The sequence below is a fragment of the Stenotrophomonas sp. KH_029 genome (genome assembly GCF_057839765.1).
The window spans coordinates 1,210,461-1,265,856 of sequence record NZ_CM174498.1 but is presented as its reverse complement, the minus strand read 5'-3'; the positions used below and the strand labels follow the sequence as shown (position 1 = coordinate 1,265,856).

The 55,396-nt window shown below is 67.2% G+C and carries 53 protein-coding genes, 1 tRNA gene and 1 pseudogene (1 of these 55 running past the window's edge); 31 read left to right on the top strand and 24 right to left on the bottom strand.

Features of this window, described 5'->3' with window-relative positions; genetic code table 11:
• Positions 1-180 precede the first annotated feature (180 nt).
• The 4 genes and pseudogenes from AC3ITM_RS05895 to AC3ITM_RS05880 form a co-directional block, all read left to right on the top strand.
• Positions 181-525: pseudogene (locus AC3ITM_RS05895) on the top strand (Arm DNA-binding domain-containing protein); the annotation flags it as partial.
• Between the two features lie 347 nt (positions 526-872).
• Positions 873-1,007, top strand: a complete 135-nt coding sequence (locus tag AC3ITM_RS05890; RefSeq protein WP_489269074.1) for a hypothetical protein — start codon at positions 873-875, stop codon at positions 1,005-1,007.
• A gap of 90 nt (positions 1,008-1,097) precedes the next feature.
• Entirely contained in the window at positions 1,098-1,418 is a 321-nt protein-coding gene (locus tag AC3ITM_RS05885; protein WP_489269072.1) for a helix-turn-helix domain-containing protein, read from the top strand.
• Between the two features lie 163 nt (positions 1,419-1,581).
• The gene (locus AC3ITM_RS05880; RefSeq protein ID WP_489269070.1) at positions 1,582-2,355 is read left to right on the top strand and encodes a reverse transcriptase family protein; all 774 of its coding nucleotides are present in this window, start codon (positions 1,582-1,584) and stop codon (positions 2,353-2,355) included.
• Here AC3ITM_RS05880 and AC3ITM_RS05875 read toward each other — a convergent pair.
• Positions 2,324-2,785: a hypothetical protein gene (locus AC3ITM_RS05875; RefSeq protein WP_489269069.1), complete on the bottom strand. Its 462-nt coding sequence runs from the start codon at positions 2,783-2,785 to the stop codon at positions 2,324-2,326. The two genes, AC3ITM_RS05880 and AC3ITM_RS05875, sit on opposite strands and share 32 nt — an antisense overlap.
• Positions 2,786-2,873: 88 nt before the next feature.
• Here AC3ITM_RS05875 and AC3ITM_RS05870 point away from each other — a divergent pair, with 88 nt between their 5' ends.
• Positions 2,874-3,164, top strand: a complete 291-nt coding sequence (locus AC3ITM_RS05870) for a helix-turn-helix domain-containing protein (protein WP_489269068.1) — start codon at positions 2,874-2,876, stop codon at positions 3,162-3,164.
• A gap of 82 nt (positions 3,165-3,246) precedes the next feature.
• Here the strand turns inward: AC3ITM_RS05870 and AC3ITM_RS05865 are convergent.
• A tRNA-Thr gene (locus tag AC3ITM_RS05865) sits at positions 3,247-3,322 on the bottom strand.
• A gap of 104 nt (positions 3,323-3,426) precedes the next feature.
• Positions 3,427-6,324: an autotransporter domain-containing protein gene (locus AC3ITM_RS05860; RefSeq protein ID WP_489269067.1), complete on the bottom strand. Its 2,898-nt coding sequence runs from the start codon at positions 6,322-6,324 to the stop codon at positions 3,427-3,429.
• 234 nt (positions 6,325-6,558) lie between these two features.
• On the opposite strand from AC3ITM_RS05860, the gene AC3ITM_RS05855 reads away from it, so the two are divergent.
• From AC3ITM_RS05855 to AC3ITM_RS05845, 3 genes are read left to right on the top strand one after another with little or no spacing between them, the layout of a single operon-like run.
• Entirely contained in the window at positions 6,559-7,098 is a 540-nt protein-coding gene (locus AC3ITM_RS05855; RefSeq protein WP_489269066.1) for an RNA polymerase sigma factor, read from the top strand.
• On the top strand, positions 7,098-8,072 hold the full coding sequence (locus AC3ITM_RS05850) for a FecR family protein (protein WP_489269065.1): 975 nt from the start codon (positions 7,098-7,100) through the stop codon (positions 8,070-8,072). The genes AC3ITM_RS05855 and AC3ITM_RS05850 overlap by 1 nt, the downstream gene beginning before the upstream one ends.
• Positions 8,073-8,083: 11 nt before the next feature.
• Entirely contained in the window at positions 8,084-10,867 is a 2,784-nt protein-coding gene (locus AC3ITM_RS05845) for a TonB-dependent receptor domain-containing protein (protein WP_489269064.1), read from the top strand.
• 74 nt (positions 10,868-10,941) lie between these two features.
• Here the strand turns inward: AC3ITM_RS05845 and AC3ITM_RS05840 are convergent, their stop codons facing one another.
• From AC3ITM_RS05840 to murJ, 6 genes are all read right to left on the bottom strand, one after another.
• On the bottom strand, positions 10,942-12,825 hold the full coding sequence (locus AC3ITM_RS05840) for a M61 family metallopeptidase (protein ID WP_489269063.1): 1,884 nt from the start codon (positions 12,823-12,825) through the stop codon (positions 10,942-10,944).
• Between the two features lie 209 nt (positions 12,826-13,034).
• A complete protein-coding gene (ispH, locus tag AC3ITM_RS05835; protein WP_489269062.1) occupies positions 13,035-13,985 on the bottom strand; it encodes a 4-hydroxy-3-methylbut-2-enyl diphosphate reductase in 951 nt (316 codons plus the stop codon).
• A 55-nt stretch (positions 13,986-14,040) separates the two neighbouring features.
• On the bottom strand, positions 14,041-14,547 hold the full coding sequence (gene lspA / locus AC3ITM_RS05830; protein ID WP_489269061.1) for a signal peptidase II: 507 nt from the start codon (positions 14,545-14,547) through the stop codon (positions 14,041-14,043).
• Entirely contained in the window at positions 14,547-17,378 is a 2,832-nt protein-coding gene (gene ileS / locus AC3ITM_RS05825) for an isoleucine--tRNA ligase (protein WP_489269060.1), read from the bottom strand. The genes lspA and ileS overlap by 1 nt, the downstream gene beginning before the upstream one ends.
• Positions 17,375-18,322, bottom strand: coding sequence for a bifunctional riboflavin kinase/FAD synthetase (locus AC3ITM_RS05820; protein WP_489269059.1), 948 nt, complete (start codon positions 18,320-18,322; stop codon positions 17,375-17,377). Before AC3ITM_RS05820 ends, ileS begins: the two co-directional genes overlap by 4 nt.
• A 74-nt stretch (positions 18,323-18,396) precedes the next feature.
• A complete protein-coding gene (murJ, locus tag AC3ITM_RS05815) occupies positions 18,397-20,001 on the bottom strand; it encodes a murein biosynthesis integral membrane protein MurJ (protein WP_489270034.1) in 1,605 nt (534 codons plus the stop codon).
• A 116-nt stretch (positions 20,002-20,117) separates the two neighbouring features.
• Here murJ and rpsT point away from each other — a divergent pair, with 116 nt between their 5' ends.
• Positions 20,118-20,387: a 30S ribosomal protein S20 gene (rpsT, locus tag AC3ITM_RS05810; protein WP_019184515.1), complete on the top strand. Its 270-nt coding sequence runs from the start codon at positions 20,118-20,120 to the stop codon at positions 20,385-20,387.
• Positions 20,388-20,898: 511 nt separating this feature from the next.
• Here the strand turns inward: rpsT and obgE are convergent.
• From obgE to rplU, 3 genes are all read right to left on the bottom strand, one after another.
• On the bottom strand, positions 20,899-21,951 hold the full coding sequence (obgE, locus tag AC3ITM_RS05805; protein ID WP_489269058.1) for a GTPase ObgE: 1,053 nt from the start codon (positions 21,949-21,951) through the stop codon (positions 20,899-20,901).
• 195 nt (positions 21,952-22,146) lie between these two features.
• Positions 22,147-22,407, bottom strand: a complete 261-nt coding sequence (gene rpmA, locus AC3ITM_RS05800; RefSeq protein ID WP_038689688.1) for a 50S ribosomal protein L27 — start codon at positions 22,405-22,407, stop codon at positions 22,147-22,149.
• A 15-nt stretch (positions 22,408-22,422) separates the two neighbouring features.
• On the bottom strand, positions 22,423-22,740 hold the full coding sequence (gene rplU, locus AC3ITM_RS05795; protein ID WP_228887592.1) for a 50S ribosomal protein L21: 318 nt from the start codon (positions 22,738-22,740) through the stop codon (positions 22,423-22,425).
• Between the two features lie 294 nt (positions 22,741-23,034).
• On the opposite strand from rplU, the gene uvrA reads away from it, so the two are divergent.
• The 3 genes from uvrA (at position 23,035) to AC3ITM_RS05780 (ending at position 27,239) form a co-directional block, all read left to right on the top strand.
• Entirely contained in the window at positions 23,035-26,010 is a 2,976-nt protein-coding gene (gene uvrA / locus AC3ITM_RS05790) for an excinuclease ABC subunit UvrA (RefSeq protein ID WP_489269057.1), read from the top strand.
• Positions 26,007-26,414 carry an acyl-CoA thioesterase gene (locus AC3ITM_RS05785; protein WP_228887590.1) on the top strand — a complete coding sequence of 136 codons (408 nt, stop codon included), beginning with the start codon at positions 26,007-26,009 and terminating at the stop codon, positions 26,412-26,414. Before uvrA ends, AC3ITM_RS05785 begins: the two co-directional genes overlap by 4 nt.
• 99 nt (positions 26,415-26,513) lie before the next feature.
• A complete protein-coding gene (locus tag AC3ITM_RS05780) occupies positions 26,514-27,239 on the top strand; it encodes an enolase (protein ID WP_489269056.1) in 726 nt (241 codons plus the stop codon).
• Between the two features lie 270 nt (positions 27,240-27,509).
• On the opposite strand, the gene AC3ITM_RS05775 is transcribed toward AC3ITM_RS05780, so the two are convergent.
• Positions 27,510-27,953: a copper chaperone PCu(A)C gene (locus tag AC3ITM_RS05775; protein ID WP_489269055.1), complete on the bottom strand. Its 444-nt coding sequence runs from the start codon at positions 27,951-27,953 to the stop codon at positions 27,510-27,512.
• 34 nt (positions 27,954-27,987) lie between these two features.
• Here AC3ITM_RS05775 and AC3ITM_RS05770 point away from each other — a divergent pair, with 34 nt between their 5' ends.
• The 4 genes from AC3ITM_RS05770 (at position 27,988) to AC3ITM_RS05755 (ending at position 32,070) form a co-directional block, all read left to right on the top strand.
• Entirely contained in the window at positions 27,988-28,767 is a 780-nt protein-coding gene (locus AC3ITM_RS05770) for an enoyl-CoA hydratase/isomerase family protein (protein ID WP_489269054.1), read from the top strand.
• 196 nt (positions 28,768-28,963) lie between these two features.
• The gene (tesB, locus tag AC3ITM_RS05765) at positions 28,964-29,872 is read left to right on the top strand and encodes an acyl-CoA thioesterase II (protein ID WP_489269053.1); all 909 of its coding nucleotides are present in this window, start codon (positions 28,964-28,966) and stop codon (positions 29,870-29,872) included.
• Between the two features lies 1 nt (position 29,873).
• Entirely contained in the window at positions 29,874-30,377 is a 504-nt protein-coding gene (locus tag AC3ITM_RS05760; protein WP_489269052.1) for a putative signal transducing protein, read from the top strand.
• Between the two features lie 487 nt (positions 30,378-30,864).
• Positions 30,865-32,070, top strand: coding sequence for an RNA polymerase sigma factor (locus tag AC3ITM_RS05755; protein ID WP_489269051.1), 1,206 nt, complete (start codon positions 30,865-30,867; stop codon positions 32,068-32,070).
• A 53-nt stretch (positions 32,071-32,123) separates the two neighbouring features.
• Here the strand turns inward: AC3ITM_RS05755 and AC3ITM_RS05750 are convergent, their stop codons facing one another.
• Complete coding sequence (locus AC3ITM_RS05750; RefSeq protein ID WP_489269050.1) at positions 32,124-32,714, bottom strand: EF-hand domain-containing protein; 591 nt, start codon at positions 32,712-32,714, stop codon at positions 32,124-32,126.
• Positions 32,715-32,869: 155 nt separating this feature from the next.
• Between AC3ITM_RS05750 and AC3ITM_RS05745 the strand changes: the two genes are divergently transcribed.
• Positions 32,870-33,625, top strand: coding sequence for an arginyltransferase (locus AC3ITM_RS05745; protein WP_228886303.1), 756 nt, complete (start codon positions 32,870-32,872; stop codon positions 33,623-33,625).
• Between the two features lie 37 nt (positions 33,626-33,662).
• Complete coding sequence (locus AC3ITM_RS05740; RefSeq protein ID WP_489269049.1) at positions 33,663-34,868, top strand: endonuclease/exonuclease/phosphatase family protein; 1,206 nt, start codon at positions 33,663-33,665, stop codon at positions 34,866-34,868.
• Between the two features lie 69 nt (positions 34,869-34,937).
• On the opposite strand, the gene purT is transcribed toward AC3ITM_RS05740, so the two are convergent.
• Positions 34,938-36,122: a formate-dependent phosphoribosylglycinamide formyltransferase gene (gene purT, locus AC3ITM_RS05735; protein ID WP_489269048.1), complete on the bottom strand. Its 1,185-nt coding sequence runs from the start codon at positions 36,120-36,122 to the stop codon at positions 34,938-34,940.
• A 308-nt stretch (positions 36,123-36,430) separates the two neighbouring features.
• On the opposite strand from purT, the gene AC3ITM_RS05730 reads away from it, so the two are divergent.
• The 6 genes from AC3ITM_RS05730 to AC3ITM_RS05705 are packed head-to-tail and all read left to right on the top strand — an operon-like array spanning position 36,431 to position 39,592.
• Entirely contained in the window at positions 36,431-37,300 is an 870-nt protein-coding gene (locus tag AC3ITM_RS05730) for an SPFH domain-containing protein (protein ID WP_489269047.1), read from the top strand.
• 4 nt (positions 37,301-37,304) lie between these two features.
• Positions 37,305-37,484 (top strand): type II toxin-antitoxin system antitoxin, encoded by a 180-nt coding sequence (locus AC3ITM_RS05725; RefSeq protein ID WP_489269046.1) that lies wholly within the window; start codon positions 37,305-37,307, stop codon positions 37,482-37,484.
• Positions 37,481-37,657, top strand: coding sequence for a DUF4177 domain-containing protein (locus AC3ITM_RS05720; RefSeq protein WP_489269045.1), 177 nt, complete (start codon positions 37,481-37,483; stop codon positions 37,655-37,657). Before AC3ITM_RS05725 ends, AC3ITM_RS05720 begins: the two co-directional genes overlap by 4 nt.
• 1 nt (position 37,658) lies before the next feature.
• Complete coding sequence (locus AC3ITM_RS05715; protein WP_489269044.1) at positions 37,659-38,219, top strand: PH domain-containing protein; 561 nt, start codon at positions 37,659-37,661, stop codon at positions 38,217-38,219.
• A gap of 9 nt (positions 38,220-38,228) precedes the next feature.
• Positions 38,229-39,038, top strand: coding sequence for a M15 family metallopeptidase (locus AC3ITM_RS05710; RefSeq protein WP_489269043.1), 810 nt, complete (start codon positions 38,229-38,231; stop codon positions 39,036-39,038).
• A gap of 26 nt (positions 39,039-39,064) precedes the next feature.
• Complete coding sequence (locus tag AC3ITM_RS05705) at positions 39,065-39,592, top strand: hypothetical protein (protein ID WP_489269042.1); 528 nt, start codon at positions 39,065-39,067, stop codon at positions 39,590-39,592.
• A gap of 12 nt (positions 39,593-39,604) precedes the next feature.
• On the opposite strand, the gene AC3ITM_RS05700 is transcribed toward AC3ITM_RS05705, so the two are convergent.
• The 6 genes from AC3ITM_RS05700 to AC3ITM_RS05675 all read right to left on the bottom strand — a co-directional run bounded on the left by AC3ITM_RS05700 (position 39,605) and on the right by AC3ITM_RS05675 (position 44,219).
• Positions 39,605-40,279: a DNA-3-methyladenine glycosylase family protein gene (locus AC3ITM_RS05700; protein ID WP_489269041.1), complete on the bottom strand. Its 675-nt coding sequence runs from the start codon at positions 40,277-40,279 to the stop codon at positions 39,605-39,607.
• A 1-nt stretch (position 40,280) separates the two neighbouring features.
• Positions 40,281-40,652, bottom strand: coding sequence for a DUF423 domain-containing protein (locus AC3ITM_RS05695; RefSeq protein WP_489269040.1), 372 nt, complete (start codon positions 40,650-40,652; stop codon positions 40,281-40,283).
• A 335-nt stretch (positions 40,653-40,987) separates the two neighbouring features.
• Positions 40,988-42,067, bottom strand: coding sequence for a polyketide cyclase (locus tag AC3ITM_RS05690; RefSeq protein WP_489269039.1), 1,080 nt, complete (start codon positions 42,065-42,067; stop codon positions 40,988-40,990).
• Between the two features lie 56 nt (positions 42,068-42,123).
• Positions 42,124-42,381, bottom strand: coding sequence for a hypothetical protein (locus AC3ITM_RS05685; RefSeq protein WP_489269038.1), 258 nt, complete (start codon positions 42,379-42,381; stop codon positions 42,124-42,126).
• Positions 42,381-43,022, bottom strand: a complete 642-nt coding sequence (locus AC3ITM_RS05680) for a response regulator (protein ID WP_228886290.1) — start codon at positions 43,020-43,022, stop codon at positions 42,381-42,383. Before AC3ITM_RS05680 ends, AC3ITM_RS05685 begins: the two co-directional genes overlap by 1 nt.
• A 12-nt stretch (positions 43,023-43,034) precedes the next feature.
• Positions 43,035-44,219, bottom strand: coding sequence for a sensor histidine kinase (locus tag AC3ITM_RS05675; RefSeq protein WP_489269037.1), 1,185 nt, complete (start codon positions 44,217-44,219; stop codon positions 43,035-43,037).
• A gap of 140 nt (positions 44,220-44,359) precedes the next feature.
• Here AC3ITM_RS05675 and AC3ITM_RS05670 point away from each other — a divergent pair, with 140 nt between their 5' ends.
• From AC3ITM_RS05670 to AC3ITM_RS05650, 5 genes are read left to right on the top strand one after another with little or no spacing between them, the layout of a single operon-like run.
• Positions 44,360-44,956 (top strand): GNAT family N-acetyltransferase, encoded by a 597-nt coding sequence (locus AC3ITM_RS05670; RefSeq protein WP_159496063.1) that lies wholly within the window; start codon positions 44,360-44,362, stop codon positions 44,954-44,956.
• A gap of 13 nt (positions 44,957-44,969) precedes the next feature.
• The gene (gene minC, locus AC3ITM_RS05665; RefSeq protein ID WP_489269036.1) at positions 44,970-45,752 is read left to right on the top strand and encodes a septum site-determining protein MinC; all 783 of its coding nucleotides are present in this window, start codon (positions 44,970-44,972) and stop codon (positions 45,750-45,752) included.
• Between the two features lie 41 nt (positions 45,753-45,793).
• Complete coding sequence (gene minD / locus AC3ITM_RS05660) at positions 45,794-46,603, top strand: septum site-determining protein MinD (protein ID WP_228886286.1); 810 nt, start codon at positions 45,794-45,796, stop codon at positions 46,601-46,603.
• 2 nt (positions 46,604-46,605) lie between these two features.
• The gene (gene minE / locus AC3ITM_RS05655) at positions 46,606-46,866 is read left to right on the top strand and encodes a cell division topological specificity factor MinE (protein WP_228886285.1); all 261 of its coding nucleotides are present in this window, start codon (positions 46,606-46,608) and stop codon (positions 46,864-46,866) included.
• A gap of 46 nt (positions 46,867-46,912) precedes the next feature.
• Positions 46,913-47,398 carry a hypothetical protein gene (locus tag AC3ITM_RS05650; protein WP_489269035.1) on the top strand — a complete coding sequence of 162 codons (486 nt, stop codon included), beginning with the start codon at positions 46,913-46,915 and terminating at the stop codon, positions 47,396-47,398.
• A gap of 962 nt (positions 47,399-48,360) precedes the next feature.
• Here the strand turns inward: AC3ITM_RS05650 and AC3ITM_RS05645 are convergent.
• The 3 genes from AC3ITM_RS05645 to AC3ITM_RS05635 form a co-directional block, all read right to left on the bottom strand.
• Positions 48,361-49,605: a DUF819 family protein gene (locus tag AC3ITM_RS05645; RefSeq protein WP_489270033.1), complete on the bottom strand. Its 1,245-nt coding sequence runs from the start codon at positions 49,603-49,605 to the stop codon at positions 48,361-48,363.
• Between the two features lie 130 nt (positions 49,606-49,735).
• On the bottom strand, positions 49,736-51,799 hold the full coding sequence (locus AC3ITM_RS05640; protein WP_489269034.1) for a dipeptidyl-peptidase 5: 2,064 nt from the start codon (positions 51,797-51,799) through the stop codon (positions 49,736-49,738).
• A gap of 206 nt (positions 51,800-52,005) precedes the next feature.
• The gene (locus AC3ITM_RS05635) at positions 52,006-53,964 is read right to left on the bottom strand and encodes an OPT family oligopeptide transporter (protein WP_489269033.1); all 1,959 of its coding nucleotides are present in this window, start codon (positions 53,962-53,964) and stop codon (positions 52,006-52,008) included.
• A gap of 178 nt (positions 53,965-54,142) precedes the next feature.
• Between AC3ITM_RS05635 and AC3ITM_RS05630 the strand changes: the two genes are divergently transcribed.
• On the top strand, positions 54,143-55,312 hold the full coding sequence (locus AC3ITM_RS05630; RefSeq protein WP_489269032.1) for an acetyltransferase domain-containing protein: 1,170 nt from the start codon (positions 54,143-54,145) through the stop codon (positions 55,310-55,312).
• 79 nt (positions 55,313-55,391) lie between these two features.
• Positions 55,392-55,396: the 5' end (the start) of a peptide MFS transporter gene (locus AC3ITM_RS05625; protein WP_489269031.1), read on the top strand. 1,774 nt of this gene lie beyond the right edge of the window; the window shows 5 of its 1,779 coding nt (coding positions 1-5); the start codon lies at positions 55,392-55,394; its stop codon lies off the right edge, out of view.

Sequence of the window (55,396 nt, the reverse complement as noted above, 5' to 3'; positions counted from 1 at the left end):
GACTGCTCGCCCAGTCTCGTTGTGCGGAGTGTCTTCATCCTTTGACTCCTAGAAGACTCGGCAACATAAGCGGCATTGAAGCCGGTTCATCAGACAGGCCCCGGGTGTCCCGTGCGGACACGCCCCATCCGCAACTAGCAGCATGGAAGACCAGCCAGCAATCCGTCTCGGAAGTCGAAGATCACCCAGTCCCTCGTCGAGAGGGCGCCCCGGCCCGAGCAGGGCAAGTCGCTCCTGTACGCCGACACCGAGATGAGGGGGTTCTACCTCATCATCACCGCCAACAAGCGCAGCTTCTACGTACAGTCCCTCGTCAACGGCCGGCAGGTCCGCACGAAGCTGGGCGACCACCCCGCGATGGACGCCAAGCAGGCCCGCGACGCCGCCCGGCAGACGCTGGTCGGCATGCGCGGCGGGGGCAACCCTAACGAGGAGCGACGCCGGGCGCGTTCGCGCGGTATCACCCTGCGCGAGGCGCTCGACCTCCACCCGGCGGCAAAGCCGCTGTCCCCGAGGACCCGGACACGGCACCGGCTACGTAGTGAGCCCGTGCGGTCGCCCGAAAATAATAAATGCAAGCTGAACACATGTTCGCCAACAGCGTGACTCCGTCATGCAGCTCTGGCAGCCTGTAACTGTCGTGACGGGGATCATCCTTGCACGTTGTGGGCCGAGAGGCTCGAGGGGCGAAAGCCCCACAGGCTCCTGCGGCGACGTCGGTCCGAGGTCGATGGTCCAAGGGTCGAGGGTCGTGGGATTCAGGTGGCGTCGGCAAGGTGCGACGCCAGTGGGCTACTGGAGGGCAAAAACTGACGCTTCCCCGTCTCAGGTGTCGTAAGGGGTGCAATTGGGCACCACACCGAGACAAGACCATGCGTAAGAAGAACGGTCGGAAGCACGACAGGCGTCAGCAGTTGATTGGCCGCTTTAAGGATTTTTTGAGGCAGCCTTGGTTCATGCGTTTGGTAATTGGCGTGATCTGGAAATTAATGGATCGCGATTTGTGATTTTCGGCCGACTACCAGCAAGCACGATACGACAAAATCAACACCCTCCCTTAGAACAGCTCAGACACTCCTTCGCTATCTGGAATAATCATGTTGAATAAAGCCCTAAGAATTGTCCGGGAAGTGCACCGGATGAAACAGGGCGAGTTAGCTGACGCACTAGGAATATCAAAGTCCTACTTGTCAGAACTTGAGCGAGGCGAAAAAAAGGTAAGCCTCGACGTATTAAATAAATACGCCAATACATTCGATGTACCCGCCTCTACCTTCCTCAGCTTCATGGAGGCACTAGAAGGAGAGTCGGATGTCCGCAGAAGTCGCGCCCGCAAGTTACTAAGCGTTCTCTCATGGACTATTGGAAATGACCGAGCCGAGAGCGAAGAAGGCCACGAAGGCAAAGAAGCGGACTGAGCGGTACCCCATCGCTTTGTCGCCCTTATATGGAATGAAGAGTCATACAAGCCTCGCGGAACTGTTGCACTGGGCTGGGACAACGGGGCAGCTGAGACAATTCTGCCGAAATCCAGAGAACTTTAGAAGGTATATTGACAGGTCGAAGCCTGGCAAGGAGCGAATGATTGAAGCTCCTGCGAAGCGCGCAAAAGAGTTCCAAGCTTACGTTCTTGAACTCCTGCGGCGAATCGAACTACCTGATTATCTTCATTCCGCTCGAGTCGGCCACTCATACCTCAGCAATTCGAGCGCACACGTTGAAGAGGACGGGTGCACGATAACGATGGACATCGACTCGTTCTATCAGTCTGCGTCAATTGATCGCATCACTCGTTTCTTTGAGCTTCGTTTGAAGCAGCCAAGAGACGTGGCGGAGACGCTTGCCAGCCTGCTGTGCTGCGACGGACATTTGGCGACAGGTAGTCCAGCTAGTCCACTCATATCCTTCTGGGCCTTTCGAGAAGCTTTCGACGCCATTGACGAGAGGGTTTGCCGCCGTGGGGGCGTCTTTACGCTCTACATCGATGACATGGGAATCACAGGAAAGGGGTTCGGACACACCGATATCAGCTGGATAACTCGCTTGCTGCGGCGATTTGGTCTAACGATCAAAGAAGAGAAGAATCGTGTTTTCCGAGCCACTGAAGCAAAGGTCATAACAGGACGAGCATGGCGGAATGGCATCAGTCGCGCGCCAAACAAGCAGCACCGCAAGATGCGTGCGGCGCAGGCGCAGTTCGAACTGAATCCCGGTGACCCCACGCTGAAAGCTCGTCTAGCCGGCCAGAAGCGACACCTCGCCCTGTTGGATGACGCACAGCGAGACCGGTATCGTGCGGAAGCCGCCGGGCTGACTAGTTCATCTAAAGGCAAGCTCTCGACCACGCGCCGCTAACGTCATCCCTCTTTTCCAGGATCACTCGCCCATCACCGAATACAAATTTTCGGAAGCCAGTGTATCCCCCGAACTCGCTTTTAATGTTGACTGCCCCGCAGGCGACAACGCCGAATTCATCGGTGTAGTTGGCGCGCACGTTCCGGAACTGCGCGGCCTCCGGGTCCTTCAGCTGGGTCTTTACTGCGCGCTCGGCCGCTATGATCGTCTCGGCGCCGAACCACTTCTCTTGCTGCGCCTTCTTCTCTGCAGCCGTCATGTTGGCGTCCGGCGTGGCTTCCGTCGCGCCTGATTTCTCGGCCTGCTTCTGTGGCAGCTTGGCCACTGCAGTAGGCGCGGCAGCAACTGCGGGCTCGCTGCGCGGAATGATCCTTGACCCGATCCAGGCAAGAACCAACAAGACGACCAGAAGAACCCCTATCCGCTTCATATGCATTCCTTTGTTGATTGATGAATAGTCTTTTTTGGACTATTCCAATCCGAACTTTAGCGTGTGATGACCATCAAGTCATCGCACGATGCCTCAATCAACTCACAACTCTGACTACCAGCTTTTACTAGCCGTTCTAAAAGCGGCTCGTAAGCGCGCGGGAGTGTCGCAGGTGGATTTGGCGAGCCGACTGGGAAACACACAGACTTTCGTCTCGAAATGCGAGCGCGGTGAGCGTCGCATTGACGCCGTGGAGCTGGTCGAGTTCGCCGAAGCACTGGGAATTGCACCGCAAAACCTACTTGCCGAGTACCTAGAGCTGCGCGGCGGCTCGTCTTCAGCGAAGGCGCGCAAAGGCAAGAAGTCGCACGGGAACTGAGCATTCGTGCTCAAACCGTGTTCGTGCGCATCCCTGAAAAGCACTTAGGCCGCCCGAAGGCAGCCTAAGTGCTTGATGTACATGGTGCCGGAAATAGGAATCGAACCTACGACCTACGCATTACGAATGCGCCGCTCTACCAACTGAGCTATTCCGGCTGAGCAGGCAATTCTACGGGGCGGCGGCCGGAATGGTCAATTGCGGGCCGGCCTGGCAGGGGGCGTCCGCCGCCAGCCAGGCCGGGCCGGAACGCCCCCTGTGGTCAGAACCGGTAGCCCAGGCCCAGCATCACCCCGTTTTGGTCCTGGCCGTCGCGGCGCTGCCCGACGTAGTCGAGCATGATCGACAGCCGTTCGCTGGCCCGGCTGGCCACGCCCACGTTCCAGGCCAGCACGCGCTCGCCCACCTGCTGGCTGGCCGCGCCGAACACCAGCTCCGGCGCGGCACTGAACGCGTTGCTGTACTGGGCCCGGGTGTCGCCCAGTTCCTTCTGCCAGACCACCCGGGCATGCGGGGTGATGCGCTCGCCATTGCGCCCGGCGAAGGTCTTGTACAGCTGCAGGCCGGCGCCGACGCGGATGCTCTCCAGGCTGTCGCTGCGGCCGGTGAGGGCGCCGGCGCCCTGCCCTTCATCGAAGCGGGTGGCCGAGGTGCGCGCATAGTCGACCACCGGCAGCAGCGGCTGGATCACCAGGCCATTGCCGGTGGTGAAGGTGAAGCCGTGCTCCAGCCGTGCCGATACCGCATCGTTGCTGTACTTGGCACGCAGCGGGCCGTCCAGGCCGTCCAGGCCGTCCAGGCCGTCCAGGCCGGCGATGCTGCGGCGGGTGTCGTGGCGCAGGTCGGTGTAACGCGCCGAGAACGACAGGAAGCCCCGCGCATAGCTGGCATCCAGGTAACCGCCCACGTCCAGCGCGCGTACGTCGCCGCTGAACTCGGTGCCGTCGCGGCCCTTGGTCGACATGTCCGCGGCGGCAACGCTGACGCCCAAGGTCACGCGATCATCGGCGATGCGGGTGTCGGCACCGAGCACGATGCCGCCCACGGTATGGGTCATGCCGGCAACGCCGTCACCGCCTTCGATCCGCCCCTGGCTGCCGAAGCCCCTGCCCCATACGCCGAGGTTGCGGCGACCGCTGTCGCCGCTGGCATCGGCCGCTTCGCCACTGGGCGCCACCAGGTGCATGGCCAGCTGGTTGAACAGGCTGGCATTGGCCATGCCCGGCTGCGCCGAGGCGGCCTGCGCGGCCTGCATGGCCAGGCCACCGGCATCGCCGCCGCTGCTGCGCAGCGAGAATTGATGCTGCTGCACCACGTTGCCGATGCTGCCCACCAGTGCGGTGTCGGCCAGGCGCAGGGTGGCGTGGGCGTCGCCGCGCAGGCTGCCGGCCTGCTGCTGGATGATGTCGCGGTCGGCGAACTGCAGCGCGCCCAGCAGCGGCCTGAGCGCGGCATTGTTGCCGTCGGCGGCACTGGCCAGCGCGCGGCCCAGGCCATCGCCTGCGGTGGCGCTGGTGAACAACCCGATCTGCTCGAAGCCGGGGTTGGCGGTCAGCCACAGGCCGTCGGCGGTCTGCTGCACGTTGAAGCTGAGCAGCGAGTTGTGGCGTGGGCGGAACACGTCGCCGTTGGCCAGGTTGGCGGTGTAGCCGGTATCGCCCAGCCGCACCACCTCCTGGAAGCCCTGCTGGTAGATCGGGCCCTGCACCAGGTCGCGGCGGTAGTCGGTGCCGTAGAAACCCTGCGCCACGTTCAACTCCAGGTAGGCGCCCTTGGCGATCACCAGCGCGCCGTCGTTCTGCCCGTCATCGAAGAAGCTGCCCACGCGCAGGCGGCCGCCGGCGCTGCCGCCGTTCTCGGTCACATCGAACAGCACCTTGCCGCCGGGCATGATGTTGACGTAGCCATGGGTGACCAGGTCGCCACCGCGCGGCATCAGGGTGCCGAACACGCGCAGGCGGTTGAAGCCGTCCTCGCGCCACGAGGGGCCGGTGCCGTTGGCCAGTGCGTCGAAATCCATGCCGGTGCCGGCCACATCGCCGTGGCCGACCAGCATGCCGGCGGCCATCACGCGCACTTCGGAGGCGCGCAGCGCGCCGCCTTCCAGGGCGATGGTGCCGTTGTCGACCAGCATGAAATCCGCGCCGGTGGTCGCTGCGGTGCGCCAGGTGGCGCCATTGGTTACGCGGATGACGCCCATCGCATCGTCCAGCGTGGAGGCGTCAAGGTCGCCCAGGCGCAGGCGCGACAGCAACAGGGCCTGGATGCCCGGGTCATTGAGATAGTCCTGCACCGAATCGGTGCCGATGTTCTGCGGGCCCTGGCCGGACAGGTTGTAGATGGCCTGGGCCACGGTCATGTAGGTGGAACCGGCGTTGGTGTTCCAGCGCGCGAAGTCGTCGTCGACCAAGGCCTGCAGCTGGCGCCCGGTGCGCAGGTAGGCCGGGTTGATGTCGCCGGTGACATTGGCGGCCACGTTCAAGGTGTCGCCGGGATCGCGGTAGCCGGCGGCGGTGACGATGTTGTTGCTGAAGATGTCCTGGCCGGGGAAGGTTTCGCGCTTGCTGCCGCTGCCGTCGGGATCGAAGCTGACCGGGGCGCCGGTGGCGCGTGCCGGGTCGGAGAACACCAGCAGGCCGTTGGGCTGGACTACTTCATACATGGCCTTGTGCAGCAGGCCGGCGTCCATGCCGCCGCCGTAGTTGCCGGCATAGATCTGGGTCATGCGCGCCGAGGGGGTATAGATCACCTTGCCGCCGCTGCTGGCGGCGTGGATCTGCACCGAGTCCACGATCGGCAGGTCGCCGCCCAGGTAACGCTCGACGCCGCCGGACTGCATGATCGAGCAGGAGGAGATGCAATGGCCGGACACGATGGTGTTCAATCCGGCGGTGCGGATCACGCCCTGCAGCCATTCGCCGGCGATCAACGCACCGCCGTTGGAGGTGCGCAGCACCACCTCGCGGATCGGGCGGCCTTCGGCCTGCGCCTTGGCCAGCAGTGCCGGCAGCGACATCACATCGGCATAGGTCACCCCGCCGCTGAGATATACCCGGTCACCGCGCACGTGGTAGTTCATCGCCGCTGCGTCACCGGCCGCACCGACCGCCAACACACCCAGTACGCCTGCCAGCGCCACGCTCAATACCGATTGTTTCATTGCGTCTCTCTCCAGATTGGTCCGTCCGCACAAGCCGGCGGACATCCGGGAAAACGACCAGTGGCCTCGATCACCCCCAGTCGGTGGCACCGAAAAATCTAAACTCATTCAGATTGGTCGGGATACGACTGATGGCCTTTCCCATCCTGTCAACCTCGCGTAATACTCGGGTGCCTGTCACTCGATGCCGCCCCAGGTCATGCAGTGTCTTCCCCGCCCCCCGTGATCCATCGCGTGTCCGAGCCGGTACCGCTGCCGGAGGCATTCGCCGTCTTCGTGCGCGATGAGCGCGAACCGCTGTGCGCATTTCTGCGCGCGCGTGGCGCCAGTGCCGAAGACGCCGAGGACATCGCCCAGGACTGCATGGAGCGCCTGATCCGCTACCGCGCGCACGGTACCGGCGAACTGCGCCTGCTGCTGTACCGGATCGCGCGCAACCGGCTGGCCGATCGCGGCCGGTCGCCGCCGGCGCGCATGCACCTGCCGCTGCTGGACGACCACGCCCCCGACACTCCCGCCGGCAGTACTCCCGGGCCGCTGCGCCAGGCCGAATCCGGGCAGATGCTGGCGCTGCTGCGGCAGGCCTTGTTCAAGTTGCCCGAGCGTTGCCGCCAGGTATACCTGCTCAACCGCGTCAGCGGCATGAGCTATACCCAGATCGCGCGCCACTGCGGAATCACCGCCAACACGGTGGAAAAACACATCGCCCGCGCCCTGCAGGGACTGCGCAAGGAACTGGGCCCCGACAGCTTCCGCAAGGACGGAGAGACGTGATGCGCGTTGCCGAGCACACCCCCGACGAACAGACCTTCCAGCGTGCGAGCGAATGGGTGGCGCGGCTGGAAGCAGCCGACTGCACCGGTGCCGAGCGCGATGCGTTCGAGGACTGGCTGGCCGAGCACCCCGACCACGTGCACGCCTGGGCGCAGGCCGAAACCCTGCACCAGCAGGCCGCGCTGCTGGCCGATGACGCCGGGCTTCGCGCCCAGGTGGCCCACCATGCCCACCCGGCCCGGCGGCGCTGGCTGCCGCGCCTGGCGATCGCCGCCGGGCTGTGCGTGGCGGTGATCGGCGGCGGCCTGTTCGCCATCGATGGCAACCCTGCCACCCACCACTACGCCAACGACAGCCGCGTGCCGCAGCAGCGCACGCTCGAAGACGGCAGCATCGCCACGCTGGATGCCGGCGCGGCGCTGGCTGCGCGGGTGGGCTGGCGCGGGCGGCGCATCGACCTGGAACGCGGCCGGGTGCAGCTGCAGGTCGCGCCGTCGGCCAAGACGTTGCGGGTGCATGCGGGCAACAGCACCCTGCGCGACATCGGTACCACCTTCCAGGTGGAACGGCGCGGCGACGGCCGGGTCGATGTGGCCTTGCTGGAAGGCGCGGTGGAGGTCACCAGCAGCGGCGCGCAGGCCAGCCGGTACCTGCTGCAGCCGGGGCAACAGGTGCAGGTGCTGCCCTCGGGCCGGATCCAGCCGGCGGCCGCCCTGTCGCGGCCGGCCGCCGAAGGCTGGCTGCACGGGCAACTGGTGTTCGACGGCGCGCCCCTGCAGGAAGTGGTGGAGCGCATGAACCGCTACAGCGCCACGCCGCTGGTGGTCAACGACCCGGCATTGGCATCGCTGGCGGTCAGCGGCACCTTCCGCGCCGGTGATGCGCAGCACCTGCTGCGGGCACTGGCGCTGGGCTGGTCGATCGCCGCACGGCAACGCGCGGACGGTGCAGTGGAACTGCACCGCCAGCCCTGAGCAGGCCGTCGATGCAGGTCACGCTCCGGCTGTGGCGATGGCTGCGCCTGGGTGCGCTCGGCATCGCCTTGTGCGCCGCGCTGCCGCCGCGCGCCGAAGCCGGCGGCACGCCGGCGCCGATCGGTTACCGGATCGAACGCGGCACACTGGCCACGGCACTGCAGCACTGGGCGCGCCAGAGCGGCCAGCTGCTGGTGTTCGATGCCGGCGAACTGGCCGGGCTGCAGACGGCCGGCCTCCATACCCGGCAGGCGCCGGCCGCCGCGCTGGATCAGTTGCTGGCCGGCCTGCCGGTCAAGGTGCAACAGACCGCCGATGGCGTGTTCGTGGTGCGCCGTACCGCACCTGCAGTTGCGGCGGCGGCCGCGCGTACGCCGGCCCGTGCGGCCACGCCTGCGGCACCGGGCAGCGCGCCGCAGGTGCAGCTGGCGCCGGTGCAGGTCACCGGCAGCCGCCTGCCACGCAGCTCGCTGCAGACCACCCTGCCGGTCACCCTGATCGAGCGCGATGAGATCCTGCGCAGCGGCTACGGCTCGTTGTTCGACCTGCTGCGCCACCTGCCCGGCATGACCGGGCATTCGCCGCTGTCCACCTCCGGCAGCGGCGATTCGCTGTACCTGCCGTCCGGTGCGGCGGCCACCACCAGCCTGGATGGCATGGGGCCGCGTGCGACCCTGTTCCTGGTCAACGGCAGGCGCCTGCCGCGCTATCCGATGGTGTCGTTGAACGACGGCGCGCTGACCGACCTGGGTGGCATCCCATTGAGTTTCGTCGAGCGCATCGAACTGGTCCGTGGCGGCGCCTCGGCGATCTATGGGGCCGATGCGATGTCCGGGGTGGTCAACATCATCCTGCGCGACCACGCCGACGGTGCCGAGGCGATGCTGCAGTCCGGGGTCAGCAGCCGCGGCGACGGCGACCAGCAGCGGCTGCAGCTGGCCGGCGGCGGCAGCCGCGCCAACGGCGACCGCTGGTTCGCCGGGCTGGACCTGCAGCGCGCCCAGCATGTGGGCGGCGACCGCCGCGCCTGGCATCGCGAACAGGACCGCTATCCGATCGGCCTGCTCAGCATCGATGGCGACTACCTGCCCGCCGCGCTGTGCCCGGCGCCCCTGCAGCGCGACGACGACGGCTGCTGGTATGACAGTGCGCGGCCCGGATCGCTGCAGCCGGCCGCCTCCACGCTGGCGGCATACGGCCGCTATCGGCGCGAACTCGGCCTGGGCCGATACGCGTATGCCGAAGCGCGCGCCAGTCGCAACCGGCAGCGTTTCGAACTGGGCGCCACCGCCGCCGCCCTGCACCTGGGCAATGGCCTGCTGATCAACCATGTCTTCCAGGAAGGCGGCATCGTGCGCCCGCGGGTGCAGGCCACCGATACCGACCTCACCGTCGGCGTCGGCCGCAACCAGCCCGGGCGCCGCTGGGAGGCTGGCGTGGGCCGGCAGCACAGCGAGGTGCTGCTGGTCACCGAAGGCGCGGTGCGTACCGAACAGTTGTTCGCCGCCACCCGCCAGGGCTTCGTGCCCGGCTTCACGCCGCTGCCGCCGCAGCAGGCCGCGCTGTTGTTTCCCCGCATCGGCAACCGCGGGCGCACCGAGCAATGGCAGGCCTGGTGGGGGCTGCAGCGCGACCTGATGGCGCTGCCCGGTGGCGCGGCGCAGTGGGCGGCCGGCATCGACCTGCGCCATGAAACCTGGACCGCGCAGCCCGATGCGCTGCTGGGCGAAGGCAAGCTGGCGCTGGGCCTGCCGCTGGAGCAGCGCCGGCTGTCGCGGCCGTCCAGTGCGGTGTACACCGAACTCGGCCTGCCGCTGGCAGCCACGCTGCGGCTGGATGTGGCCGCACGCTGGGACCGCGATGCCGGCGACAACGCGTTCTCGCCGCGTGCCGGCCTGCGCTGGAGCCCGTCGGCGCACTGGTCGTGGCTGCTGTCCAGCGGCCGCGGCTACCGTGCGCCCAGCCTGTTCGAACGGCGCCGGCCGCCGGCCGATGACGACGCGGTGGTGCTGCCGCCCTCCAGTGCGCTGCCGCCCTGCGCCCAGCCTTCCACGCAGGGCTGCGTACTGGACGTGGCGGTGGTGGAGAACCGCAATCTGAAACCAGAAACCACGCGCAGCCATGCGCTGGGCGTGACCTGGTCACCGGCCAGCGCGCTGTCGTTGTCGCTGACCCACACCCGGGTCGAGCTGCGCAACGAGATCCTGGCGCTGCGCCCGCAGGATGCGCAGTGGAACCGCCGGCTGTGGGCACTGGACGAGGCCGGGCACCTGCAGTCGCTGCGCCTGTCCTTCGACAATATCGGCCGCACCGTTTCGCGCAACTGGGTGCTGCGCGGCGACTACCGCCAGGCCACCGGCGCCGATGGCCAGTGGCAGCTGACGCTGGACGCACTGCGGCAGCAGGAACTGCGCCGCTTCCGCGCCCAGGGCGAAGCGGTCGACCTGCGCGGCCACGCCACCCCGCGCCATGCGGCCGTGTTCGGCACGCAGTGGCAGAACCCGCACTGGGATATCGCCGTGCGCGCCAACTACATCGGCCGCACCCGTGCCTGGCTGCCCGGCCAGGCCTGCCCGCCGCTGCAACGCGAACAGCAGCGCTGCAACAATCCCGACCGGCTGTACTGGAACCTGCACCTGGGCCGCCAGCTCGGGCCGCGGGTCGCGCTGGCGCTGGACGTGCACAACCTGTTCGATGCGCCGCCGGTCAACCACCTGGTCGGCAACGGCGGCCTGGCGCGGGGACGCGACGACCCGCTGGGGCGCTACTTCCTGCTGACCCTGCAGCTACGCTGACGCCGCCTGCCGGTGTGCACCGGCGCGCACGCGGCGCGCCAGCGGGCAGCACGACATTGATTGCTACCTCGCGCTCAGTGCGCCTTCCACAACTCGGCCAGCCGGTCCGGCTTGCCGGCGATGCGCTGCAGCGACGGGTACAGCAGGCCGCCGTGGTAATCCAGGCTGACCGTATCGATGCGGTCGAAGCTCTTCACCAGCAGGGTGATCGGCGCCTTGCCGGTTTTCGCCGCGGTGACCGCTTCCTTCAGGTCATCGCCCTTGAACACCCGGCCGTTGACCGCCAGCACGCTCATGCCCGGGGCGAGCCCGGCATTGAACGCCGGGCTGTCCCACACCACGTCGGTGAGCGCGCCGCCGGCGCTGACCGCCAGGCCCAGCGAGTACAGCAGGTTGGTGTTGTGGGCGCGGGTTTCCTGCGCCTTGAACGCTTCGTTGGGGGTGTCGGTGTAGACCAGCGTCCAGCCGGCCGCTTCCAGCCCGCCGGTCAGCGGGCCGTGCCCATCCAGCCGCGTGCGCAGGAAGCTGGCCCAGTCGTAGGCGGCGATGCCGTTCAAGGTGCCGACCACCTCGTCGAAGGTGTATGGATTGACGTTCCAGTCGCCGTCGTGGGTACCGAAGAACGCCCTGGCGAAATCGTCCAGGCTGCGCTTGTTGCCGGTCAGCGCGCGCAGCTTGCCTTCCACTTCCAGCCACAGCAGCTGGCCGCCGGAATAATAGTCCTCGCTCATCTGGTAGTTGCGGTAGGCCAGCGCGCGACGCTGGGCGATGGTCGGGTCGTTGGTGGTGTCCTGCAGGGTGCGCCAGGCCAGCCCGGGGCGGCCGCGGTCGTAGGTGGCCGCCACATTGGCCAGGGTGTCGCGGGCCTGCTGGACGCTCCACAGGCCCGAACGCGCGGCCAGCACCTGGCCCCAGAACTGGGTCTGGCCTTCGTATACCCACAGCAGGCTGTCGCCCATCGGCACGTTGAAATTGGGCGTGGCCAGGTCGGCGCCGCGCCGGTACTTGCCGTTCCAGGAATGGTTGAACTCGTGCGGCAGCAGGTCGCGGCCGAGCCAGCTCTTGTCCCAGTCGGTGAAGTAATCGGTGCCGGCGCTGTTCTCGCTGGAACGCTGGTGCTCCAGCCCGATCCCGCCGAGCTTGCTGGTCAGTGCCAGCAGGAATTCATAGCGGTCGAAATGGCGGGCGCCGTACAGTTTGTAGATCTGCCGTACCAGCGCGCGGTGCGCCTGCAGCTGTTCGGGCTTGGCCAGCAGCGATTTGGCATCGTCGGCAAAGACGTTCAGGTGCACCGGCACCCTGGCGCCCGGGTCCAGGTCGAACCGCTGGTAATGGCGCCCGGCGAACAGCGGCGAATCGACCAGATGGTCGTAGCTGATCGGCTTGAACAGCACCGTGTCGCCGTCGCGGCGTTCGGTGTCCAGCGCGGTCGCATAGGCCCAGCCCGGCGGCAGCATCACACTGGCCTGGGCCTGGATGTTGGCGGTGACCACCCCGGCCGGATACAGCGAGGTGGCATTCCACTGCAGGTTGAGCATGTCCGGGGTCATCACCACCCGGCCCTGGTTGCCGCCCTGCGGGGACAGGAACTGGAACTGCGCCACCACTTCGCTGGCGCCCTGCGGCACCTCCACGCTGAAGGCATACACATCGTAGGGATCGCGCGTCCACGCCAGCGGCGTGCCGTTGGCCGTGACCACCAGCCCGGCCAGCTTGTCGATCGGGCCACTGGGCGAATGCGCACCGGGCAGCCACTGCGGGTACAGCAGGGTCAGCCTGCCCGGCCTGGCCGGCACGGTGGCCTTGACCCTGAAGATGCGCCGGCCGATATCGCGCGCATCCACGTCGATGCGCAGCAGGCCCGGGAAGGCGACGTCCCGCGGCGGAGGCGTCTGCGCCTGCACGTTGGCGGCGCACAGTGCCAACAGCACCGACAGGAGGGTGGCACGCAGGGTCATCGGCAAGGCTCCAGCGGGGGGAGGCCTTCGATCGTAGTCCTGGCGTGCTGCCCTGCCCCATGGCCAAAGGTCATGACTACGCGATTGGTTGGATCCGGCAAAGCCTGTAATGACCAGGGCCCGCTTGCGCGGGCCCTGGTCGTTTGGGCGCATCCACCAACGGTGGGTACCTACCGCCGTACCGACCAACGGGCGGTACCCACGCAATGTCAGTCGACCAGGCGCAGCCGCAGTTCCTTGGGCAGTGCGAACACCATCGACTCCGGTTCACCGTCCAGTTCGCCGATGCCGCTGGCACCGAGTTCCTTCAGGCGTGCGATCACGCCGTCGACCAGCACCTGCGGCGCCGAAGCGCCGGCGGTCAGGCCGATGTGCTGCTTGCCGGCCACCCAGGCCGGGTCGATTTCGTCGGCGCCGTCGATCAGGTAGGACTCCACGCCTTCGCGCCGCGCCAGTTCGCTCAGGCGGTTGGAGTTGGAGCTGTTCGGCGAGCCCACCACCAGCACCAGGTCGCAGCGCTTGGCCAGGTCGCGTACCGCGTCCTGGCGGTTCTGGGTGGCGTAGCAGATATCGTCGTTCTTGGGCCCCTGCATGGCCGGGAAACGCGTACGCAGGGCCTCGATGATGCCGCGGGTGTCGTCCACCGACAGCGTGGTCTGGGTGGTGTAGGCGAAGTTTTCCGGCTGGTCGATGACCAGCGTGGCCACGTCCTGCACGTCCTCGACCAGGTAGATCTGGCCGGTGCCCTTCTCGCGATTCCACTGGCCCATGGTGCCTTCCACTTCCGGGTGGCCGGCGTGGCCGATCAGCACCACGTCGCGCCCGGCGCGGCAGTGCCGGGCCACTTCCAGGTGCACCTTGGTGACCAGCGGGCAGGTCGCATCGAACACCTTCAGCCCGCGCCGTTCGGCTTCTTGCCGCACCGCCTGGGACACGCCGTGGGCGCTGAAGATCACCGTGTTGTCATCGGGCACTTCGTCGAGTTCTTCGACGAAGATGGCGCCGCGGGCCTTGAGATCGTCGACCACGAAACGGTTGTGCACGACCTCATGGCGCACGTAGATCGGTGCGCCCAGGGTCTCGATCGCGCGCTTGACGATCTCGATCGCACGATCGACGCCGGCGCAGAAACCACGCGGATTGGCGAGCAACACATCCATCGGTCAGATACTCCGGCCGGCACGCGGCCGGTTGATTGCAGGAAACAGGAGGGAATTATCCCGCTTTTTTCTCGGCCTTGCCGTCGAACAGCCCGAACAGCGCGATGCCCACCGCGCCGACCACGATCGCCGAATCGGCGATGTTGAACGACGGCCAGGCATGGTCCCCGATATACCACTGGATGAAGTCGACCACATGGCCGTGCATCAGCCGGTCGATCACGTTGCCGATCGCCCCGCCGATCACCAGCGCGTAGGGCACCGCGCTGCGCCAGTGGCCGCGCGCGGTGCGCGACAGCCAGAATGCCATCAGGCCGCTGATGCCCACCGCCAGCGCGGTGAAGAACCACAGCTGCCAGCCACCGGCATCGCTCAGGAAACTGAACGCGGCGCCGGTGTTGTAGGTGCGGTACCAGTTCCAGAAGCCGTCGATGACCACCACCGGCTCGTACTCGGGCAGGCTGGACAGCACCCAGGCCTTGCTCCACTGGTCGGCGATGAGGATGGCCGCCGACAGCAGCAGCCAGATCAGCGCATTGGGACGCGGACGGACGGCGTTCATCAGAACCACCGCCGGTCTTCGCCGGCACCGTCGAGGTTGCTCACGCAACGCCCGCACAGCTCCGGATGGGCCGCCACCGCGCCGATGTCGGCACGGTAGTGCCAGCAGCGCACGCACTTCTGCTTTTCGGTCGGCTGGGCGCTGACGAACACTTCATCGGTGGTGGCCGCGCGCACCTGCACATCGCCGCTGATCAGCAGGAAGCGCAGCTCCTCGGCCAGCGGCTGCCAGCGCGCGGCGGTAGCGGCGTCGGCGGCGATGGTGATCTCCGCTTCCAACGCGGCACCGATGGCGCCGTTGGCGCGCATCGGCTCGAGCACCTTGGACACCTGCTCGCGCAGGGCCAGCAGCTGGTCGAAGTCGGCCGCGTTCAAGCCGGCATCGGCCGGCAGCGGGACCAGCCCGTCGTACCAGGTGGCCATCAGCACGTTGTCCTTGCGCGCGCCCGGCAGATAACCCCACAGCTCGTCGGCGGTGAAGCTCAGGATCGGCGCGATCCAGCGGGTGAACGCTTCGGCGATGTGGTACATCGCGCTCTGCGCCGAACGGCGGCCGCGCGAATCGGTCGGCATGGTGTACAGCCGGTCCTTGGTCACATCCAGGTACAGCGAGCCCAGGTCGACGCTGCAGAAGTTCAGCAGCAGCTGCACGATCTCGGCCATGTTGTAGCCGGTGTAGGCCGCCTTGATCTTCTCCTGCACCTCGAAGGCGCGATGCACGGTCCAGCGGTCCAGCGCGACCATGTCGGCCGGGGCCACCAGGTGCACGGCCGGGTCGAAGCCGTCCAGGTTGCCGAGCAGGAAGCGCGCGGTGTTGCGCAGGCGCCGGTAGGCGTCGGCGTTGCGCTTGAGGATTTCCTGCGACAGCGACATCTCGTTGCTGTAGTCGGCCGAGGCGATCCACAGGCGCAGGATGTCCGCGCCCAGGGTCTTCATGATGTCCTGCGGCTCGATGCCGTTGCCCAGCGACTTGGACATCTTGCGGCCCGTCTCGTCCACGGTGAAACCGTGGGTGAGGCACTGCTTGTACGGCGCATGCTTGTCGATCGCCACGCCGGTCAGCAGCGAGGACTGGAACCAGCCGCGGTGCTGGTCCGAGCCTTCCAGGTACAGGTCGGCGGGCTTGCCGAAGCCACGCGCCAGCAGCACGCCTTCATGGGTGACGCCCGAGTCGAACCAGACATCCAGGATGTCGGTGACCTTCTCGTACTGCGGCGCTTCATCGCCGAGCAACTCGGCGCTGTCCAGCGAGTACCAGACGTCGATGCCGCCCTGCTCCACGCGGTCGGCGACCTGCTGCATCAGCTCCACGGTGCGCGGGTGCGGCTCACCGGTTTCGCGGTGGGTGAACAGCGCGATCGGCACGCCCCAGGTGCGCTGGCGGCTGATGCACCAGTCCGGGCGGCCATCGACCATCGAGCCGATGCGCGCCTTGCCCCAGCTCGGGAACCAGCCGACGTTGTCGATCGCGGCCATCGCATCGCTGCGCAGGTTGGCCTTGTCCATCGAGATGAACCACTGCGGGGTGGCGCGGAACACCACCGGGGTCTTGTGGCGCCAGCAGTGCGGGTAGCTGTGCACGATCTCGACGAAGGCCAGCAGCGCACCGGAGGCGCGCAGCGCCTCGATGATCAGCGGCTGCGCCTTCCACAGGTGCACGCCGGCCAGCTCGACATCGCCGGCCGGCGGGGTCGAGGACAGGTACACACCGCGGCCGTCGACCGGGTTGATCTGGCCGGCGTTGTACTTGTCCATCAGCCCGTACTGCTGGCTGACCACGAAATCTTCCTGGCCGTGGCCCGGGGCGGTATGCACCGCGCCGGTGCCGTCTTCATCGGAGACGTGCGCACCATTGAGCAGCGGGATGTCGCGGGTGGGATAGAACGGATGGGCCAACAGCAGGTTTTCCAGCGCCGCGCCCGGCGCACGGCCGTGCACCACCAGCCCATCGACGCCGTACCGCTGCAGCGAACGTTCGGCCAGCGCGGCGGCCAGCACCAGCCAGCGGCGCTTGCCGTGGTGGGCCGGGCCTTCGGCCAGCACGTACTCGATGTCCGCGCCCAGCGACACCGCCAGCGAGGCCGGCAGGGTCCACGGGGTGGTGGTCCAGATCGGCACGGCCACCTCGACGTCGGCCGGCAGCGCCGCGCCGAAGCGCGCGGCCAGCTGCTGCGCATCGCGCGCCGCGTAGGCCACGTCGATCGCCGGGGAGGTCTTGTCCTGGTACTCGATCTCGGCCTCGGCCAGCGCCGAACCGCAATCGAAGCACCAATGCACCGGCTTGGCGCCACGCACGACATGGCCGTTGGCGAACACCTTGGACAGCGCGCGGATTTCATTGGCCTCGAAATCGAAGCTCAGCGTCTTGTACGGGTTGTCCCAGTCGCCGATCACGCCCAGGCGCTTGAAGTCGCGGCGCTGCAGCTCGATCTGCTCTTCGGCGAACTCGCGGCACTTCTGCCGGAACTGCGCGGCGTCGAGCTTGACCCCGACCTTGCCCCACTTCTTTTCGACCGCGATCTCGATCGGCAGGCCGTGACAATCCCAGCCCGGCACGTAGGGCGCGTCGAAGCCGGCCAGGTAGCGCGACTTGACGATGATGTCCTTGAGGATCTTGTTGACCGCATGGCCCAGGTGGATCTGGCCGTTGGCATAGGGCGGGCCGTCGTGCAGCACGAACAGCGGGCGGCCTTGCGCGTTGTCGCGCAGGCGGGCGTACAGGCCCTCGTCCTCCCAGCGCGACAGAATGCCCGGCTCGCGCTTGGGCAGGTCGCCACGCATCGGGAATTCGGTGGCCGGCAGATGAAGGGTGGCTTTGTAGTCCTGGCTCACGCAGTGGCTCGCAATCTGTGTTCGGAAAGGATGTGACGCGCCTGTTCGGCATCACGGTGCATCTGGTCGGTCAACGCGGCCAGGTCTTGGAACTTTTCTTCATCGCGCAATTTGGCGACGAACTCCACTTCGATGTGGCGGCCGTACAAGTCGCCCTGGAAATCGAACAAATGCGCTTCCAGCAGGGGCTCCACGCCCTCCACCGTCGGGCGCGTGCCGAAACTGGACACCGACGGCCACGGCTGGTCGAACACGCCATGCACCCAGGTGGCATAGATGCCCGACAACGCCGGGGTCTTGGGGAAGCGCAGGTTGGCCGTGGGGAAGCCCAGGGTACGGCCGAGCTGGCGGCCGCGCACGACCCTGCCGCTGATCGCATACGGGCGGCCGAGCAGGTCCGCGGCGTGGGCGAAATCGCCCTGGCGCAGCAGCTGGCGGATGCGGGTGCTGGAAATGCGCTCGCCGTGCAGGTCCACCGGCTCGATCTCGCCGGCGGCAAAGCCCAGCTGCGCGCCCATGGACTGCAGCAGGGCCAGGTCGCCGCGGCGGCGGTTGCCGAAGCAGAACTCCGGCCCGATCCAGACCTCGCGCGCGCCCAGCCGCTGCACCAGCAACTGCCGGACGAAGTCCTCGGCCTGCAGCGCGGCCATGCGCGCATCGAAGCGCAGCAGGCCGATTGCATCCACGCCCAACTCGCGCAGCATCGCCACCTTGTTGCGCGCCAGGGTCAACCGCGGCGGCGGCTCGCCCTGGGCGAAGTACTCGCGCGGCAGCGGTTCGAACGCGACCGCCACGGCGGCCACGCCCAGCGCGCGCGCGCGCGCCACCGCATGGCGCACCAGCGCACGATGGCCAAGATGCAGGCCGTCGAATGCGCCGATGCAGACCACGCTTCCGTGCGGGAACAGTTGCCCGCCTTCGATGCTTCTGAACAACCTGCTCATCAACTGGAATCTGGCCCACCCGGACCGATGCGCTGCAAGGGATAGCCATGAAGTATAGCCGGGGTGCCCACGGATCAATGCTCGCGCAGGTGGCGCGGGCGGAAACCCATCGCGACCAGGGCGACCAGGTAGGTCAGGCCGCCGCCGCCGACCAGCAGCGCGAGGTTGCCGATCCGCTGCCATTTGTCCATCCCGGTGAAGCCCGCCATCCCGTACAGCAGGCCCAGCAGCACGGCCACCATCGCCGCGCAGGCCACGCCGAGGCGGGCCGCATAGCCGCCCCAGCCCGGCCTGGGCTGGTACACCCCGGTCTTGCCCAGCCAGTACCACAGCAACCCCAGGTTCAGGTAACTGGACAGCGCGCTGGCAATGCCCAGCGCCAGGTGCAGGCCGGGCTGCTTGCCCAGCGCGGTCCACACGCCCTGGGCCTTGAGCGCCTCGGGCACCATCAGGTGGTACAGCACCGCCAGCAGGATGAAGTTGAACGCCATGTTGGCCACCAGCGCGATCAGGCCGGCGCGGACCGGGGTGCGGGTGTCCTGGCGGGCGTAGAACGCCGGCAGCACCACCTTGAGCAGCGCGAACGCCGGCAGGGCGAAGCTCAGGCCGTACACCGACAAGGCGGTCATGCGGGTATCGAACGCGCTGAACTGGCCGTGCTGGAACACCGTGGCGATCAGCGGCTCGGCCAGCAGCATCAGGCCGAGCATGGCCGGCACGGCGATCAGCAGGGTCGTGCGCAGCCCCCAGTCCAGCGCGCTGGAGAAGCCGGCCTTGTCGGTGCTGACGTGGTGGCGGGCCAGCGCCGGCAGGATCACCGTGCCCAGCGCCACCCCGAACACGCCCAGCGGCAGCTCCAGGAAGCGGTCGGCCAGCGACAGCCAGGACTGCGAGCCGTCGGTCAGCTTGGCGGCGATCACCGTGTCCAGCAGCAGGTTGATCTGGGCCACCGACGAGCCGAACAGGGTCGGCACCATCAGGGTCAGCACCTTGCGCACGCCCGGGTGGCGCCAGCCCCAGCGCGGCAGGGTGAGCAGGTTGATGCCTTTCAGCGAGGGCAGCTGGAACAGCAGCTGCAGCAGGCCGGCGGCCAGCACTGCCCAGCCCAGGGCCAGGATCTGTTTCTCCGGGGTGCCGCCCAGCCGTGGCGCCAGCCACAGCGCGCCGGCGATCATGCACAGGTTGAGGATAACCGGGGTCAGCGCCGGCATGGCGAATTTCTGGAAGCTGTTGAGCGCCCCGCCGGCCAGCGCGGTCAGCGAGACGAACAGCAGGAATGGGAAGGTCAGCCGGAACAGGTCCACCAGCAGGCCATGCTTGGCCGGGTCGGTGTCCACCCCGCTGGCGAACAGCGTGGCCAGCTGCGGGGCGAAGATCAGCGCCAGCGCGGTGACCAGCAGCAGCACCCCGCCCAGGGTGCCGGCCACCCGCGACATCAGCTCGCGCAGCTCGGCATGCGAACGGGTTTCCTTCACTTCCGTGAACACCGGCACGAAGGCGGTGGCGAACGAGCCCTCGGCGAACAGCCGGCGCAGGAAGTTGGGCACCCGGAAGGCGACCCAGAAGGCGTCGGTCACCGCATTGGTGCCGAAGGTGGTGGTGATGACCAGGTCGCGGACCAGCCCCAGCACCCGCGATATCATGGTCATGCTGCTGAACGACAGCAGCCCGCGCAACATCCTGGGTGAACTCACCGGTGTTCCCTCTTGACAATTGACTTGACGTACATTTTTCAAGCGATCATACTTTCCAGCTTGCTGTTCCCATTACACCGATTTTTCAGGAAACCACCACTGTGGCCAATATCAAGTCCGCCAAGAAGCGCGCCAAGCAGACCGTCGTGCGCAACGCGCGCAATACGGCTCAGCGTTCGATGCTGCGCACCGCTGTCAAGAAGGTGATCAAGGCTCTGGATGCCAATGACGCCGCCGGCGCCGAGGCAGCCTTTGCCGTCGCCCAGCCGATCCTCGACCGTTTCAGCTCGCGTGGTCTGATCCACAAGAACAAGGCCGCTCGCCACAAGAGCCGCCTGACCGCGCGCATCAAGGCCATCAAGGCCGCCTGATACGGCGAAGGGGTTGCCGGAAGCCTGGCTTTCGGCAGCACAGAAGAACCCGGCCCCGGCCGGGTTTTTTGTTGCGTTACATCCCTGTACGCAACCCTTCGGGCCATCGGCAAGCGATGTCAAAAACGGCTCCTGGCCGTTTTTTGTTGCGTTACATCCCTGTACGCAACCCTTCGGGCCATCGGCAAGCGATGTCAAAAACGGCTCCTGGCCGTTTTTTGTTGCGTTACATCCCTGTACGCAACCCTTCGGGCCATCGGCAAGCGATGTCAAAAACGGCTCCTGGCCGTTTTTTGCGTCTGCCGTTCCAGCCGCGACAGGAGTAGAGCCACGCCATGCGTGGCTGCGGCCCATTCCGGCATCGCGTACGCCCGGCGCCAGCCACGCATGGCGTGGCCCTACCCGGTCGTGGCCGCGCGCGCGCCGACCGATATGCGCCGATACGCCTGCTGGCGATGCACCACAGAAAAACCCGGCCGCAGCCGGGTTTCTCAGGGGCGCGCGGACGCGCTCAGTACGCATCGCGCGCTTGCGCCTCGTCTTCCTTCTGGCGGTCGAAGAAGGCCATGATGTTGGTCATGATCGGCCAGGTGCCTTCACGGCCCAGCGCCGAGACCAGGTACCACGGCTGGGTCCAGCCCAGCTCGGCGACGATCTTCTCGGCGGCAGCCTTGGCCTCGTCCTCGAACATCAGGTCGGCCTTGTTCAGTACCAGCCAGCGCGGCTTGTCCAGCAGTTCCGGGTCGTGCTTTTCCAGCTCGCGCTCGATCGCGCGGACCTGCTCGATCGGCGACACGCCCTCCACGCCGCCTTCCATCGGCGAGATGTCCACCAGGTGCAGCAGCAGGCGGGTGCGCTGCAGGTGGCGCAGGAACTGCGCGCCCAGGCCGGCACCGTCGGCCGCGCCCTCGATCAGGCCGGGAATGTCGGCGATCACGAAGCTGCGGTAATTTTCGACCCGGACCACGCCCAGGTTCGGGTACAGGGTGGTGAACGGGTAGTCGGCCACCTTCGGGGTCGCCGCAGACACGGCGCGGATCAGGGTGCTCTTGCCGGCATTGGGGAAGCCGAGCAGGCCGACGTCGGCCAGCAGCTTCAGCTCCAGCTTGAGCAGGCGCTCTTCACCCTCTTCGCCCGGCAGCGCCTGGCGCGGCGAGCGGTTGGTGGAGCTCTTGAAATGCATGTTGCCCAGGCCGCCGCGGCCGCCCTTGGCCACCAGCAGGCGGTCATCGTGCTGGGTCAGGTCGCCGATCACCTCATCGGTGGCCACGTTCATGACCACGGTGCCGACCGGCACGGTGATGACCAGGTCTTCGCCGCCCTTGCCGTAGGCCTGGCGGCCCATGCCGTTCTCGCCGCGCTGCGCCTTGAAGATGCGCTCATGGCGGAAATCGACCAGGGTGTTCAGGTTCGCATCGGCGCGGATCCACACGCTGCCGCCATTGCCGCCATCGCCACCGTCCGGGCCGCCCAGCGGAATGAACTTCTCGCGACGGAAACCGACGCAGCCGTTGCCGCCATTGCCGGCGGTGACCTGGATTTCTGCTTCGTCTACAAGTTTCATGATTCTGGATGCCAACTGGAGGCGATGGGCCATCGATGCGCCCGACCGCAGAGTCTAACGTCACCGGTACGATCCGGCGACGGTGGCGGGAACGATCCCCGCCGTAGGTGCTTGGATAAAAACAAAAACCCCGCCGAAGCGGGGCTTTCGTCAGCGGCCCCACGCCGAGGCGTGGGCGCCCGCGTATCGCGAAGATCAGGCTTCGGCGACGACGCTGACGGTACGACGCTTCTTCGGGCCCTTCACCGAGAACTCCACCTTGCCGTCGACCAGCGCGAACAGGGTGTGGTCACGGCCGAGGCCAACGCCGCTGCCCGGATGGAACTGGGTGCCGCGCTGACGCACGATGATGTTGCCGGCATCGATGGCCTGGCCACCGAAGATCTTGACGCCGAGGTACTTCGGGTTGGAGTCGCGACCGTTGCGCGATGAGCCTACGCCCTTCTTATGTGCCATGACTGGTCTCCTTGATTACTTGCTGCCACCGGCAATGCCGGTGATCTCGATTTCGGTGTAGTACTGACGGTGACCCTGGCGCTTCATGTGGTGCTTACGGCGACGGAACTTGATGATCCGGACCTTGTCAGCACGACCCTGGGACACGACCGTGGCGGTGACCGAAGCGCCGCTGACTGCGTCGCCGATCTTGATGCCATCGCTGTCGCCCAACATCAGGACGGTGTCAAACTTGATCTCGCTGCCGACTTCGACTTCGAGCTTTTCAACGCGGAGCTTTTCGCCCTGCGCCACGCGGTATTGCTTACCGCCGGTTACCAGTACTGCGTACATGACCAGACTTCCTCTGTAGTTATTGTGGTCTATGGACTGCCGCCATCGAGGGCAGACAGAAGCGGGATTTTAATGACTGGGGGTGGTCCGGGTCAAGTCACCCCCCGCCTTGCCCGGCCTGGGCCTGAATCCCGTTCAGGCACGGCCCCGGCCGGTCTCAGGCATTGAGACCCGGGGCTGGCAATGTGCGCGATTGCCCCCAAATCCCAAGCTCGGTAGGCTGACCGATTGCCGTCTCCGCTTGCCCCACCCGCTTGCCGGCCCTCCGGGCCAAAGCCTTACAACGGATCCCCCATGGCGATGGATTTCATCCGCATCCGCGGCGCGCGGACGCACAACCTCAAGAACATCGATCTCGACCTGCCCCGCGACAAGCTGATCGTGATCACCGGCCTGTCCGGCTCGGGCAAGTCTTCGCTGGCGTTCGACACCATCTACGCCGAAGGCCAGCGCCGCTACGTGGAATCGCTGTCGGCCTACGCCCGGCAGTTCCTGAGCGTGATGGAAAAGCCGGACCTGGACCATATCGAGGGCCTGTCCCCGGCGATCTCGATCGAGCAGAAATCGACCTCGCACAACCCGCGCTCGACCGTGGGCACCATCACCGAGATCTACGACTACCTGCGCCTGCTGTATGCCCGCGTCGGCAGCCCGCGCTGCCCCGACCACGGCTATCCGCTGGAAGCGCAGACGGTCAGCCAGATGGTCGACCACGTGCTCACCCTGGACGCCGAGCAGCGCTACATGCTGCTGGCCCCGATGATCCGCGAGCGCAAGGGCGAGCACGCCCAGGTCTTCGACCAGCTGCGCGCACAGGGCTATGTGCGCGTGCGCGTGGACGGCCAGCTGCATGAAATCGACGCGGTGCCGCCGCTGGCGCTGCGCCAGAAGCACACCATCGAGGCGGTGATCGACCGCTTCCGTCCGCGCGAGGACATCAAGCAGCGCCTGGCCGAGAGCTTTGAAACCGCGCTGAAGCTGGGCGACGGCATGGTCTCGGTGCAGTCCCTCGATGTGGAGGACGCGCCAGCCCACCTGTTCTCCTCCAAGTACAGCTGCCCGGTCTGCGACTACTCGCTGCCCGAGCTGGAACCGCGCCTGTTCTCGTTCAACTCGCCGGTCGGCGCCTGCCCGGGCTGCGATGGCCTGGGCATGGCCGAGTTCTTCGACCCCTCGCGGGTGGTGGTGCACCCGGAGCTGTCGCTCTCGGCCGGCGCGGTGCGCGGCTGGGACCGGCGCAACGCCTATTACTTCCAGCTGATCGCCTCGCTGGCCAAGCACTACAAGTTCGACACCGACGCCCCGTGGCAGAGCCTGCCCGAGGACGTGCGTCAGGCCGTGCTGTACGGCAGCGGCGAAGAGACGATCACCTTCACCTACTTCACCGAGGCCGGTGGGCGCACCCAGCGCAAGCACCGCTTCGAGGGCATCATTCCCAACCTGGAGCGCCGCTACAAGGAAACCGAATCCTCGGCGGTGCGCGAGGAGCTGGCCAAGTACATCAGCGAACGCGACTGCCCGCAGTGCCACGGCCAGCGCCTGAACAAGGCCGCGCGCAACGTGTTCGTGGCCGACCGCGCCCTGCCTGAACTGGTGGTGCTGCCGATCGATGAAGCGCTGAAGTTCTTCAGCAGCATGAGCCTGCCCGGCTGGCGCGGCGAGATCGCCGGCAAGATCGTCAAGGAGATCGGCGAGCGGCTGGGATTCCTGGTCGATGTGGGCCTGGACTACCTCACCCTGGAGCGCAAGGCCGACACCCTGTCCGGTGGCGAGGCCCAGCGCATCCGCCTGGCCAGCCAGATCGGCGCCGGCCTGGTCGGGGTGATGTACGTGCTCGACGAACCCTCGATCGGCCTGCACCAGCGCGACAACGAGCGCCTGCTCGGCACCCTCACCCGCCTGCGCGACCTGGGCAATACGGTGATCGTGGTCGAGCACGACGAAGACGCCATCCGGCTGGCCGACTACGTGCTGGACATCGGCCCGGGCGCGGGCGTGCACGGTGGCGAAATCGTCGGCCAGGGCACCCTGCAGGACATCCTGGACGCGCCGCGTTCGCTGACCGGCCAGTACCTGTCGGGCAAGCGCGCGATCGAAATCCCGGCCCGCCGGCACAAGCCCAACCCGAAGATGACCCTGCACCTGCGCGGCGCCAGTGGCAACAACCTCAAGGGCGTGGACCTGGACATTCCCTCGGGCCTGCTGACCTGCATCACCGGCGTGTCCGGCTCGGGCAAGTCGACCCTGATCAACGACACCCTGTTCTCGCTGGCCGCCAACGAGATCAACGGCTCCTCGCACCCGATCGCACCGTACAAGGAAGTGCAGGGACTGGACCTGTTCGACAAGGTGGTGGACATCGACCAGTCGCCGATCGGCCGCACTCCGCGCTCCAACCCGGCCACCTACACCGGCCTGTTCACCCCCTTGCGCGAGCTGTACGCCCAGGTGCCCGAAGCGCGCGCGCGCGGCTATTCGCCGGGCCGCTTCAGCTTCAACGTGCGCGGCGGCCGCTGCGAAGCCTGCCAGGGCGATGGCCTGATCAAGGTGGAAATGCATTTCCTGCCGGATGTGTACGTGCCCTGCGATGTCTGCCACGGCAAGCGCTACAACCGCGAGACGCTGGAGATCCTGTACAAGGGCTACAACATCAACGACGTGCTGCAGATGACCGTCGAAGATGCGCTGAAGCTGTTCGAGCCGGTGCCCTCCATTGCGCGCAAGCTGGAAACGCTGGTCGACGTGGGCCTGAGCTACATCAAGCTGGGCCAGAGCGCGACCACGCTGTCCGGCGGCGAGGCGCAGCGGGTGAAGCTGTCCAAGGAACTGTCGCGGCGCGATACCGGGCGTACCCTGTACATCCTGGATGAGCCCACCACCGGCCTGCACTTCCACGATATCGAGGCGCTGCTCGGCGTGCTGCACAAGCTGCGCGACGAAGGCAACACGGTGGTGGTGATCGAGCACAACCTGGATGTGATCAAGACCGCCGACTGGATCGTCGACCTCGGTCCGGAAGGCGGCCACCGTGGCGGCACCATCCTGGTCACCGGTACGCCCGAAGACGTGGCGGCCTGCCCGACCTCGTACACCGGCCAGTTCCTGGCCAAGATGCTGCCGTCCACCAACGCGCGCCCGGAACAACCGGCGGCCGTGGCCAACAAGCCCGACGCCCGGCCGCCGCGCAAGGCCAAGCCGGAGCCGAAGAAGGCCGTGCGCAAGACCGCCGCGACCAAAGCCCCCGCCAAGAGCAAGAAGAAGACCGCATGAGCAACGAGCACAAGATCCTCGCCCGCGTGCCGATCAGCGTGCGCTGGCGCGACATGGACAGCATGGGCCACGTCAACAACGCCAAGTACATTTCCTACCTGGAAGAAGCGCGCGTGCGCTGGATGCTGGGGGTAGAGGGCGTGTCGATGACCGACCGCATCGCGCCGGTGGTGGCCGCCACCAACGTCAACTACCGCCTGCCGATCGTATGGCCCAACGACATCGTGGTGGAGCTGTTCGTCGAACGCCTGGGCAACAGCAGCGTGACCATCGGCCACCGCATCGTGGACGAGAAGAACGACAGCACGCTGTATTCGGATGGCAACGTGGTGGTGGTGTGGATGGACACCCAGACCGGCAAGAGCGCACCGCTGCCCGAGGCGATCCGCAGCGCGTCGAGCTGAGGGTGATGCCGGCAAACGGCCGGCCACCCTATTTGTAGTCGAGCGTCATGAGGTTGCCGGCCAGCGGCCGGCATTACCGTTTACGTGCAAAGGAATGACATGTTTCACCAGACCGATGTCCGCACCCTGCTGCCGGGCATGCTGCCCTTCCCCACCGACGTATTCGTCGATGACCAGCCTTGGCTGGCCGCGCACCTGCTGCCGCTGCTCAGTATCGACCTGGGTGTACTGCGCCCCGAACTGGCCGGTACCGTGGCCACGATGCTGTGCCCGATCGAGCCCTATGAGGGCTGCATCGGTGATGAAACCACCGAACACCACAACGCGTTCACCGGCAGCAACTGGATCGCGTTCGAGCTGACCGGCGACAATCGCATGCGCTTCCTCGGCAACGCCGGTTACTTCATCGGCGACCAGGTGGACGACACCGATGCGGTGGAGCACATCGCGGAAATGCGCGAAAGTTACGCCAAGGCACACGCCTACTTCCAGGCCCACGGCCGCCTGGCCAGCTACTCGCGTTATGGCGATGGCGAACCGGGCGAGCAGGCCTATCTGGATACCCTGGGCGGGCAGATTTCCGGTGGCAACTGGACCGAAACCGCAGAGATCCCATCGGCGTTCGACATCGCGCTGGATCCTTCGATGTACGACCGCGACCGGCCTGACGATGCCGAAAACGTGCGCATCACCCGCGACGGCAAGCCGTTCTTCGCGGTGGCCGAAGTGGCCGGTTACAACTGGTGCGCCGCCGGCGCCGATGCCATCGTGATGCTGTACGAGCCGGACAGCCGCACCGTGTTGTTCTCCTACGACTGGACCTGACCGCGCAGCATGGTCCCCCGGCAGGGTCGGTTCCCAAACGACTGCCGATACCGCCCATCGCCGCGACGAACGCATCCTCCTTACTACCGAAGCAGACGCACCTCTCCGGCCAGGGTCATGCCCAGCACCGGCCGGGAAGCACCACGTGCAGTCGTCCGGGGAGCGACCCTACCGTGCCGGGCCATGCCCGGCTGTGTTCGCAACGAGCAACGGTCGTTGCCTACCGGTAGGGAACCCCGGTAGGCAACGACCGTTGGTCGGTACGCGAATTCATGGCGCCACCTTCCGCACCTGTAATACCCCATCCACCTTGCGCCCGTCTTCCAGGCTGAGCCGCAGCGGCAGCGCGGCGCCTTCCTTCACGGCCACCTCCGGCTGCATCAGCATCAGGTGCAGGCCACCCGGTTTGAGCTCGACCGTGGCGCCCGCCGCGATCGGCAACCGCTCCACTGCGCGCATCCGGCTGACCCCGCCGACCAGCGTGGTTTCGTGCAGCGAGACATCGCCGAACGCCTTGCTGCCGGCACCGACCACCACCACCGCACTGCGGCAGTCATTGCGGATCTGCCCGTAACCGGCCGCCATCGGCATGGCCCCCGGTGGCAGCCGTATCCAGCCGGCACGCAGGGTCACACACGCCGGCTCGGCCGCAGCGGCCGATGCTGCGAATGCACACAGCCCCAACAATACGCACACGAATGGTTTGGTTATCATCGCCTCAGTTTCCCGTCCGCAACGAGATCGCAGCATGACGACGCTTATCGAGGTGATCAACCATGGCCCCATCCGCGAACTGCGGCTGGCGCGCCCGCCGGTCAATGCACTGGATACCGAGCTGTGCCGTCACCTGATCCACGCGGTCAACCAGGCCATGACCGATGACGCGCACGGCATTGTGCTGTCGGGCAGCGAGCGCATCTTCAGTGCCGGCATGGACGTGCCGCACCTGCTCGGCCATGGCGAGGACAAGCACAAGCTGCTGGACAGCTGGCAGGCCTTCTTCGGCGCGGTGCGCACCCTGGCCGAGTGCCGGGTGCCGGTGGTGGCTGCGCTGACCGGGCACGCCCCGGCCGGTGGCTGCGTGCTGGCCCTGTGCTGCGACTACCGGATCATCGCCCGCAGCCCCGATGACGCCCATCCCACGGTGATCGGCCTGAATGAAGTGCAGGTCGGGCTGGTCGCGCCGGAAGGCATCCAGCGCCTGATGCGTCGCGTTGTCGGTCACCATCGGGCCACCACCCTGCTGGTCGGCGGCGAAATGGTGCCGGCCGAGCGTGCGCTGCAGATCGGGCTGGTCGACGAAGTGGTCGACGCCGATCAGGTCGTCGCCCGCGCCGTGGCCTGGCTGCAGGGTCTGCTGAAGCTGCCGCGCCAACCGATGCTGCTGACCCGCACCATCGCCCGCGCGGATCTGCATGAAGCGCTGCACGCCGACCTGATCCAGCTGGACCGCTTCGTCGAGGCCTGGTACGCCCCGGATGCCCAGCAGGCGCTGCACGGGCTGGTCGCCAGGCTGGGCAAGGGGTAAACGTCCCCGCATGCGCGCTGCCGCCCCACGGTTCGCTTCGCAAACCGCGGGCCCCTCTTACCACCACCCACACCCCCGCCGCTTCGCGGCAGCCCCCTGACTCAGGGGGCTTTCCCTTCCAACGCGCCCCGTATTCCCAGCCGTTGGCCGGCACTACCCTATAATTCGGGTCCATCCCCCCTGCCGGTTGCCTCCCTTGTCCGACACGCATGAACCCGTCGTCTCCGAGCTGATCGACCTGCTCACGCTCGAGCGCCTGGAAGACAACCTGTTCCGTGGCCAAAGCCGCGATATCGGCACCAAGTACGTGTTCGGTGGGCAAGTGTTGGGCCAGGCCCTGTCCGCCGCCCAGAAGACGGTCGAGAACGGTCGCCACGTGCACTCGCTGCATGCCTATTTCCTGCGCGCCGGCAATATCGACCACCCGATCGTCTACGACGTGGACCGCACCCGCGATGGCGGCAGCTTCTCGGTGCGCCGGGTCACCGCGATCCAGCACGGCAAGGTGATCTTCTTCTGCGCGGCCTCGTTCCAGCAGGCCGAAAGCGGGGCCGAGCACCAGCACAAGATGCCCGAGGTACCACAGCCGGAAGACATCGAGCCCAACCGCCCGGTACCGCCGGAAGTGCTGGAGCGGCTGCCGATCAAGGTGCAACGCTGGCTCTCGCGTGGCGGCCCGTTCGAGTTCCGCCATGTCTACCCGCGCGACGAACTCAACCCGCCCAAGCGCCCGCCCTACCACCAAGTCTGGCTGCGCCTGAACGAACGCGTCGGTGACGCGCCCGAGCTGCACCAGGCCTTGCTGGCCTATGCCTCGGACTTCCATCTGCTCGGCACCGCCACCTTCCCGCACGGCATCAGCTACTACCAGCCGCACGTGCAGATGGCCTCGCTCGACCACGCGATCTGGTTCCACCGCCCGTTCCGCGCCGACGACTGGCTGCTGTACTCGCTGGACAGCCCCAGCGCGCAGGACTCGCGTGGCCTGGCCCGCGGTCAGTTCTTCACCCGGCAGGGCGTGCTGGTGGCCAGCACCGCGCAGGAAGGCCTGATCCGCGTGGTTCCCGACAGTGCCGCAGCCGCCGCTGTGCCGGCCAAGGACTGACATGAGACAGATCTTCAACAGCCAGCGCGTGGAAACCGTGGAAGGCGTGGCCAAGCTGCTGCGCGATGCCGGCATCGAGGTGCGCATCACCAATGGCCGCTCGTACCACAGCAAGCGCGGCAGCCAGTTCAGCTATCTGGATACCAGCAAGGCCACTACCCACCCCACCCTGTGGGTGGTCCACGCCAATGACCAGCCACGCGCACGCGAAATCCTGCGCGAGGCGCGCCTGCTGGAAACCACCCGGCGCGACCACCCCACCGCCGAATTCGCCTTCCGCGAGCAGGCCGGCGAGATCGCCCCGCGCCGCAACTGGGCCTGGCGGATCCGCATCGGCCTGCTGCTGGTGATCGCCGCGGTGGCGATGGTGGTGGTGCTGCGCCACCGCAGTGCCCCGACCATGGCCCCGGCAGTGCAACCGGCCACCACCCCCGCCCCGGCGCAGGCAACGCCGCCGGAACAGGAAGAAGTCCGGGTACGCATCCAGCCGGCACAGAAGCCGTAACGTCGCGCAGCGAACGGCATGCCACAGGGGCCGGGCGCATGGGCATGGACCGCCCTGGTAGGGTCGGTTCCCAAACGACTGCCGATACCGCCCATCGGTGCAGCGAACGCATGACCTGCACCGAAGCAGACGCCCCTCTCCGGCCAGGGTCATGCCCGCCACCGGCCGGGAAGCACCACGTGCAGTCGTCCGGGGAGCGATCCTACCGAGCGTTGCCCGGTGGCCGTCGGTAGGGTCGGTTCCCAAACGACTGCCGATACCGCCCATCGGTGCAGCGAACGCATGATCTGCACCGAAGCAGACGCCCCTCTCCAGCCAAGGCCATGCCCGCCACCGGCCGGGAAGCACCACGTGCAGTCATCCGGGGAGCGCCCCTGCCAGTAGCCGCCAATCGGCATGGCGAATGCATGGCCTGCCGATCCACCCCGGCCCGGTCACATTCCGGCGCGGCCGCCGTCATACTCGGATCACCCCCGGGACGGACACCATGACGCTGCTGCTGAGCACCACCCTGGAACGCGAACTGCCGGCCGCCGCCAGCGGCTGCCAGCAGTCCTATGGCCGGATCGTACTGGCCTGCCAGAACACCGTGACCGCGATCGCGCTGGCGATCACCCGCGACGTGCAGGCCAGCGAGGACATCGCCCAGGAAGCCTTCATCAAGGCCTGGCAGCAGCTCAACCAGCTGCACAGCCCGTCCAGTTTCCTGCCCTGGCTGCGCCAGATCACCCGCAACCTGGCCCGCGACTGGCTGCGCGCCAACCACGGCCGGCCGCTGTCCGGCGAAGCGGCCGAGATCGCCATCAGCATGGCCGCCGACCCCGGCCCGAGCGCACCGGAGCATTGGCAGCGGGTGGAGGAAGAACTGGCCGCCGAAGAGATCATTTCCGCCTTGCCCGAAGACAGCCGCGAAACCCTTCTGCTGTACTACCGCGAAGGCCAGAGCTCGCAGCAGGTGGCCGACCTGCTGGGGCTGAGCGATGCGGCGGTGCGCAAGCGGCTGTCGCGTGCCCGGGCCAGCGTGCGCGAGGAGATGCTGCGCCGTTTCGGCGAATTAGCGCGCAGCAGTGCGCCCAGCGCCGCCTTCGCCACCACCGTGGCCTCCGTGCTGATGATCGCCGCACCGGGCACCGCCAGTGCCGCGATCCTGCTGGGCACCGGGCTGGGCACCGGCAAGCTCGGCCTGGGCGGCGCCACCCTGTCCGGCGGCACCGCCCTGGGTTCGCTTAGCGCCGCGCTCAGCCAGAATGCCGTGCCGGGGCAGTTGATGAGCCTGGGCGCGGTCATCGGTGGCCTGGCCGGCGGCATGCTCGGCAGTTACCTGGGCGGGCGCTACCTGTTGTCGTACGCCGAAAGCCCGGGCGAGCGTGAGCAGATCCGCCAGTTCGTGGTGCTCAGCAGCGTCACCGCGATGGCGATGTGCGTGTCGGTGCTGATGCTGAGCATGCTGCAGGCACCGGTGTGGATGCTGTTGGCCGCGATGGCGCTGGGCATGGGCGCGGTCAACTACCAGTGCCTGTTCCCGCTGCAGAAGGTGATGGCGCCGATGCTGGCGCGCGATGCGGCGCGGCATGGCCGGCGCGGGCCGAACTGGAAATACCAGCTGATGTATGGCCGCGCGGCGATCGTGCTGGTCACCCTGGGCGTGGCCGGCATGGTGCTGTACAGCCTGGTGCACAGCGGCCGGCTGTAAACCAGGCGGGCGCCGGTCGATGACCGGCGCCCGTGGCGTACTGCAATGAAGGCTTACTTTGCGGCCGGCGCCTTCGGCGGCATCGGCGGCCTGCCACCGTGGCGCTCGCCGCGCGCGCCGGCGAACGGGCCCTTGGCCGCATCGAACTCGGCCTTGCTGAGCTGGCCGTCCTTGTTGGTATCGGCAGCGGTGAACCAGGCATCACGGTGCTGCTGCGAACGCAGCTGGCGGTCGGCCTTGTCCAGGTAGCCGTCCTTGTTGACGTCCATCGCATCGAAACGCGCGGCCAGGCGCGGCTCGGCCTGGGCCTCTTCGCGGCTGATGCGGCCGTCCTTGTCGGTGTCCAGCCTGGCCATCCAATCGCCATGGCCGCCCGGGCCGCGGCCGTGGCGCTGGCCGTGCCAGCGCGGCAGTTCGTCGCGCGAGAGCTTGCCGTCCTTGTTGGTGTCCAGCGCATCGAACTGCGCGGCCAGGCGCGGCGCCTTGGCCACCTCGGAACGGTCGATGAAGCCATCGCCGTTGCTGTCGAGCTTGGCGCGGGCCGGCTTGTCGGCGGCGGCGGGGGTGTCGGCGGCCACCGCCAGGCCGGCGGCGCCGGTGGACAGCAGCAGGGCCAGCAGCAGAAGGGATTTGCGGTTGCGCATGGGTCGCTCCGGTAAAGGGGGAAATCGGCGTGCGGTGCATCGGCACCCACAGCGGTAACAACGCCCGGGTGCCGTCCGGGTTGACACCGGCCCCGGCCATGTTCATGTGGCAGACAGTCGCGCCGCCTGCGACACCCCGGCGCTATGCTGTGGGCATGGCGATACACGGCGACCGCGACGACGAGCTGCGACTGTTCCAGACCGGCGACCACCCCTGTGGCTACTGGCCGGACCGGGCCGCGCGCGACCTGGTGCTCGACCCCAGCGATACCCGCCTGGGCACGCTCTACCCGATGGCACTGAGCTGGGGCTTCCGCCGCTCCGGCGACCTGGTCTACCGCCCCCATTGCGCCAACTGCCACGCCTGCGTGTCGGTACGCGTCCCGGTGGCGCGCTTCGCCCCGGACCGCAGCCAGCGCCGCTGCCTGGCACGCAATGCCGACCTGGAAGTACGGATCGTGGCCGCCGAGCAGACCGAAGAACAGTTCGCGCTGTACCACCGCTACCTGACCCACCGCCACGCCCAGGGCGGCATGGACGAACATGGCCCGCACGAGTTCGACCAGTTCCTGATCGGGCAATGGTCGCAGGGCCGCTTCATGGAACTGCGCGCACCGGGCCGGGCCGGCCAGCGTGGCGAACTGCTGGGCGTGGCGGTGACCGACGTCACCGCGCAGGGCCTGTCGGCGGTGTACACCTTCTTCGACCCCGACCACGCGCCGCGCGGCCTGGGCACCTTCGCCATCCTGCAGCAGATCGCCTGGGCCCGGCGCGAGCAGCTGCCGCACCTGTACCTGGGGTACTGGATCCGCGACCATCGCAAGATGGACTACAAGCGCCGCTTCCGCCCGCTGGAGGCCTACGACGGCCGCCGCTGGCACGAATTCGACGACGACCTGGACGGCCGCTGACGCATCCCTGACACCGGCTTGGGTGCAGAATAGGCGCATGAAAGCCCATTCCCTGCTCCTCGCCCTGGCCCCGCTGTGCAGCGCCTGCGCCCAGACCCCCGCCAAGACCGCTGCCATGCCGGAAGCCCCTGCCGCGCCGCTGCGGATCGCCACCTACAACACCTCGCTGTACAGCGACGAGACCGGCGGCCTGATCGCCGAGCTGGAGGGCGACAGCGCGCACGCGCGCAAGATCGCCGCGGTGCTGCAGCAGGTCCGCCCGGACCTGGTGCTGCTCAACGAGTTCGACTACGACGATGCGCATCGCGCCGCCGACCTGTTCCAGCAGCGGTACCTGGAAACCGCCCAGCCCGGCGGTGGCGAACCGCTGCACTACGCCTACCGCTACCTGGCCCCGGTCAACACCGGCGTGCCGAGCGGGCTGGACCTGGACAACAACGGTGAAATCGGCGGCGACGGCCGCGCGCGCGGCAACGACGCCTGGGGCTACGGCCTGCACCCGGGCCAGTACGGCATGCTGGTCCTGTCGCGCTACCCGATCGATGCAGCGAAGGTGCGCAGCTTCCAGCTGCTGAAGTGGAGCGCGATGCCCGGCGCGTTGCGCCCGATCGACCCGCGCACCGGCAACCCGTTCCACACCGACCAGGTGTGGTCGCAGCTGCGGTTGTCGTCCAAGTCGCATTGGGACGTGCCGGTGGCCATGCCCGGCGGCGTGGTGCATGCGCTGGTTTCGCACCCGACCCCGCCGGTGTTCGACGGCCCGGAAAAGCGCAACGCGGCGCGCAACCACGACGAACTGCGGCTGTGGCGGGAATACCTGTCGGCCGGCGACAAGCCGTGGCTGTGCGATGACCGCGGCCACTGCGGCGGGCTGGCACAGGAGGCACGCTTCGTGATCCTGGGCGACCTCAACAACGATCCGGTCGACGGCGATGGCCGCCACGACGCCATCGTGGAGCTGATCGAGCACCCGCGCGTGCTGCGCTACCCCACTCCGCGCAGCGTGGGTGCCGAACAGACCAGCCTGGCCTACGCCGAAAAGGGCATCGTGCGACGCGGCGCGCCGTTCCATGCCACCGGCGATTTCGGCCCCAAGTCCGGCACCATGCGCCTGGATTACGTGCTGCCGTCAGTGGGTTTTGAATTCATCGGCAGCGGCGTGTTCTGGCCGGCCAACGAAAGCCCACAGGCGAAGATCGCCGATGGCAGCGACCATCACCTGGTGTGGGTGGACGTGCGTTGACAGCAGCGTACCGACCCACGGTCGGTACCTACCGCGGTAGGCGACGACCGTTGGTCGTCGCATGCTCGATCAGCGCAGCTCGATCCCGATCGCCTCGGCCGCTTCACGCGCGATCTTGCGCGCGGTGTCGATGTCCTCGCCACGCGCCAGGGTCACGCCCACCCGCCGATGGCCATGCACGCTGGGTTTGCCGAACAGGCGCAACGCCGAATCGGGGTGCACCAGCGCCCCGGCCACGTTGCTGAACAACGGCACGCCTTCGCCGTGGGCCAGCATCGCGCATGAGGCCGACGGGCCGTTCTGGCGGATCAACGGAATCGGCAGGCCGAGGATGGCGCGCGCGTGCAGGGCGAACTCGCTCAGTTCCTGCGAGGCCAGGGTAACCAGGCCGGTATCGTGCGGGCGCGGCGAGACTTCGCTGAACCACACCTGGTCGCCCTTCACGAACAGCTCCACGCCGAACAGCCCCCAGCCACCGAGGTCGTCGGTGATCGCCTGCGAGATTTCTTCGGCGCGGGCCAGCGCGCGCGGCGACATCGGTTGCGGCTGCCAGCTCTCGCGGTAGTCGCCGTCCTTCTGCCAATGCCCGATCGGCGCGCAGAACGAGGTGCCGGCGGCATGCCGCACGGTCAGCAGGGTGATCTCGTAGTCGAAGTCGATGAAGCCCTCGACGATGCAGCGGCCGGCGCCGGCACGGCCACCGGTCTGCGCATACTCCCAGGCCGGGCCGATCTCCGCTTCGCTGCGCAGGGTGCTCTGGCCCTTGCCCGAGGACGACATCACCGGCTTGACCACGCACGGCAGGCCGATCGCGGCCACCGCAGCGCGGTACTCCGCTTCGGTATCGACGAAACGGTACGGCGAGGTCGGCAGGCCCAGGGTCTCGGCAGCCAGCCGGCGGATGCCTTCACGGTCCATGGTCAGCCGCGCCGCGCGTGCGGTGGGCACCACGCGCAGGCCGGTTTCCTGTTCCAGCTGGACCAGGGTTTCGGTGTGGATCGCCTCGATCTCCGGCACCACCAGGTGCGGCCGCTCCTGCGCGATCAGCGCGCGCAGGGCCATCGCATCGAGCATGTCGATCACATGCGCGCGGTGCGCGACCTGCATCGCCGGGGCATCGGCGTAGCGGTCGGCGGCAATCACCTCCACGCCCAGCCGCTGCAGCTCGATGGCGACCTCTTTGCCCAGTTCGCCCGAGCCCAGCAGCAGGACGCGGGTGGCGGAGGGAGACAGCGGCGTGCCGAGCGTGGTCATGGCGGATCCGGGCAACAGGGGTGGGTGGGCATTTTAGGGCTTTGGGCGGGCTTTGGGCGGGGGCGGTACGGCCGCCGCTTCGGTAGGGGTGAACGTTGGCCGGGGCGGCGGGTGCGGGCGGGATGCGGGCTTCGGGGGCCGGCGCCGCGCTGGCGCGCGGTTTCCACGCATGGCGTGGATCTACCCTCATTGGTGCGTGCTTCGGCGCTGTTGCGGCCAGCCGGGTTCGGGGCCGGGTTGCTGCGGCGCGGCTTGAATGTTGATATCACTTTGATATCTTCGCCCACAACCACCCAAGGACGCCCGCCATGAAAGAAAAGCCCCTCCGCTCCCTGTCCGGCCTGCCCTTCCTGCTGCTGGTGCTGGTCCTGCTCGGGCTGGCGGCCTGGCTGTTCTTCGCCGGGGCCAGGGCCCTCCCCGCCTCCCCGCCGATGATGCTGGGCGGCGTGGCCCTGGCCGTGCTGGCCCTGCTCAGCCTGACCGGCCTGTACACCGTGCAGCCCAACCAGGTGGCCGTACTCAGCCTGTTCGGCAAGTACATGGGCACGGTCAAGGACAACGGCCTGCGCTGGAACAACCCGTTCTTCGCCAAGAAGACGGTCAGCCAGCGCGTGCGCAACTTCGAAAGCGGCAAGCTCAAGGTCAACGAACTGGACGGCAGCCCGATCGAGATCGCCGCGGTGATCGTCTGGCAGGTGGTGGACGCCTCCGAGGCGGTCTACAACGTGGACGACTACGAGAGCTTCGTGCACATCCAGTCCGAATCGGCGCTGCGTGCGATGGCCACCAGCTACCCCTACGACCAGCACGAGGACGGCCAGCTGTCGCTGCGCAGCCACGCCGCCGAAATCTCCCAGCACCTCAAGGACGAACTGGCCGAGCGCCTGGCCGATGCCGGTGTGCAGGTGATCGACGCGCGCATCAGCCACCTGGCCTATGCGCCGGAAATCGCCCAGGCGATGCTGCAGCGCCAGCAGGCCAATGCGGTGATCGCCGCGCGCACGCGGATCGTGGCCGGTGCGGTCGGGATGGTCGAAATGGCCCTGACCGAACTGCAGAAGAACGGCGTGGTGCAGCTGGACGAGGAGCGCAAGGCGCAGATGGTCAGCAACCTGCTCACCGTATTGTGCTCGGACCGCGGCACCCAGCCGGTGATCAACGCAGGCTCGTTGTACTGATCCCATGAGCGAGAAGAAAGCCTACCCGCTGCGCATCAACGCGCAGATCCTCGCGGCCGTGCAGCGCTGGGCCGACGACGAGCTGCGCAGCGGCAACGCGCAGATCGAGTATCTGCTGCGCGATGCGCTGCGCAAGGCCGGGCGCCTGCCCAAAGCCCCCCCAGGCAAGGAGAGCAAGCAATGAGCAAACGCTGGAGCTATCCGACCGTCGAGGTGAAGCCGTCCTGGACGGGGTTGAAGCCCGAAGACATGCAGACCGAACTCGATCGCCATGGCCAGCTCGGCTGGGAATTGGTGAACGTGCTGCAGACCCGGCCGATGGGCGTGGCAGTGCTGATCTTCAAGAAGGAGGCCTGAGATGGCCGTAGCAACCGCTGTCGAGCGCGACTTCGCGGTAGCCCCCGCCTCGATCTGGCGCCTGCTGTGGCTGTGGCTGTGGGTGCCGATGCTGGGCTGTGCGGCGCTGGTGGTGGCCACCACCCTGCAGTCGTCGCAGCGCACCGCGTACGAACTGGGCTTCACCCTGCCCTTCCTGCTGCTGGTCACGGCGGTGGTGAGCTGGGCCTACTTCCGCCGCCGCATCCGCCTGCAGGGCAACACGCTGGAGGTGGTGTCCACTTTCTACCGCAAACAGGTCGCGCTGGACGCCCTGCAGCTGGAGCAGGCGCGGGTGGTGGACCTGGCCGAACACGGCAGCCTCAAGCCGCTGGTCAAGACCAACGGCTATGCCGTGCCGGGCTTCCAGTCCGGGCATTTCCGCATGCGCGACCGGCGCAAGGCGTTCTGCCTGGTCACCGACCCCAGCCGGGTGCTGTACCTGCCGCTGCGCGACGGCAGCGCGCTGGTGATCAGCCCGGAACAGCCGCGCCAGCTGCTGGAGGCGCTGCAGGCGCTGGCCGCGTCCGGCCACAGCCACTAAGCTGCACCGATGCGCCGCGCCCCTGCCCTGTTGATCAACACCGCCGACATCGAGCTGTGGCCCGGCGGCCTGCTGCGTGCGCGCAGCAACGCCGACGCCCGTGCGCTCGCCCGGGCGCAATGGGTACTGCGGCGCAAGCGCGATGGGCGCTACCTGGCCGTGGCCACGGTCCACGACCTGCTGCCGCTGGTGCCGCGGCTGATGCGCGAGGACGGCATCGCAGCGGCGCTGGACGCGCTGGACCAGCAGACCACCGCGCACGGCCGTGGCGTGCCGGCCGAGGCCCTGCTGCCGCTCAGCGGCCTGCAGCAACGGTTGTTGCAGCTGGGTATCGATGCAGAGGCCTATGCAGGCGCGACCGGCCTGGCGCTGGAAGCAGAACCGGCGCAACTGCAGCTGGCCGGCTTCGACCGCTACCGCCGCCCGCTGTGGCTGCGCGCCGGCGCCGCCCGCGGCTGGCAGCGCCTGCGGCTGGCCGCCGCCGCCGACGGAGTGGCGCTGGATGCGATCTCCGGCTACCGCAGCCATGCCTACCAGCTGGGTATTTTCGAGCGCAAGCGCGCGCGTGGACTGGCCGTTGCCGACATCCTCACGGTCAATGCCGCGCCCGGCTACAGCGAACACCACAGCGGCTTTGCACTGGATATCGGCACGCCCGGCCAGCCACCGGCCGAAGAGAGCTTTGAGCACACCGCGGCGTTTGCGTGGCTGCAAGGCCATGCAGCGCGGCTCGGTTTCCAGTTGAGCTACCCTCGCGGCAACCCGCACGGCATCGTCTACGAACCCTGGCACTGGTGCTGGCAGCCCGCCGGCGACTGAGCCACTACCCAACAGGATCCACAATCATGGAAGATTCCAGTCCCTACCACGCCAGCAGCGCACCGGTCGCACCGTCCCCTGCCGAGCGGGTCAAGCTGCCCGCGGAGATTACCCGTCCGATCACGATCATGTGGATCTCGGCACTGGTTCTGGCAGCCATTTCACTGGCGAGCATGCTATTTACGCTGTTGCCGCTGCTGAAAAATCACAACCCATACGCGCCGTCGCTGCCAAGGATGGTGTTGGCCGCCGGACTGCTGCTGGACGTCGTCCTGTATCTAGGCGGCGCCTGGGGCGTACGCAGGCGCAGTCGGGCAGTGGCCTGCCTGCTGTTCGGTTACTACCTGCTCGGCCAGACGCTGATGCTCGTCACCGGCCAGCGCCCGGTGTCTGCCGGACTGTTCATGACGATCATCATGGTGTTCGTGATGATTCGGGGCACCATGGAAACATTCAGCGCCCACCGTTACATCGCACGGGCGCTGCATCAGCCGGCGCGCCCCCGACTGAGCGATGATCCAGCATTCGCACCGAAGCCGCCGGCGGCGGAGTGAGCTACATACCGTTCACTCCTGCGAGCGGTTGGTCTTCTCTTTGGCCGCCACGCTGAAATCGGCGATCCGCCACAGGTACAGGCTGGCATAGGTGCGGTAAGGGCCCCATTTCTCGCCGCGTGCCTGCAGTTCCTTCGGAGTGGGCATGACCTCGGCCTTGTCCACGCGCTGGGCGCCCTTGCGGATGCCCAGGTCGTCGATCGGCAGGATGTCCGGGCGGCCCAGGCGGAACATCAGCATCATTTCCACGGTCCAGCGGCCGATGCCGCGGATCGGCACCAGCGCGTCGATGATGGCGTCGTGCTCCATCACCGACATCCGGCGCAGGTCGGGGATCTCACCGGCCGCCTCGCGCCGGGCCAGGTCGCGCAGGGCCAGGGCCTTGTTGCCCGATACCCCGCAGCTGCGCAGCGTGGCATCGTCGATGCGGCCCAGGGTATCGGTGTGCAGGCGGTTGCTGCCGATCGCTGCTTCGACCCGGCCGACGATGGTCGAGGCGGCCTTGCCGCTGAGTTGCTGGAACAGGATGGCGCGGGCCAGCGCGTCGACCGGGTCGAACGATTTGCTCCAGCCCGGCGGCGCCTCGATCGGGCCCAGCCGCTTCATCCAGGTGCCCAGCCGGCGGTCGCGCCGGCCCAGCCAGTCGTGCGCCTGCTGCACATCGAACCCACGGCGGAAGCGCGGCATGTCAGCGCCGCAGTGCGTTCAGGCCGTACACCAGCCAACCGGCCATCAGCGCGGTGCCGCCAACCGGGGCCAGCCCGGTGCGCAGCTGCCACAGGGCACCGGCCACCAGGCTGCCGGAAAACAGCAAGGTGCCCAACAGCAGGACATACAGCGCCAGCTTGCCGACGCGGTTGTGCTGGCCGGGGCCGAGCACGGCCAGCGCCACGCCATGGCCGAACGCGTACAGCGCGGCGGTGTTGACGTGCGACTGCGCCAGCGGATCGGCGATGCCGTGCGAAGCGTACGCCGACAGGCCGACCGCGGCGGCGGCCAGCAGCGCGCCCAGGCAGGCCAGCAGGGAAGGTTTACGTGCGCGTCGTTCCAGGTGGAGCATGGTTGCATCCTTCGCGGACAGAGCCCCGCAGGCGGAGCGGCAGAAGTTCCAGCGCGAGCGTACTGCAACTGCGGCCGGCGCGCCTCCCCTCGTACGTGATCAACGGCCATCCGCCGGTCAGTCCGGGTAGCGCCGGAGTGGGTAGTGCCGGCCGCTGGCCGGCAACCTCATGAACCTACGGGCCAGGCCGAGCGCGGCGCTTGCTGATCATGGGTTCCTGGGGAGCCGGCCAGCGGCCGGCACTACCCTCCGCGCAATCGGCGAAGAACCAAAAAAAACGCGCCGCATAAGCGGCGCGTTTTCTGGTCCTGCGTTGCATCACTGCAACCGTCGGTTTACTTGACGGCCCAGTAGATGTCGTAGGTGCCTTCCGGAGTGAACGACTTGTCCACGCCGTCCTTCCAGGACTCGTACGGACGGTCGATCACTTCGTTGCCGTTGGTCACCGACCAGGCACGCAGCGCGTTGCGGGCGATGTCCAGGCCAGCCATGTGGCCGGTGTAGGCCGCATGCGCCGAACGGTGCGGGGCGACATGCACGTACTTGACCGGGGCGCCGGCATCGATCTTCACCGCCAGGGCCTCGGCCGAAGCCGCTTCTGCACCCTTCTTCTTGACCGGCTGGGCCACGTCGAAGGCGTACTTCTCGGCACCGAAATCGGTGGTGATGATGCGGAACGGACCGGCGGCTTCGAGGTTGTTGGCCTCCATCACGCGCTTGATCCACTCCTGGTTGTCCCGGATCGACTTGGTGATGGTCTCCTGGCCGCGATCGACGTTGCCGGCGGTCACCACCAACAGGTCTTCGGCCGGGACGTCCACGATGGCCAGATCGGTCAGCGGGGCTTCGGCGGTGCGGTAGTCGATGTTCGGCACGGTGGCCAGCATGTTGGCCAGGCGCGACAGACCCAGCTTCAGGTCGTCACCGATATGACGGCTGACGTACAGGCCCGCGTAACGGCCGAACAGGTTGAAGCCGTACTTGACGCTGTAGTCCTGGGTGATCTTGACGTTGCGGCCACCCTTGCCGGTCGGCTCGAGGGTGAAGCTGGTCTTCTTGTCGTGGCCCTTGGAGACGTCGTCGATGGCGACGGCCACCAGCTTGTTCTGCTCGGACGCGGTGATCTCCCAGCTACCCTGGCCCAGGGAACTGTCCTTGGAGGTGTAGTCCAGGCGGGCACCCACACCGGAGGCCGGGCCGGACAGCTTCAGTTCAACGGCAGGATCGCGCAGTACAAGCGGGTTCCAGTCCTTGAAGCGGCGCAGGCTGTTGACCGTGTCGAACACGATCGTCATCTTGCGGTTGGTCTCGATGCTTTCAGAAATATGGCGCTCGCCCGGCAGACATACGCCAATGATGACGAACAGGCCAGCCACGATCCCCAAGGCGATCAGGAACTCGATAATACGGGTCATTCAGGAGTCTCCGGGGCCGATCCCACGGCCGGGTTGATTGAAGCGAAGCGCCAATCCTAGCAGGCTTCGCGGGTATTGTTGATCAGGATTGGCGCACCGGTTTCCATGCCAGCAGCGGTTTTGCATAGACAAGGAGCGGAAAGATAGCGCATCACGCGTGTCAGCACGTAGCGGATGGGCAATATTTCTTTGCCGGATTCGGCCGCCGCGCCCTGCCTGCGCCGCACAACCCTTGCCGCACAAGGGTTCCGGCCATTATTCAGGATTCTCATCCGGACCACCGGCACGGCCTGCCCAGTGGCCTGGATGCGCATCACACCAGCTGCAGCTCGAACGCCTTCAACACCGCGCGGGTGCGGTCGCGCACGCCGAGCTTGGACAGGATGTTGGACACGTGGTTCTTGATCGTGCCCTCGGCCACGCCCAGCGAGTTGGCGATCTCCTTGTTGGAGAAGCCGCTGGCCATCAGGCGCAGGATTTCGGTCTCCCGGTCGGTCAGCGGGTCGGGCCGGTCCAGGCTGACGAACTCGTTGCGCATGTGCTCCAGCCCGGACAGCAGCCGCTGGGTCACCGCCGGCTGCACCAGCGAGCCGCCGTCGGCCACGGTGCGGATAGCGCCCACCAGCTGGTCCAGGGTCACGTCCTTGAGCAGGTAGCCCTTGGCGCCGGCCTTGAGCCCGGCCAGCACCAGCTGGTCGTCGTCGAAGGTGGTCAGGATGATGGTCGGCGGCAGCTGGCCCAGCCGCGACAGCATCTGCAGCGCCTCCAGCCCGGACATCACCGGCATGCGCATGTCCATCAGCACCACGTCCGGGCGGATCTGCGGGACCAGCTCCACTGCCTGGCGCCCATCGGCCGCTTCGGCCACCACTTCGATGCCATCATCGAGTGCCAGCAGCGAGCGGATTCCCTGCCGCACCAGGGTTTGGTCGTCGACCAGGCAGACGCGAATCATCAACGCACTCCTTTAGAGGGTGTCCAGCATCAGCACTGGCACGCCGGGAACCGAGGCGCGAAGGCGGAAGCCTTCTCCCCGGCGGGTTTCAATCTGCAACTGCCCACCACACTGGTACAGGCGCTCGCGCATGCCGCGCAGGCCGTTGCCGACCACGATACCGTCGGCGCCCATCCCGTCATCATGCGCCATGATCACCACTTCGCCCGGCGCCTGGCGCCGCACCTGGATCCACAGGTTGCGGGCGTTGGCGTGGCGCACCGCGTTGGTGATGATTTCCTGGGTGCAGCGCAGCAGCACATGGGCGCGCTCGGGGTCTTCCACGTTCAGCGGCTCTTCGATGTCCAGGTGGATATCCAGCGAGGGCACCTGCTCGGTCAGCGGGCGCAGCGCGGCGGCCAGGTCGATGGCGCCGCTGTCGCGCAGCTGGCTGACCGCCTCGCGCACGTCGGTAAGCAGCAGCTTGGCCAGGGTATGGGCCTGGTGCACGTGCTCCTGGGCCTGGCCCTCGGTGAGGTGGCCGGCCACCTCCAGGTTCAGGCTCAACGCGGTCAGGTGGTGGCCGAGCAGGTCGTGCAGCTCGCGCGAGATGCGGGTGCGCTCGTTGACCCGGGCGCTTTCGGCCAGCAGCACGCGGGTGGCGCGCAGTTCGGTGTTGAGCCGGCGCTGCTCTTCGCGCGCGTCGGTCTGCTGGCGGGCGACCAGGCTGGTCACGAAGATGAACATGGAGAAGCCGCCATACAACAGCGACTGCATCACCGCCTCGAACAGCGGCATGTTCAGGATCAGGTGGTAGACCGGCAGCACCGCCAGCTGGCTGAGCAACAGCCAGATCACCCCGCCGCGTACCTGCAGCATCCAGGGGATGACCCCGGCGGCGACCATCATCAGGATGCTGCCCAGGCCCGAGCCGCTCAGGTAGCTCACGCCCAGCGCCGAGGTGGTCAGCAGCAGCAGCACCACCCGGTCGTACCAGGCCGAATGGCCGCCATTGCGCAGGCCGCGGGTCAGCCAGAAGTAGCAGGCGCCGAACGCCAGATAGGCGGTGAACAGCCAGACCGCCCAGCTGTCCACGCCGTCGCCGCGGTGCCGCAGCAGCGATTCGTACTGCGAATACACCACGGGCAGGCCGACCATGACCCAGGTGAACAGGCCGGCCAGTCGCAGCACCCGGGTTTGACTGAGGTATCCCAACATGGGTGCATCTTAGGCTGAACCTGCGCCCCTGCACCCGGGCATAAGTCATGGCCCCCGGCTCCCCCCCCTGCCCGCCACCCATGCAATAATCGGACGCAGGGCCCCAAGGTGGGCCAACCGCGTTACCCCACGGAGTCACAATGTCGATTGTCATCCGCGACGTGCGCGAGCACGAGCTCGATTCCGTCCTGGCCCTGAACAACAACGCCGGCCTGGCCATCCTGCCACTGGATGCCGCCCGCCTGCGCCTGTTCTATGAAACCGCCGAGTATTTCCGCGTCGCCGAGCGCGACGGCAACCTGGCCGGCTTTTTGATCGGCTTCGGCAGCGATAGCCAGCACGACAGCAGCAACTTCGCCTGGTTCCAGCAGCAGCTGGACAGCAAATTCTTCTACATCGACCGCATCGTGGTCGCCAGCCGCCGTCGTGGCGGCGGCGTCGGCCGTGCGTTCTATGCCGATGCGCAAAGCTATGCCGAACTGCGCTACCCGCAGATGACCTGCGAGGTGTTCCTGGACCATGGCGCCGATGCGGCGCTGCTGTTCCATGGCAGCTTCGGCTTCCGCGAGGTCGGGCAGAACACCATGGCCCACGTCGACGTGCGCGCCAGCATGCTGCTCAAGGACCTGTGCAGTTACCAGTGGGTGCACGACACCTACGGCGACCAGTTGCCGGATGTGCCCTGGGTGGGCCATCGCCGCGAGCCACTGCGCGCGCATCGACCGACGGGGACCTGAGGTGGCGGCAAACATGGATTTTGAACAGGCCGGTGAACTGAAGATCGGCCAGGTCGGTATCGCCAACCTGCGCATCCGCACGCTGGACGTGGAGCGCCTGACCCGGGAAATGCACGACCGCGTGGCACGCGCGCCCAAGCTGTTCGGGCGGGCGGCGGTGATCCTGGATTTCGGCGGGCTCAGCCAGATGCCCGATGCGGCCACCGCCCAGGCGCTGCTGGACGGCCTGCGCAGTGCCGGCGTACTGCCGGTGGCGCTGGCCTATGGCACCACCGAAACCGAACGGCTGTCCCAGCAGCTCGGCCTGCCGCTGCTGGCCAAGTTCCGCGCCCAGTACGAGCGCGCCGACCTGGAAGCGGCGGCAGCGCCGCCACCGGCACCCTCCCCGGCGCCGGAACCGGCACGGCGCCCCCGCGCTGCCGCGCCGGCAGCGGCAGCGGTGCCGGCCACTGCGGCTGCGGCGCCCGCGCCGGGCCGCATGCAGACCAGCAACGTGCGCTCGGGGCAGCAGCTCTACGCGGAAAACTGCGATCTGACGGTGATGGCCACGGTCGGTGCCGGCGCCGAAGTGATCGCCGATGGCAGCATCCACATTTACGGTACGCTGCGGGGCCGCGCCCTGGCAGGTGCCCAAGGCAACACCACGGCGCGGATCTTCTGCCGTGATTTCCATGCTGAACTGGTCGCCATTGCCGGCCATTACAAGGTACTGGACGATGTTCCGGACAACCTGCGCGGCAAAGCCGTGCAGGTGTGGCTGGAGCAGGACCAGATCAAGATCGCGGCGCTGGACTGATCCAGCACCAGCACCCAAACAAGAAAATCAGGAGAAGTCCTTTGGCTGAAATCATCGTAGTCACTTCCGGCAAGGGCGGCGTCGGCAAGACCACCAGCAGCGCCAGCCTGGCCTGCGGGTTGGCGCGTCGTGGCAAGAAGGTCGCCGTGATCGACTTCGACGTCGGCCTGCGCAACCTGGACCTGATCATGGGCTGCGAGCGGCGCGTGGTGTACGACTTCGTCAATGTCGTGCACGGCGAGGCCACGCTCAAGCAGTCGCTGATCAAGGACAAGCGTTTCGACAATCTGTACGTGCTGGCCGCCTCGCAGACCCGCGACAAGGACGCACTGACCCAGGAGGGCGTGCGCAAGGTGCTGGACGACCTGGCGGCGGACGGTTTCGAGTACATCATCTGCGATTCGCCGGCCGGCATCGAAAAGGGTGCGTTCCTGGCGATGTACTACGCCGACCGCGCGGTGGTGGTGGTCAATCCGGAAGTGTCCTCGGTACGCGATTCGGACCGGATCATCGGCCTGCTGGATTCCAAGACGCACAAGGCCGAGTCGGGCAAGAACGTGCCCGCCTTCCTGCTGCTGACCCGCTACAGCCCGGTCCGGGTGGAAAGCGGCGAGATGCTGAGCATCACCGATGTGGAAGAGGTGCTGGGCCTGAAGGCCATTGGCGTGGTGCCCGAGTCGGGCGACGTGCTCAATGCGTCCAACAAGGGTGAACCGGTGATCCTGGACCCCGAATCGGCGGCGGGCCAGGCATACGAAGATGCGGTTGGCCGCATCCTTGGCGAAGAGCGTCCGATGCGCTTCACCACCGTGGAGAAGAAAGGCTTCTTCAGCAAGCTGTTCGGAGGGTAAGCATGGGACTGTTCGATTTCCTGAACCGAAAGAAGACCACTGCCGAAACGGCCAAGAACCGCCTGCAGATCATCATCGCGCAGGAACGCAGCCACCGCGGTGGGCCGGATTACCTGCCGCTGCTGCAGCGCGAATTGCTGGAAGTGATCAAGAAGTACGTCAACATCGATGCCGATGCGGTGCGGGTGGACCTGGTCAAGGACGGCGAGCACGATGTGCTCGATATTTCCGTCGCGTTGCCCGAAGGCCCGCAGCAGCCCTGAGCCATGTCGCCCCTTCCGGCGCGGAAGGGGCGGTTGAAGTGATGCCATGAACACCGAGGTTGCAACAGCCGATGGCCGGGTGACCTGCGTCGGCGATATCCAGTTCGAGGATGCCCTGGCCCTGCTGGCGGCGCATGATCTGCGCCTGCACCGGGTGGACGATGCTGCGCCGATTCCGGGCAGTTACTGGGGCGAACCGGAGGCGGGGATCATCGGCAGCGATGTGTACGTGCGCGACGACACGCCGGTGCATTCGATGCTGCACGAGGCCTGCCACCTGATCGTGCTGCCGCCGGAGCGGCGTGCGCTGGTGCACACCGACGCAACCGATTCGGTCCCCGAAGAAGACGCCACCTGCTACCTGCAGATCGTGCTGGCCGGGCAGTTGCCGGGCGTGGGCAGTGATCGGTTGATGGCCGACATGGATACGTGGGGGTATACGTATCGGCTGGGGTCGACGCGGGCGTGGTTTGAGCAGGATGCCGAAGATGCCAAAGCCTGGTTGATCGAACGCGGACTTCTTGGCGCGTAAAGCCGCGCGCGGTCAATGGCGATGGGCGATTGGTAGGGTCGGTCCCCAGACGACTGCCGATACCAATGATCGGCACGGTGACGCATTGCGCCTCGCCGAAGAAGCGCTGTTGATCGTGGCCATGCGCCACCAAACGTTGCACCATCGGCAGCGTTGGGTCTGCGCGTAGAGCGTCAGCTGCCTTGGTCCCACGTGTGGGCGAGGGAGGGGTAGGCCCTGGCCGGACACGCGTGAACCCGTCCATGGGGCTTATCGCAACATCCATGCTGCTCAAAGTCCGGCCAGGGCCTACCCCTCCCTCGCCCTGCCGACATTTTCCTCGACGGATAGAGGATCAAGAGCCCGTAAAAGCCGGTCCGCACCCCTGCTCGCATTGAATGATGATCTGCGGTTGGCGGTTGGCGATTGGTAGGGTCGGTCCCCAGACGACTGCCGATACCAATGATCGGCACGGTGACGCATTGCGCATCGCCGAAGAAGCGCTGTTGATCGTGGCCATGCGCCACCAAACGTTGCACCATCGGCAGCGTTGGGTCTGCGCGTAGAGCGCCAGCTGCCTTGATCCCACGTGTGGGCGAGGAAGGGCTAGGCCCTGGCCGGACACGCGTGAACCCATCCATGGGGCTTATCGCAGCATCCATGCTGCTCAAAGTCCGGCCAGGGCCTCCCCCTCCCTCGCCCTGCCGACATTTTCCTCAACGGATGGAAAATCAAGAGCGCCTGGAACCCGCCGCTGTGCGCCGGTAAAGATGACCCTGCACCCATCGCGGACTGCCGTTGATTTCCTTTCCGCCAACGCTGAACCGTCCGGGGCGCGGGGTGGGAGGGGGTAGCGGGGCTTTGAGCAGCATGGATGCTGCGATAAGCCCCATGGATGGGTTCACGTGTGCCCCGCTACCCCCTCCCACCCCGCGCCCCTGCGCGCAGAGAACTAAACAGCCAGCGCTTTTGCCCGCGAGACGTCAGGCCCCGGCCATGGCCCGCAACGTGATGCCGACGATGTAGGCCAAATACGTGCCGGTCGCATACCCCATCGTGCCCAGCAGCACCCCGACCGGGGCCAATGACGGGTGGAACGCCGCAGCCACCACCGGTGCCGAGGCCGGGCCGCCGATGTTGGACTGCGACCCGATCGCGAAATAGAAGAACGGCACCTTCAACACCATCGCCAATGCCAGCAACAGGCCGATGTGCACCGCGATCCAGATGATGCCCAGCAGGAACAGCCACGGACGGTCCAGCAGCGCCAGCAGGTCCATCTGCATGCCGATGCAGGCGATCAGGAAATACAGCAACAGCGAGCCCAGTTTCGACGCCCCCGCCCCTTCCAGGTTGCGTGCGCGGGTAAAGCTCAGGCCCAGGCCACAGGTGGTGGAAATCACCACTACCCACACGAACGGCGCATCCAGGCTGAACTGCGCCGCCCAGCTCACATGGCCCTTGAACCACGCCGAGACCGGCCCGGCAATCGCATGCGCCAGGCCCACCGTGCCGAAGGCCACCGCCACGATCAGCATCAGGTCGGTCAGGCTGGCCACCCGCTCATGCTCGCTGCGGAACTTCTCGATGCGCAGCTTCAGTTCATCGATCCCCGACGTATCGGCCCCGCTGCGCGCATCGATCTTCGCCGACTGCCCGGCCAGGAAGATCAGCGCAGCCATCCACACATAGCCCACGCCCACGTCGATCACCGCGAACTGGCCGAACGTGGTCGCGTTGACGTCGAACACCTCGCGCATCGCCAGCATGTTGGCGCCACCGCCGATCCAGCTGCCGGCCAGCGCGGCCATGCCCGCCCAGGTATCGCCGGCCACGGTGGCCGGGTGCAGCCACTTCATCAGCTGGAACGCCACCACCGCGCCCAGCATGATGCTGAAGGACGCGCCCAGGTACATCACGATCAGCTTCGGCCCCAGCCGCAGGATGCCCTTGATGTCCACTGCCAGGGTGAGCAGCACCAGCGCGGCCGGCAGCAGGATGTCGCGCGCCACCGGGTTGTACAGGCGCGTGTTCTGCCCGTCGATCAGCCCGACCGTGTTGTAGATGCCCGGGATCAGGTAGCACAGCAACAGCGCCGGCACGATGGCGTAGAAGCGTTTCCACGGGCCCTGCTGGCGCGAGGCGGTCCAGAACACCGCACCGAGGGTGGCGGCGATCAGGCCGAAGACGACGATGTCGTTCTGGATCAGGGGTGCTTTCACGGGTATGGAATGCCTGCGTAGTGCCGGCCGCTGGCCGGCAACCTCATGGATGTGGGACACGCGTTACAACCGCCAGCCACGCGCCGGCACCACCAATGTCAAAGCGCCGCCCCTGGGGGCGGCGCTTGAATCGGGCTTATTCGCCGATGTGCTGCTTCAGCCAGCCGTTGACGGTGTCATGCCACTGCACGCTGTTCTGCGGCTTGAGCACCCAATGGTTCTCGTCCGGGAAGTACAGGAACCTGGACTCGATGCCCTGGCGCTGGGCGGCAGTGAACGCGGCCAGCCCCTGTTCGACCGGGATGCGGAAATCCAGCTGGCCGTGGATGATCAGGATCGGCTTCTTCCAGTCGGCCACGTGGTTGACCGGGTTGAACTTCTCGTAGTTGGCCGCCTTCTGGTACGGCGTACCGCCCTGCTCCCACTCGGTGAACCACAACTCTTCGGTGGCATAACCCATCATGCGCTGGTCGAACACGCCGTCATGGTTGACCAGGCACTTCCACGGCTGGTTCCAGTTGCCGGCGATCCAGTTGACCATGAAGCCGCCGTAGCTGGCGCCCAGCGCGCAGGCCTTGTCGCCGTTGAGGAACGGGTACTGCTTCTGCGCGGCGGCCCAGCCCTTCTGCAGGTCTTCCAGCGGGCGGTCGCCCCAGTGCTGGCTGATCGCATCGGTGAACGCCTGGCCGTAGCCGGTGGAACCATGGAAGTCGATCATCACCACCGCATAGCCCTGGCCGGCATAGGTCTGCGGGTTCCAGCGGTAGCTCCAGCCGTTGCCGAAGCTGCCCTGCGGGCCGCCGTGGATCAGGAAGGCCACCGGGTAGGTCTTGCCTTCCTGGTAGTTGTACGGCTTGACCACATAGCCGTGCACGGTGTCGTTGTTCCAGCCCTTGAACTGGAACTGCTCGTAATCGCCGAAGGCCACGTCGGGCAGCATCTGCGCCGCGCTCGGGGTGATCTCGCGCGGGCTGCTGCCGTCGGCGCCGGCGACGATGACCTGGTCGCCGCTCTTCAGGCTGTTCTTCGTATAGGCCAGGGTGCTGCCGGCAAATACCGGCGAGCCGATGCTGCCGCCTTCGGCGACGACGGTGGCCTTGCCGGTGGCGATGTCGATGTTGAACAGGCGGTGCTCGCCCAGGTCGTCGGCGCCGGTGTAGAAACTCCTGCCGTCGTCGGCCAGCACGATTTCACCGGCCGAGCGGTCCCAGCCCGGCGCGATCTCGCGCGCCTTGCCGGTGGCCAGGTCCAGCGCCATCACCCCGAAGCGGTCGGCCTCGAAACCGGGGCGCTTCATCGCGCGGTAGTACAGGGTCTTACCGTCGGCGCTGAACACCGGGCCGGCATCCCAGGCCGGGTTGGACGCGGTCAGGTTGACCGGCGCCTGCTTGCCATCGGCATCCAGGCGGTACAGGTCGAAGTTGGTCGACCACGGCTCCTGCTTGCCGGCCACGCGGATGCTGGCCACCACGCTCCTGCCGTCCGGCGCCCAGGCGAAATCGTCGTTGCCGCCGAACGGCTTGGACGGCGCATCGCCGTCCAGGGTGGCGCTGATCGCCGAGGCACCCTTCACCGCGGCGGCCTTGGCCGCCGGCAGCGGGGCCACGAACAAGGTGTTGCGGCGGCCATCGTTCCAGGTATCCCAATGGCGCACGAACATGCTGTCGAACACCTCCCCGGTGTTCTTGCGCGCCTTGTGCGCGTCCAGCTTCTTGCTGGTGCAGGCCAGGTCCGAACCGCAGGCCTGGAACACGCCACTGCTGAAGGCCACCCGGTCGCCCTGCGGGGAGACCTGGAAGCTGTCCACATCGACCGGGAAATCGGTCAGCTGGCGCGGGTTGCCGCCACCGATCGGCAGCGCATACAGCTGCTGGCTGCCGCCCTTGGCGCTGAGGAAATACACCGTACCGCCATCGGCCGACAGCGCGGCCGAGTTGACGTTCCAGCCGGCCGGGGTGAGCGGCCTGGGCGGGGCGGCGTCGCGGGTGCGCAGGTTGCGGATGAACAAGCCGGTGCTGGCTTTGCCCTCGGCACCGACCACGCGCTTGGCGAACACCACGGTGCCGCCATCGGCGGTCAGCAACGGGGCCGAGACCCGATCCAGCGCGACCATGTCGCGCACATCCAGGCCACGCGTGGCGGCCAGCGACGGCAACGCAGTCAGCAGGCACAACGGCAGCAGGGCGTAACGAAGTTTCATCGGGTTCTCCGCGGGACGGCAAAGCGCCGATGGTAGGCCGATGGAGTTCTTTCAGCAAAGGCCACAGGTCATGCTGGGCTGGACGCAGGAAGAGCCCCCCTTGAGTCAAGGGGGGCGCGGCGACAGCCGCAGGGGATGTGGGTGATGGTGACCGGGGCCCACGCTTTGCGCAGCAATGCGTGGGGCTGTTGCGGAATACGCAGCAGCTACCCCCGCTTGCCGGTGCGGTAGATCAGCCAGCCCACCACGAACAGCACGGCCAGGCCGATCCAGTCGGCACCGGGCAGGGCGAACGGCAGGGCCAGCACGTCGGCACGGCCGCTGAGCACGATCGGCACCGCAATGGCGATACCCATCAGCGCCTCGCCGGTGATCAGGCCGGCGGCGAACAGCACGCCCGGCTTGTGCACGCGGTCGCGGCCTTCCTCGTCTTCGGCACGCACCTTGTGGAAACGCTCGACCAGGTAGGAAATCAGGCCGCCGAGGAAGATCGGCACCATCAGTTCCAGCGGCAGGTAGATGCCGATCGCCGCGGCCAGCACCGGCACGCGGAAGCGTGCGTTGCGCGACTTCAGCCAACCGTCCAGGGCGATGATCAGCGCACCGATGCCGGCACCGATGGCGATGAAGGTCCACGGCAGCTGCCCGCCGAACAGGCCCTTGGCCACCGATGCCATCAGGTTGGCCTGCGGTGCGGCCAGCGCGTTGGGATGGGCGGCGGTGGGGGCACCGATGCCGTAGGCGGTGGCCAGCAGGTTCAGCACCGGGGCCATGATCAGCGCGCACGAGAACGCGCCGATGCCCAGCATCAGCTGCTGTTTCCACGGCGTGGCACCGACGATGTAACCGGCCTTGAGGTCCTGCAGGTTGTCGCCACCGACCGCGGCGGCACAGCAGACCACCGCACCGATCATGATCGCGGCCACCGCGCCCAACGGCGCGCCACCGACGCCGACCGGGGTCAGCCCGCTCTTGCCCAGCAGCAGCACCAGCACCGCCGAGGCAAACAGGATGGTGGAGATGGTGATGCCCGACACCGGGTTGTTGGACGAACCGATCAGGCCGGCCAGATAGGCCGACACCGAGACGAACAGGAAGCCGGCGACGATCATGATCAGGGTCATCGGGATCGACACGTGCCACTGGCCGACGATGCCCTGGTACAGCGCCAGCAGCGGCAGGGTGAACACCACCAGCGCCACCAGCATCCACTTCATCGGCAGGTCGCGCTCGGTCTCGGCCACGGCCGGGCCGCCGCTCTTGCGCGCGGCGGCAAAGCCGCTCTTGACCCCGCTGAGCAGCGATTTGCGCAGCGAGATCAGGGTCCAGACGCCGCCGATCAGCATCGCGCCCACGCCCAGGTAGCGCATCTTGGCGCTCCAGATCGCAAAGGCCGCGTCGGTCGAGGACGCCGTGGCGATCGAAGCGGCCAGCGCCGGGTCGCTGTCCATGAAGAAGGCCTGGTACAGCGGAATGGCGATGTGCCAGGACAGGATCGAGCCGGACACCACCACGATGCCGACGTTGAGGCCGACGATGTAGCCCACGCCGAGCAGCGCCGGCGACAGGTTGGTGCCGATGAAGGCGGTGATCTTGGAACTGCCGATATAGGCCGACTGTGCCCAGGCATCGGGAATCAGGCGCATGCCGCTGGCCGCGGCCACCTTCACGAAGGCGCCGATCACCGCCGATACGGCGAGGATCTTCAGGCCCGGGCCGGGGTTTTCACCGGCCTTGAGCACTTCGGCGGCCGCCTTGCCTTCCGGGAAGGGCAGCGGGTCTTCGACGATCATCGAGCGCCGCAGCGGCACCGAGAACAGTACCCCGAGCAGGCCACCCAGGCCGGCGATGCCCAGCACCCACCAGTACTTGAAGTCCGGCCAGTAGCCCATGATCACCAGCGCGGGGATGGTGAAGATCACCCCGGCGGCGATCGACGAGCCGGCCGAGGCGCCGGTCTGGACGATGTTGTTTTCAAGGATGGTGCCACCGCCCAGCAGGCGCAGCACGCCCATGGAAATCACCGCGGCGGGAATGGCGGTGGCGATGGTCAGGCCTGCGAACAGACCCAGGTAGGCGTTGGCGGCGGACAGAATCACCGCCAGCACGATGGCAAGCACCACCGCGCGGAAGGTAAGCTGCTTGGGCGCAGCGTCGTTGTTCATGGAAGCCCCTGCTGGCAAAAAATCTGGTCCACGCTAGCGTTCATGTCCAGGCAAGTCCAGCGCTTGTGCCGGGGATTGGCCGGCAGCCCGGCACGGCGCCCGCGCGAACCATCAACCGCCGCAGTCGGCAAAGCCACGGCGGCAGCGGCCATCCCGCATTGTTATGTTATATCCTGTCATGCCAGACCTGGCAGCGCCCGTGGCCCCAGCCTCTCCCCGCCTGACCTCGATCGACCAACTGCGTGGCACGGTGATCGTGCTGATGCTGCTCGACCATGTGCGCGAGACCTTCTACCTGCACGCGCAGGTGGCCGACCCGATGGCCGTGGACCAGGTCGAACCGGCACTGTTCGTCAGCCGGCTGCTGGCCCACCTGTGCGCGCCGGTGTTCGTACTGCTCACCGGCCTGTCGGCCTGGCTGTACGGCAGCGGCCAGGCCCAGGGCCGGCGCGCGGCGGCGGCCTTCCTGCTCAAGCGCGGGCTGTTCCTGGTGGTGCTGGAAGTGCTGGTAGTGAATTTCGCCTGGACCCTGCAGTTCCCGCCCAGCGTGATCTACCTGCAGGTGATCTGGGCGATCGGGTTGAGCATGATCGCGCTGGCCGGGCTGCTGTGGCTGCCACGCGGGCTGCTGGCGCTGGTGGCGCTGCTGCTGATCGCCGGCCACAACCTGCTCGATGGCGTGCACGTGCAGGGCGATGGCGCGCTGGCGGTGCTGTGGAAGGTGCTGCACCAGCGCGACTGGATCGCCGTGGGCGGGGAGCTGCGGCTGCGCACCTCCTACCCGGTGCTGCCGTGGATCGGGGTGATCGCGCTGGGCTACGCGCTGGGGCCGTGGTTCGCGCGCGACGGTGATGCCGGGTTGCGCCGGCGGCGGCTGCTCTGGGCCGGTGCGGCGGGGCTGCTTGCCTTCGTGCTGCTGCGGGCGCTGAACGTGTATGGCGACGCGCCCTGGCAGGCGCTGGGCACGGCCGGCCAGACCGTGATGAGCGTTTTCAACGTCACCAAGTACCCGCCGTCGCTGCTGTTCGTGCTGCTCACCGTGGGCGTGGGGCTGTTGCTGCTGCGCCTGTACGAGCGCCCGGCGGTGGCACGGGCACTGGCACCGTTGGCCGACATCGGGGCGGCGCCGATGTTCTTCTACCTGCTGCATCTGTATGTGCTGAAGCTGCTGTATGTGCTGGCCGAAGCCCGCTGGGGGCAGACCCACGGCGCCTACTTCGGCGTGGACCACGTCGCCACGCTGTGGGCGATCACCGCCGTGCTGGCGCTGGCGTTGTACTGGCCGACCCGGGCGTTTGCGCGGTTGAAGGCGCGGCGGCGGGATATCGCGTGGTTGCGGTACCTGTGAGGCGAACGCTCCCGGCCAGCGGCCGGCATTAGCGGGGCGTGGCTCCTATAATTGCCGCCTCTTTGCCGTTGCCACTTCGATGAC

What these genes read in the sequence shown, in the direction of transcription:
- AC3ITM_RS05890 (WP_489269074.1), top strand. Translation starts at nt 873, where the DNA reads ATGCGTAAGAAGAACGGTCGGAAGCACGACAGGCGTCAGCAGTTGATT.
- AC3ITM_RS05885 (WP_489269072.1), top strand. Translation starts at nt 1,098, where the DNA reads ATGTTGAATAAAGCCCTAAGAATTGTCCGGGAAGTGCACCGGATGAAA.
- AC3ITM_RS05880 (WP_489269070.1), top strand. Translation starts at nt 1,582, where the DNA reads ATGATTGAAGCTCCTGCGAAGCGCGCAAAAGAGTTCCAAGCTTACGTT.
- AC3ITM_RS05875 (WP_489269069.1), bottom strand. Translation starts at nt 2,785, where the DNA reads ATGAAGCGGATAGGGGTTCTTCTGGTCGTCTTGTTGGTTCTTGCCTGG.
- AC3ITM_RS05870 (WP_489269068.1), top strand. Translation starts at nt 2,874, where the DNA reads ATGCCTCAATCAACTCACAACTCTGACTACCAGCTTTTACTAGCCGTT.
- AC3ITM_RS05860 (WP_489269067.1), bottom strand. Translation starts at nt 6,324, where the DNA reads ATGAAACAATCGGTATTGAGCGTGGCGCTGGCAGGCGTACTGGGTGTG.
- AC3ITM_RS05850 (WP_489269065.1), top strand. Translation starts at nt 7,098, where the DNA reads ATGCGCGTTGCCGAGCACACCCCCGACGAACAGACCTTCCAGCGTGCG.
- AC3ITM_RS05845 (WP_489269064.1), top strand. Translation starts at nt 8,084, where the DNA reads ATGCAGGTCACGCTCCGGCTGTGGCGATGGCTGCGCCTGGGTGCGCTC.
- AC3ITM_RS05840 (WP_489269063.1), bottom strand. Translation starts at nt 12,825, where the DNA reads ATGACCCTGCGTGCCACCCTCCTGTCGGTGCTGTTGGCACTGTGCGCC.
- ispH (WP_489269062.1), bottom strand. Translation starts at nt 13,985, where the DNA reads ATGGATGTGTTGCTCGCCAATCCGCGTGGTTTCTGCGCCGGCGTCGAT.
- lspA (WP_489269061.1), bottom strand. Translation starts at nt 14,547, where the DNA reads ATGAACGCCGTCCGTCCGCGTCCCAATGCGCTGATCTGGCTGCTGCTG.
- AC3ITM_RS05820 (WP_489269059.1), bottom strand. Translation starts at nt 18,322, where the DNA reads ATGAGCAGGTTGTTCAGAAGCATCGAAGGCGGGCAACTGTTCCCGCAC.
- murJ (WP_489270034.1), bottom strand. Translation starts at nt 20,001, where the DNA reads ATGTTGCGCGGGCTGCTGTCGTTCAGCAGCATGACCATGATATCGCGG.
- obgE (WP_489269058.1), bottom strand. Translation starts at nt 21,951, where the DNA reads ATGAAACTTGTAGACGAAGCAGAAATCCAGGTCACCGCCGGCAATGGC.
- rpmA (WP_038689688.1), bottom strand. Translation starts at nt 22,407, where the DNA reads ATGGCACATAAGAAGGGCGTAGGCTCATCGCGCAACGGTCGCGACTCC.
- rplU (WP_228887592.1), bottom strand. Translation starts at nt 22,740, where the DNA reads ATGTACGCAGTACTGGTAACCGGCGGTAAGCAATACCGCGTGGCGCAG.
- uvrA (WP_489269057.1), top strand. Translation starts at nt 23,035, where the DNA reads ATGGCGATGGATTTCATCCGCATCCGCGGCGCGCGGACGCACAACCTC.
- AC3ITM_RS05785 (WP_228887590.1), top strand. Translation starts at nt 26,007, where the DNA reads ATGAGCAACGAGCACAAGATCCTCGCCCGCGTGCCGATCAGCGTGCGC.
- AC3ITM_RS05780 (WP_489269056.1), top strand. Translation starts at nt 26,514, where the DNA reads ATGTTTCACCAGACCGATGTCCGCACCCTGCTGCCGGGCATGCTGCCC.
- AC3ITM_RS05775 (WP_489269055.1), bottom strand. Translation starts at nt 27,953, where the DNA reads ATGATAACCAAACCATTCGTGTGCGTATTGTTGGGGCTGTGTGCATTC.
- AC3ITM_RS05770 (WP_489269054.1), top strand. Translation starts at nt 27,988, where the DNA reads ATGACGACGCTTATCGAGGTGATCAACCATGGCCCCATCCGCGAACTG.
- AC3ITM_RS05760 (WP_489269052.1), top strand. Translation starts at nt 29,874, where the DNA reads ATGAGACAGATCTTCAACAGCCAGCGCGTGGAAACCGTGGAAGGCGTG.
- AC3ITM_RS05755 (WP_489269051.1), top strand. Translation starts at nt 30,865, where the DNA reads ATGACGCTGCTGCTGAGCACCACCCTGGAACGCGAACTGCCGGCCGCC.
- AC3ITM_RS05750 (WP_489269050.1), bottom strand. Translation starts at nt 32,714, where the DNA reads ATGCGCAACCGCAAATCCCTTCTGCTGCTGGCCCTGCTGCTGTCCACC.
- AC3ITM_RS05745 (WP_228886303.1), top strand. Translation starts at nt 32,870, where the DNA reads ATGGCGATACACGGCGACCGCGACGACGAGCTGCGACTGTTCCAGACC.
- AC3ITM_RS05740 (WP_489269049.1), top strand. Translation starts at nt 33,663, where the DNA reads ATGAAAGCCCATTCCCTGCTCCTCGCCCTGGCCCCGCTGTGCAGCGCC.
- purT (WP_489269048.1), bottom strand. Translation starts at nt 36,122, where the DNA reads ATGACCACGCTCGGCACGCCGCTGTCTCCCTCCGCCACCCGCGTCCTG.
- AC3ITM_RS05730 (WP_489269047.1), top strand. Translation starts at nt 36,431, where the DNA reads ATGAAAGAAAAGCCCCTCCGCTCCCTGTCCGGCCTGCCCTTCCTGCTG.
- AC3ITM_RS05725 (WP_489269046.1), top strand. Translation starts at nt 37,305, where the DNA reads ATGAGCGAGAAGAAAGCCTACCCGCTGCGCATCAACGCGCAGATCCTC.
- AC3ITM_RS05720 (WP_489269045.1), top strand. Translation starts at nt 37,481, where the DNA reads ATGAGCAAACGCTGGAGCTATCCGACCGTCGAGGTGAAGCCGTCCTGG.
- AC3ITM_RS05715 (WP_489269044.1), top strand. Translation starts at nt 37,659, where the DNA reads ATGGCCGTAGCAACCGCTGTCGAGCGCGACTTCGCGGTAGCCCCCGCC.
- AC3ITM_RS05710 (WP_489269043.1), top strand. Translation starts at nt 38,229, where the DNA reads ATGCGCCGCGCCCCTGCCCTGTTGATCAACACCGCCGACATCGAGCTG.
- AC3ITM_RS05705 (WP_489269042.1), top strand. Translation starts at nt 39,065, where the DNA reads ATGGAAGATTCCAGTCCCTACCACGCCAGCAGCGCACCGGTCGCACCG.
- AC3ITM_RS05700 (WP_489269041.1), bottom strand. Translation starts at nt 40,279, where the DNA reads ATGCCGCGCTTCCGCCGTGGGTTCGATGTGCAGCAGGCGCACGACTGG.
- AC3ITM_RS05695 (WP_489269040.1), bottom strand. Translation starts at nt 40,652, where the DNA reads ATGCTCCACCTGGAACGACGCGCACGTAAACCTTCCCTGCTGGCCTGC.
- AC3ITM_RS05690 (WP_489269039.1), bottom strand. Translation starts at nt 42,067, where the DNA reads ATGACCCGTATTATCGAGTTCCTGATCGCCTTGGGGATCGTGGCTGGC.
- AC3ITM_RS05685 (WP_489269038.1), bottom strand. Translation starts at nt 42,381, where the DNA reads ATGCGCATCCAGGCCACTGGGCAGGCCGTGCCGGTGGTCCGGATGAGA.
- AC3ITM_RS05680 (WP_228886290.1), bottom strand. Translation starts at nt 43,022, where the DNA reads ATGATTCGCGTCTGCCTGGTCGACGACCAAACCCTGGTGCGGCAGGGA.
- AC3ITM_RS05675 (WP_489269037.1), bottom strand. Translation starts at nt 44,219, where the DNA reads ATGTTGGGATACCTCAGTCAAACCCGGGTGCTGCGACTGGCCGGCCTG.
- AC3ITM_RS05670 (WP_159496063.1), top strand. Translation starts at nt 44,360, where the DNA reads ATGTCGATTGTCATCCGCGACGTGCGCGAGCACGAGCTCGATTCCGTC.
- minC (WP_489269036.1), top strand. Translation starts at nt 44,970, where the DNA reads ATGGATTTTGAACAGGCCGGTGAACTGAAGATCGGCCAGGTCGGTATC.
- minE (WP_228886285.1), top strand. Translation starts at nt 46,606, where the DNA reads ATGGGACTGTTCGATTTCCTGAACCGAAAGAAGACCACTGCCGAAACG.
- AC3ITM_RS05650 (WP_489269035.1), top strand. Translation starts at nt 46,913, where the DNA reads ATGAACACCGAGGTTGCAACAGCCGATGGCCGGGTGACCTGCGTCGGC.
- AC3ITM_RS05640 (WP_489269034.1), bottom strand. Translation starts at nt 51,799, where the DNA reads ATGAAACTTCGTTACGCCCTGCTGCCGTTGTGCCTGCTGACTGCGTTG.
- AC3ITM_RS05635 (WP_489269033.1), bottom strand. Translation starts at nt 53,964, where the DNA reads ATGAACAACGACGCTGCGCCCAAGCAGCTTACCTTCCGCGCGGTGGTG.
- AC3ITM_RS05630 (WP_489269032.1), top strand. Translation starts at nt 54,143, where the DNA reads ATGCCAGACCTGGCAGCGCCCGTGGCCCCAGCCTCTCCCCGCCTGACC.